Here is a 56,079-nt window from a genome sequence, read left to right on the forward strand (position 1 = left end):
CACCTCGGCCAGCACGAAGACTGGTGGCACCTAATTGAGAATGATGACGGCGCCTACCAGATCGAACATGAGTGGGATCATATTTCTACGGGAAGCTCCCACAAGAGCGAAGGAAGCGAGACCTTCTCCTTGGAGGAGGGGCTTAAGCGAGCGCCGCATAAAGCAGTTGAGAAGATCAAGGAACTACTAGGCATCTTCGGCTGACCCGTTGACTCGCTCGGCAATGAGAACAAAATAGGAACATATTCCGTTCTCAGGAGTGCCACCTATGCCTGCCGAAGATCGCCAAGCCGCCCCAACGACCGCTGAAGAAGACCTTGCGCAAGCCGTGCTTGACGCACATGGAGGGGACGCGCTTGCCGCCCTTCGCGACGTGATCGCGGACGCTGCGTTCCTTCATGATGAGCTTCGCACCGCGTTCTGTCTCCTAAGCCGTGGCATTGCGCGCGGCTGGAAACCGCGATTTCAGCGGGAGCCCTAACCGTGAAGCACCGTCGCGGCATTGATCTAACCGCGCCCTTCGACCCCTCCGCCTATCGGGAACATGACGGTCAGCAATACGAGACCTTGAAGAGCCTTAAAGAGTGGGAGGTGTTAGGCGCGCAGTGCGCGAAATGTAGCCGCGTCTCATGGCTAGATAAAAGGGCCGTCGAACGCGAATGGGGAAATCATTACCTGTTGAACCTTCGAAACAAGCTTCGGTGCGAGTGCGGCAACAAACAAGGCAACAAGGTTCTTATCGGGACATTGCCGCGCTGATACGGAAACATGCGCCGGAAAACTGTTACGGTTAGCGATGTCTAATGTTCGCTAAATGTCTGAAAACAAAGGAAAAAACAAGGATGGCTGGGGAACCTGGATTCGAACCAGGACTAACGGAGTCAGAGTCCGCTGGTCTACCGTTAACCTATTCCCCAAGGCCGCTGGCGGTGTGTTGCCGCCGCGTCGGTGTGGCGGGCTTATAAACAAAAGAACGCCCGATGCAAATACCTTTTGCCAAAAAAATGCGGCCGGGCTGTGTCCTTCTGGTTTTGGATTGAGCCTCGATAAGGGTCTCGCTCTTGGTCGGTCTTCGGCAACCGGAAGGGGAAGGGCGGTGGGGTTCGCCGGCTCCGCTATGGTTCCAAAAAAAGTTTGGCGAAAGGAGACGGCGCTGGTACAGTCGCGCCAACGCAAAATCGAGAGAGCGCCTTGAGCGGCCGTCAGGCTTCGCGCGGCGCCATGGTTGAGACAAGTGAAAGACCCCGATCACGGCGATAAGCCGTCTGAATCCGGGGCGTCGGCAGCAGGCCGCAGCGAGGGGCGCATGGGCGCGTCGCGGGGCGGCAAGGGCAAGCGGCGGCGGCGCAAGCCGTCCGGTTCCCCGTCTGCAATTGCCAGCGGATCCGGTCCGTCCGGAGAAGCAGGGCGTCCCGCAGCACTGAACGAGGCGGAGCCGTCGCGCAAGCGCAAACGGCGCCGGCGTTCGAAATCAGCAAGACCGCAAGATCAGTCCGCTGCCTCCGGTGCAAGCGCGCCGGCGTCGGATGCGGCTCTCAGCGACAAGAGGGGCGCCCAAAAGCGCAACAGGAAGGCGCGCCATCGGCGCGGCCTTCAGGGGCGGCCGCTTGCTTCCGCGAGCAACCCGACGACAAACCTGCGGCCGGGAGGCCGGCCGGGCGAGCGATCCGGCGATGCTCCGCGGCCGCGGAGCGGCGAAGCCGCCGCGCAGCAGCAGGCGCGTCCGGAGAGGCTCGGTGCACCATTCGTCGCGCCGGGCGAGCCGCCGGCACCGCTTTATGCGGCCCTCGATCTCGGCACCAACAATTGCCGGCTGCTCATCGCGCAGCCGACCCGGCCGGGCCAGTTCCGTGTGGTCGATGCGTTTTCTCGAATCGTCCGATTGGGCGAGGGGCTCGGCGCCAGCGGGCGGCTTTCGGAGGACGCGATGGAGCGCTCGGTCGAAGCGCTCAAGGTCTGTGCCGCCAAGCTCGGTGCCCGCTCGATCCGCCGGCGCCGGCTGATCGCGACCGAGGCTGCGCGTGCGGCTGCCAACGGCGAAGCCTTCATGAACCGCGTCGCCGAGGAAACCGGTCTCGAACTCGAGATCATCGATCGCGAGACGGAGGCACGGCTTGCCGTGTCCGGCTGCTCGTCGCTCGTCGACCGCGAAACCCGGTCGGTCGTGCTCTTCGATATCGGCGGCGGCTCGTCGGAAATTGCGGTCATCCGGATAGGCGAAAATCGCTCGAGCCGGCTTGCCAATCACATTACCCACTGGACTTCGCTGCCCGTGGGCGTCGTCACCCTTTCCGAGCGCCACGGCGGCGAGCATGTGACGCCCCAGAGTTTCGAGGTGATGGTGCGCGAGGTGGAGGCCATGCTTGCCGGCTTCGAGAGCCCCTCCGTCGACGCGCTGGCAAGCGGCTCCTATGGCGGCGGCTTCCACCTGATCGGAACGTCGGGAACCGTGACGACGCTTGCCGGCGTGCATCTCGACCTGCCGCGCTACGACCGCCGCCGCGTGGACGGCCTCTGGCTTTCCGATGACGAGGTCTCGGCCATGCAGGCGCGCCTCCTCTCCTGGGATTTCGCCGCACGTGCCGCCAACCCCTGCATCGGTCCGGACCGGGCCGATCTGGTGCTTGCCGGCTGCGCGATCCTCGAGGCGATCCGCCGCCGCTGGCCGTCGAGCCGTATGCGCGTCGCCGATCGCGGGCTTCGCGAAGGGCTGCTGACCGATATGATGGCGGATGACGGGGCCTGGCGCCGGGGGCGTCCGCGCCGTCATCAGCGTAGCTTCGGTTCTCCGCAGGCGGGCGAGGAACGGGTAAAGCGCCACGAAGGAACCGAGGCATGACGAAATCCCCGATCGGCGGCAATCGCAGCGGCCGCAAGCTCGGACAGAAGGTCAAGAAGGGCAAGCTGAAGGCGTCTTCGCGCCGCTGGATCGAGCGCCACATCAACGACCCCTATGTTCAGCGGGCGCAGCTCGAAGGCTACCGCGCAAGAGCCGCGTTCAAGCTCCTGGAGATCGACGAGAAGCACAAGATTCTTGCTGGCGCCAAGCGCATCATAGATCTGGGCGCGGCACCCGGAAGCTGGTCTCAGATCGCCGCCAAGGTGACGAATTCGAGCGATGCCGATCCGCGGGTCGCGGCGATCGACTTCCTCGAAATGGATCCGATCCCGGGCGTCCGCTTCCTGCAGATGGATTTCCTGGATCCCGAGGCGCCGGAAAAGCTGAAGCAGGCGATCGGCGGAGCTCCGGACATCGTCCTGTCCGATATGGCGGCGCCGACCACGGGCCATCGCCAGACCGACCATATCAGAACCATGCATCTCTGCGAGGTGGCGGCGCATTTCGCCGTCGAGGTACTCGCGGAGGGCGGACATTTTCTGGCGAAGACCTTCCAGGGCGGCACCGAGCGCGACCTCCTGAACATGCTGAAGCAGAACTTCCGCCAGGTCGTCCATGTGAAGCCGGCGTCCTCCCGTGCCGAATCGGTCGAGATGTTTCTGCTCGCCAAGGGTTTCAAGGGCCGCCACGGGCTTAAGAGCGACGAGCCGGCAGAGGGTGCTGCGGAGGAATAGAGCCATGCTGCTATATGTAACCCTCGGCTCCAACGACCTCGAAAGGGCGGGCGCTTTCTACGACACGGCGCTTGCGCCCCTCGGCCTCAAGCGGCGCAAGGAGGATGAGGTGGAGATTGGTTACGGCGCGGAGGGTGACTTCCGCTGCCGGCTTTGGGTGGTGACCCCGTTCAATCGCGAGGCCGCGACCATCGGCAACGGCTCGATGGTGGCGCTCGAGGCGCAAAGCCGCGCGGCGGTGGACGCCTTCCATGCCGCGGCGCTCGCCGGTGGCGGCACCGATGAAGGCGCGCCGGGGCTGCGTCCCTTCCACGCAAATTTTTATGCGGCTTACGTCCGTGACCCGGACGGCAACAAGCTTTCGGCGGTCTGCGAGCGGCCGGAATAGGCGTTACGCGGCTTGCCTGAAAGGGCAAAGGGCGGAGCTTTCCTCGCTGACAGCGCCGCCCGATCGGAGCCTGCAGCAGATCATTTGCCGGCAGCCGTCGTCTCCACTTCCCGCACGGCCAGCCGATGGCCCGAAACGGAGGCGCCGGCATTCTTCGCCATGGCGACGAAGGGAATTGCCGCCAGAAGATTGGCGATGGCAATGATCATGAAGGCGACGTGGAAGTCTTCGAGCTCGAGCGGCCCGCCGCTGAGCGCCGTCTGGAATTCGAGAATGGCGCCTGCGACTGCGACCCCCAATGCGAGACTGATCTGCTGCAGCACGGCGCTCATCGACGTCGCCTTGCTTGCGTCGGCATCGTCGATGTCGGCGAAAGAGAGTGCGTTGACGCCGGTGAAGAAGAAGGAGCGGGCGAAGCCGGCGATCAGCAGGACGGAGATCAACAGGAGATAGGGCGTCGCCGGCGTGAAGAAGCCGTTGGCGAAAGTCGTGACGGCCGCAATCACGGCGGCGATGAGCAGTGTCGTGCGGAAGCCGGCGAAAGCGAACACGCGGCGCGCGAGAAACTTCGTGGTGATGGCGCCGACGGCGCCGACGAAGGTGATGAGGCCCGATTGGAACGGGCTGAGACCGAAGCCGACCTGGAGCATCAGCGGCATCAGGAAAGGCACTGCGCCGACGGAGATGCGGAAGATCGTGCCGCCGATCGACGCGGCGCGGAAGGCACCGTCGCGGAAGAGCTTGAGATCGAGCACGGGCGCCGGATGCCGGCGCGCATGGAAGATATAGAGGAGCGAGGCGGCGACGCCGGCCGATACGGAAGCGATACCGATCGCCGGCGGCAGGGCCGGCAGGCTGATGACCGAAAGCCCGAAGACCACGCCCGCGGCGGCAATGCCTCCGAGCAGGAAACCGATGATATCCACCGGGGGCGGATTTCGTCGCTCCATCTCGGGCAGGTAGATGCCGGAAAGAAAATAGCCGACAATTCCAACCGGCACGTTGATCAGGAAGATCCAGTGCCAGGAGAAATAGGTCGTGATGAAGCCGCCGAGCGGCGGGCCCGCGAGCGGTCCGACCAGTGCGGGTATCGTCAGCAAAGCCATTGCCGAGACAAGTTCGCTGCGCGGCGCACTGCGCACGAGGACGAGCCGCGCGACCGGCGTCATCATGGCGCCGCCCATGCCCTGCAGGAAGCGCGCAAGGACGAAGGCGAAGAGGCTATCCGCCACCGCGCAGAAGAGGGAGCCCGCGATGAAGACGAGGATCGCCGCGCGGAAGATTCGCTTGGCGCCGAACCGGTCCGCCATCCAGCCGCTCAGGGGAATGAAGATCGCCAGCGCCACCATATAGGAGGTCAATGCGAGCTTCAGCGTGATCGGCCCGACGCCCATATCGCGCGCGATTGCCGGCAGCGATGTCGAAATGACGGTTGAATCCATCTGCTCCATGAAGAGAGCGACGGCGAGGATCAACGGGACGATGCGGTTCATGAAAGGCGCCTTGGGGCTGTCACTGCGGGCGTTAGCCCCATTGGTTCTTAATTCGAAATCGATTTGAGGACAAAATCATCAGAAACTCGAGCGCGCTGGTCGCCGGTAAGCGGTTCCGATGGCTTTGTCGGGGCGAAACCGGAGATTGAAGATCACATGCGTGTGATCCGTCCTGTCCATTTCTGTCAAGGCACTACTTTTCGCCTGTGATCACCGGCGCGCGGGCAGCGCCGGTCAACAGGAGGGAATGACGATGGCTTTTCAATTGAAGCGGCGGACGCTGTTCGCAGCAGGCGCGGGCGCATTGGCGGCACCAAGTCTGCTGGCAGGCCTTGCCGGTGCTCAGGAAACGACGGAAAAGGGCGGCACGGCGATGAATGCGGACTTCAGGACTTTGAAACTCGGAAGTTTCAAGGTGACGGTGATCAGCGACGGGACGCGCGCCGCGGACAAGCCGCACGAGATCTTCGGTACCAATCAGCCTGCGGAGTCGGTCTCCAAACTTCTGGAACAGAATTTCCTGCCGACCAGCGGCTTCGTCAACGGCTTTTCCCCGGTTCTGGTCGATACCGGATCCGAGGTCGTTCTCTTCGACACCGGGCTTGGCGAGGCAGGTCGCGAGGCGGGCACGGGCAAGCTTGCGGAAGGCCTGAAAGCTGCCGGTTATGCTCCGGAACAGGTGACGGTCGTCGTCATCACCCACATGCACGGCGACCACATCGGCGGCCTGACGGAGGGTGGAAAGCCCGCTTTTCCCAATGCGCGCTATGTGACCGGGCAGGTCGAGTACGATTTCTGGAAGGACGGCGCCCGCGTCGGCACGCCCGCCGAAAACGGGCACAAGGCGGTGCTGGCGAAGGTCGTGCCGCTGGCGGAAAAGATCACCTTTGTCGCGGATGGCGGGGAGGTCGTCCCCGGCATCTCTGCGATGGCTGCGTTCGGTCATTCTCCGGGGCATATGATCTATCGGCTCGAGTCCGACGGCAAGGCCATGATCCTGACCGCAGACACGGCCAACCACTATGTCCTGTCGCTGCAGCGGCCGGATTGGGAGGTTCGCTTCGACATGGACAAGGCGGCTGCCAGCGCGAGCAGAAAAAAGGTCTTCGACATGATCGCGACCGACCGGCTGCCCTTCATCGGCTATCATATGCCGTTTCCGTCCGTCGGCTTCGTCGAGAGCCAGGATCAGGGCTATCGCTTCGTACCGGCGAGCTATCAGTTCGACATATGAAGAGACGGCTTGCTGCACTGCGACAACAATTCGCCGGGGCCCATAAGATTTGGGCCCCTTGGCTATTTTCATTCCGGCATATCCGTGTTACCAGCCCTCGCCAACTTCCAAGAAAAGCCTTGAAGTCACCCGGTGGACAAGTCGCTGAGCGTCCCCGGGGATTTTTCGTTTATTTGAAGAGGAACTGGCCATGGCGCGCATCATCGAAACGGCAACCGGTCTGGAGGCTTTGACCTTCGACGACGTTCTGCTCCAGCCAGGACATTCCGAGGTGATGCCGGGTCAGACGAATATCGCCACCCGCATCGCACAGGACATCGAACTCAATCTTCCGATCCTCTCGGCGGCCATGGATACCGTCACCGAGGCGCGGCTCGCGATCGCCATGGCACAAGCCGGCGGCATCGGCGTCATCCACCGCAACCTGACGCCCGCCGAACAGGCGGAAGAAGTCCGGCAGGTCAAGAAGTTCGAAAGCGGCATGGTCGTCAATCCGGTGACGATCGGCCCGGATGCGACGCTTGCGGATGCTCTCGGCCTGATGAAGGCGCACGGCATTTCCGGCATTCCCGTCGTGGAAAACGGCGGCCTCGGCGGGCAGAAGCAGGGGCGCCTCGTCGGCATCCTCACCAACCGCGACGTCCGCTTCGCGTCCGATCCTTCCCAGAAAATCTACGAATTGATGACGCGGGAAAACCTTATCACGGTGAAGGAAAGCGTCGATCAGCAGGAAGCAAAGCGCCTTCTGCACAAGCACCGGATCGAGAAGCTCCTCGTGGTCGATCCCGAAGGACGCTGCGTCGGCCTGATCACGGTCAAGGACATCGAAAAGTCCCAGCTCAACCCGAACGCCGCCAAGGATGCGCAGGGCCGGCTTCGCGCCGCCGCCGCCGTCAGCGTCGGCGACGACGGTTTCGAGCGCGCCGAGCGGCTGATCGATGCCGGCGTCGACCTGATCGTCGTCGACACCGCCCACGGCCATTCGCAGCGCGTGCTCGATGCGGTGGCGCGGGTGAAGAAGCTTTCCAACTCGGTGCGCATCATGGCGGGCAACGTCGCGACGGGTGACGGTACCAAGGCGCTGATCGACGCCGGCGCGGATGCGGTCAAGGTCGGCATCGGCCCCGGCTCGATCTGCACGACGCGCATCGTCGCCGGGGTCGGCGTGCCCCAGCTCGCCGCGATCATGGCGGCCGTCGAGGCCGCACAGGCCGCGGACATCCCGATCATCGCCGACGGCGGCATCAAATATTCGGGCGATGTCGCCAAGGCGATCGCCGCCGGCGCTTCGGCCGTGATGATCGGCTCGCTGCTCGCCGGAACCGAGGAGAGCCCTGGCGAGGTCTTCCTGTACCAGGGCCGGTCCTTCAAGGCCTATCGCGGTATGGGGTCCGTCGGCGCCATGGCGCGCGGCTCGGCCGACCGCTATTTCCAGGCGGAAGTCCGCGACACGCTGAAGCTCGTGCCGGAAGGCATCGAGGGGCAGGTGCCTTACAAGGGGCCGGTCTCCGGCGTCCTGCACCAGCTCGCCGGCGGCCTCCGCGCCTCCATGGGCTATGTCGGCGGGGCCACGATCAAGGATTATCAGGAGCGCGCCACCTTCGTTCGCATCTCCGGCGCCGGCCTCCGCGAGAGCCATGCCCATGACGTGACGATCACCCGCGAGAGCCCGAACTATCCGGGCGGCGCCTGATATCATCGGCGGACGCCGTCCGGCGTCCGCCATGTCCATTGCTGACGCTGAGAGCATCGATGACAGGCTTCGAAATATTCTGGCCGATGGTGGCCCATGTCGCGCTTGTCTTTGCGCTTTATGCGCTCCTCTCCACGCGTCGGGCATCGCTTATCAGGTCGGGCGAGATCGACGCTTCCCTGTTCCGGGAAAACCGCGGCGAGCCGGGCGAGAGCCTTATCGTGCGAAACAGCATCGCGAACCAGTTCGAGCTGCCGGTTCTCTTCCATCTCTGCTGCGTGCTGCTCTACGTCACCGAGGCGGACAATCTCCTCTCGCTTGGTCTCGCCTGGCTTTTCGTGGCGCTCCGTTATGCTCACGCCTTCATCCACGTCACGAGCAATCGGCTTCGCTTTCGCCAGCCGCTGTTCATGGCAGGTTTCATCGTGCTCTTCGCGATGTGGACATGGCTTTCCGTCTGGATGGCGATGAGCTGAGGTAACGCAGTTTTGTAAGTCCGTGACCGTGCCGCTGACCTATCCTGTCGCCGGGTGGTCTGCTGCCGCCTGCTACAGCGACATTTGATCTGCCATAGCCCCAGGGAGAGCGTCATGAACAAGCCTGTCATCACCCAGGCGATGATCGATGCCTATGACGAATATACGCATCTCACTTTGGATCGCCGCCGTTTCATGGAGAGATTGACGGCGCTCGCGGGTACGGCTGCGGCCGCCGCCGCAATCGCGCCGATGCTGGCTGCCAATAGTGCCAAAGCCGAAGTGATTGCCGAGACGGACGAGCGCATCAAGGGAGAGGACATCACCTATCCCGGCGCCGACGGCGAAATGAAGGGATATCTCGTCAGACCCGCCGATGCGTCCGGCAAGCTTCCCGCCGTCATCGTCATTCACGAGAATCGTGGCCTGAACCCACACATAAGAGACGTAGCGCGCCGCATGGCGCTCGAAGGCTTCGTGGCGCTTGCGCCCGATTTCCTGTCGCCGGACGGTGGGACACCGGCCGACGAGGACAAGGCGCGGGAGATGATCAGCGCACTCGACGCAACCGAGACGAATGAGAATGCCGTCGCCACCGTGAGCTTTCTGAAAGGCCATGCGGAAAGCACCGGCAATGTCGGCGCGATCGGCTTTTGCTGGGGCGGCGGTCTCGTCAACAGGCTTGCCGTGAACGCACCCGATCTCAAGGCCGGCGTGGCCTATTACGGCGCTCAGGCGAAGGCCGAGGACGTGCCGAAGATCAAGGCGGCGCTGCTGCTGCATTATGCCGGGCTCGACGAGCGCATCAATGCCGGCATAGAGGCCTACCGCAAAGCGCTGACGGAAAACGGCAAGGACGTGACGATCCACGTCTATGAAGGTGTGAACCACGCTTTCAACAACGACACCTCGGCGGCGCGGTACAACAAGGAGGCGGCCGACCTCGCCTGGCAGCGGACCGTCGAATTCCTGAAGACGAAGCTGGCTTGATCATGCGGCTGGACGAGGCGCAGCTTTCGCCGCGCCCCGTCCGGCCGCGGCAGCGTCCCGTGAGATCTCCCGGGCGCAGGCCGATATGGCGTCTGCAAGCGCGTCCATGTCGCGCGACCGCGGGTTGCTGCGCCGCCAGATGAGCCCGATCTCACGAGAGGGCTCCGGGGCGGCGAAGGGCACGATCCGGATCGCGTTGCGTGCGGCTTCGCTCGGTATCGCGATCTCGGGGATGAGTGTCATTCCCATGCCGTTTGCCACCATCTGCAAAAGCGTTGCCATCGACGTGGCGCCGAAACTCAGGAGCTGCCGTTTGCCGGCCGTATTGCAGACGGCCAGCGCCTGATCACGCAGGCAATGGCCTTCTTCGAGCAACAGCAGCTGCGATATATCCACCTGCTCTTCCGTCATCGGCGACATGAGCACATGCCGGTCGTTCTCCGCCACGGCCATATAGAAGCGGTCGGAAAACAGCGGCCGGGTGACGATGCCGTCGGCGTCGACCGGCAGCGCCGCCACGACCGCATCCAGCCGGCCGTCGCCGAGATCGGCGATGAGCCGGTCGGTAAGCGACTCCTTGAGCTCTATTTCGATCGCCGGATACCGTTCGCGCAGGTAGGGAATGAGCCTCGGTACGAGATAGGGCGCGAGCGTCGGGATAACCCCGAGGCGGACCCGCCCCTCGAGAGTGCCCGTGTTTGTCCGGGCGCTCTCCTCCAATCTGCCGACATCCGCGAGGATGGAGCGCACCTGCGCCAGCACTTCCTCGCCCTTGACGGTCAGGAAAACGCCGGCGCGGCTCCGCTCCACCAGCTTCACGCCCAGATGTTCTTCCATCTCCATGATCTGCGCAGAGAGCGCCGGCTGGCTGACATGGGTGAGTTCGGCCGCCTTGCCGAAGTGGCGAGTGGCCGCGAGGGCATCGAAGTAACGCATCTGCCTGAGTGTCAACATGATAGGAAAATCTTATCGTAACCAGCAGGAAATACAATTGGAGATTATCGTCGCGGGATGGGAGAAACCAGTGCCAAGGCATTCCATGCGCTGTGCCGATCGTGGCTGCTGTCGTTCAGCCGTCACGCTCCTCAGGAGCTTCGGAAGCCGCAACGTCGAGACAGGAGGGATGTGATGACAGATCGTCCGACGATCACCACCACCGCCGGGGCGCCGGTGCCGGACAACCAGAATTCGCTGACGGCAGGGCCGCGTGGCGGCATCATGCTGCAGGATTATCAGCTCATCGAGAAGCTGGCGCATCAGAACCGCGAGCGCATTCCGGAACGCGTCGTCCATGCCAAGGGCTGGGGTGCTTTCGGCACGCTGAAAATCACCGGCGACATCTCGCAATATACGAGAGCGAAGTGTCTCCAGCCCGGCGCCGAAACGCCGATGCTGGCCCGCTTCTCGACTGTCGCCGGCGAACAGGGCGCCGCCGACCACGAGCGCGACGTCCGCGGTTTCGCGCTTAAATTCTACACCGGGGAAGGCAACTGGGACCTCGTCGGCAACAATACGCCGGTCTTCTTCATTCGCGATCCCTACAAGTTCCCCGACTTCATCCACACGCAGAAGCGTCATCCGAAGACCAATCTGCGTTCCGCCACTGCCATGTGGGACTACTGGTCCCTGTCGCCGGAAAGCCTGCATCAGGTGACGATCCTGATGTCCGACCGCGGCCTCCCGCAGACGCCGATGCATATGAACGGCTACGGCTCGCACACCTATTCCTTCTGGAACGACGCGGGCGAACGCTACTGGGTCAAGTTCCACTTCAAGACCCAGCAGGGCCACAAGTTCTTCACGAACGAGGAAGGCGAAACGGTCATCGGCAAGACCCGCGAGGGCTATCAGGAGGCACTGTTCTACGCGATCGAGAACGGGGCTTTCCCGCGCTGGACGGTTCAGGTGCAGATCATGCCGGAGCTCGACGTGGAGAAGACGCCCTACAACCCGTTCGACCTGACCAAGGTCTGGCCGCATGCCGACTACCCGGCGATCGAGATCGGCGTGCTGGAGCTCAACCGCAACCCGGAAAACTATTTTGCCGAGATCGAGAACGCAGCCTTCTCGCCCTCCAATATCGTTCCCGGCATCGGCTTCTCGCCGGACAAGGTGCTGCAGGCCCGCATATTCTCCTACGCGGATGCCCACCGCTACCGCCTCGGCACGCATTACGAACACATCCCGATCAACCAGCCGCGCTGCCCGGTTCACCACTACCATCGCGACGGTCAGATGAACACCTATGGCGGCATCCGCACCGGCAATCCGGACGCCTATTACGAGCCGAACTCCTTCAATGGACCGGCCGAACAGCCGCTGGCCAAGGAACCGCCGCTCAGAATAGACGGCGACATGTCCCGCTACGACCACCGCGTCGGCAATGACGACTACATTCAGGTGCGGGCGCTGTTCGACCTCTTCGACGAGGGGCAGAAGTCGCGCCTTTTCTCCAACATCGCGGCCGCCATGGGCGGCGTCCCGGGCGAGATCATCGAGCGGCAGCTCATTCATTTCGCCCGCGTTCACCCGGAATACGAGGCGGGCGTCCGCCAGGCGCTGAAGACCGCCCACGGCTACGAGGCGGACACGATCAGCACGGCCGCCGAGTAGTCCGGCGCCCGTTCCGGCAAGCGCGAAGGCCACGCCTCAGCAAGGCGTGGCCTTCGTCATTGGAGGAGATATGTAAGCGGCTCACCAGCCCGGCAGCATATGGCTCTGTCTGAGGCGCGGATAACGGGGATAGCCCTTGAGATCGCCTTCGAGATCGTCGTTGACGGTGATCGGCGTGATGTTGTCCAGGCAGGCGGTAATGTGATTGGTGATCGCGTTCGACAGCGACGGCGAAAGGCCGGGGCGCTTCATGATGCCGATCTGCACCGGCGCCAGCGACGGGAAGCCGTCGGCCAGCGTCAGCACCTTCATGCCCGGTCGCAGTGCCGACTCCGGAAGGACGGAGACCGCCATGCCGGCGAGCACCGCCGCGGCAACGACGGTCGAGGACCAGCTCGTGAACAGGATCTGATATTCCTTGCCGGTCGCATCGAGCGCCGCGCAGGCAGCCTGCCGCCACTGACAGTCGCGCCGGCCGACCGCAAGCGGGATTGGGGCATTCTCGGGCAGCGGATGATTGATGGAGCTGACCCAGCAGAGCGGTTCGGTTCGTACGACGTCGGAAGCCCGCGCACGCGGATTGTGGGTGACGAGCGCGATGTCGAGATCGCCCTTCGCCATTTTTTCCGCGAGGTCCACCGAAGGCTCGCAAACGATGTAGAGCTCGACGTTCGGATGCGTCTTGGCGAAGCGGACGATGATTTCGGGCATGTAGCGGTCCGCGTAGTCGTCCGGTGTGCCGATCCGCAGCGTGCCCTCGAGGCGGTTGTCGTCGAAGGAGGCGATTGCCTCATTGTTGAGGCGGATCATCCGGCGGGCAAAATTGAGGAGCCTGTCGCCCTCGACGGTCAGCCGGTTGCCCCGGCCATCCTTCATGAAAAGCGGCTTGCCGATCCGCTCTTCCAGGCGTCGCATCTGCATCGACACGGCGGATTGAGTCTTGAAGACACGGTCGGCCGCCTTGGTGAAGCTGCCCGTGTCTGCGATTGCTACGAAGGTTTGCAGCTGGTCGATATCGAGCGGTGCGGACATGGCCGGAATACCTATAAGATTGTTTGATGAATATCATTAAAAACATTCGTTGGACTGATCAATAAGGATTTGCGAATGATAATCCGCAAACCACGTCAATCTTTCCGGCCAAAATAGTCGCCGGTTCGCCAAAAGTATTTCCGCCTGCCCCTGCGAAAAACCTCCCCGCAGGGGACGGGTTTCTTCGTGCCCGCGAAAAGGAGTTCCGTCATGCGCACGACCCACCACGCCTCCGGTTTCGGCCTCGTTGCGAGCAGGCAGTCGCCTGCAGCCCGCACAACAGGCATCATCGGCGTGCTGACGGCCGTCTGGCGCCTTTATCGAAACCGCTGCCAGATTGCCCGCCTGCAGGATCTCGACGATCGCCAGTTGCTGGACATGGGTTTGAAACGCGAAGACCTGCACGAGGCGCTGACCTCGGCCTTCTTCGAAAACCCTGGCAGCTACCTGACGCGCGCCTCACGCAATCGGGCGAACCTCTTCTACAGGGGAGTGCGCCACGATTGACCCCTCATGGTGCGTCCCGCCGCCTCGGATGCGCCAGTGCGGCATGATCTGCGAAATCTTCGCCTCGCGCGGATCATGCCGCGAATTTCGGATCGTGCCGATGGCACGTCGTGAAAGTTCCCCGCAGGGTATGAGCCAATAGACCCTGCTGCTTGCCCGGTACATGCCAAGACGTGTACCGGGCTTTTTTGCGCTTCCGATAAGGAGCGGCGCGGTGCTCGGACGCAGCTTTCCTCACCGATTTATCGGCATGTTTCCAGTTTGGGAATAAATCATGGCGGAGGCCAGTCGAGCGCGTGCCCGTCCCGCGGAGAGGGGCAATCCCGGCGGCTAGGCCTTGCCGCCCGAGCCGCCCTTGTAGCTCTCGAACAGGGCGTCGATGCTCTTCTGATATTCCTTTTGCATTTCCAGCCCGCTGTCGAAGAGGCTGTTCATCGCCTGCGAAAACTGGGCGAAGGCCGGGTTATCGGCCGGCGCTTTCTGCGCCGTGTCGGCGCCCCGCATCATCTCCGCATAGGCCTTGAAGAACGGATTGTCGGCGAAAAGGTCGGCTGCTTTCGGCTTTTCCCCGGCCTTGCCCGTTTCTCCCGCCTTGCCCATGCCGAAGAAGCCCTGCATCGCCTGGGTGAAAGGATTGTCGAAGGGGTTGGACTGCGGTTCGGGCTTTTTGGCGAGGCCTGTCGCCTCCATCCATTGCTGCATCAGCGTCATCATCGGATTGTCGGCGAGCCCACCGCTCATCTGCCCCGTGGTCTGTTTGAAGAGCCCGCCCATCAGCGTGCTCGCCATCACCGGCAGCATCTGCTTGTAGATCTCCTGGCCGATCCCCGTCATCTGTGCCGCCTGCGCCGCGATCGCGCGCGACATTTCCTTCGAGCCGAAAAGCTGGCCGAGAATGCCGTTGCCATCTGCGACACCCTGGGGTGTGAACGCCTGGCTCATGTCTTCGAAATACCGGGCGTAATTGCCGGTCGAGAGCGCCGTCAGCAGCGCGCCGAAGTCGTAGGGGTTCGTCGTATTGTACTTGAAGCCGGTGGAAAATGCGGGCATCAGCGCTGCCGTGGCTTTCGCCATTTGCTCCTGCGCGAGCCCGAATTGTTTAGCCATCAGTTCGATGGCGTGGCCGTTCTGCGCCTGCGCGAACATGTCAAAAAGCGGTGCCATTGGCGTTCCTTCCCGGGACGAGCGACGCATGTCCTTGCACTATAACGGGAATTGGAGGGCTGGAAACCGCTTTTTCTGAAGCGCCGGACGGGGGGCGGAAGGAGCATGTCGGCTGCGCTCCGTCCGGGTAGAGGGTCCGCTCAGTATTGGTAGTCGGCGAAAACCGGTTCCACCGATTCGTTCCAGCGGCCGTGATAGAGCGAGAGCATGTCTTCCGCGAGCGTCGCCTTCTTCGCCAGCACTTCGTCAAGCGGTGCCAGGAACTGGCTTTCGTCGATGCCGTCGCCGTTCAGCCGGTTGCGGCGCTTGAGGCCGTTGCGTGAAATGGCGAGAACCTCGCGCGCGACATCGAAAAGCGACCTCGACCGGAATTCGGCCGCGAGCGCCTTTGCGGGCACGGCATCTCTGAGTGCCAGGACCTCTTCGTAACCCCAATCGCGGGTCAATTCCTCGGCTGCCGACAGGGCCTCGTCATCGTAGAGCAGGCCGACCCAGAACGCCGGCAGGGCGCAGATCCGCCGCCAGGGGCCGCCGTCTGCCCCGCGCATTTCGAGAAAACGCTTCAGACGGACGTCGGGAAAGAGAGTCGACAGATGATTGGTCCAGTCGCCCATAGTCGGCTGCCACTCGGCAATTTCGCCCTTCAGCGCCCCATTCATGAACTGACGGAAGGTGACATGGGTGCAGTCATGGTAATGCCCGTCGCGGACGACGAAATACATGGGGACGTCGAGCGCCCATTCCACATAGTCGCTGAAGCCGAAGTCCGGCTTGAAGGCCGTCGACAACAGGCCCGAGCGCCGGTTGTCGGTATCGCGCCAGATGTCGCCCCGCCAGGAAAGCAGCCCGTTCGGCTTGCCTTCGGTGAAGGGGGAGCTCGCAAAGAGGGCGGTGGCGAGCGGCTGCAGCTTCAGGGAGACCTGCATCTTCCGCCGCATGTCCTCTTCCGAGGAGAAGTCGAGGTTAACCTGGATCGTGCAGGTGCGATACATCATGTCGAGGCCCTTGCTGCCCACCTTGGGCATGTAGCGCGTCATGATGGCGTAGCGCGACTTCGGCATGCGCGGCGTCTCGGCGAAACTCCATTTGGGGCTGCCGCCGATGCCGAGGAAACGGATGCCGAGCGGTTCGGCGATTTCCCGAAGCACGGCAAGGTGCTGGTTGGATTCCTTGCAGGTCTGATGGAGATTCTCGAGCGGCGCGCCGGAAAGCTCGAATTGCCCGCCCGGCTCGAGCGAAATCGCTCCATTGCCCGAGGGCTCGGCAAGGCCGATGACATTCCCCTCGTCCACGATCGGCTCCCAGCCGTTCCTTTCGGCCATACCGTTCAGGAGCGCCTGGATGCTGGCCTCGCCGAAATAGGGCACCGGGCTGTTGTCCGCCTTGAAGAAGGCGAACTTCTCATGTTCGGTGCCGATCCGGAACTTTTCCTTCGGCTTCGATCCGGATGCCAGATAGGCGGTCAGTTCAGCGACAGAGGTAACCGGCGTCTGGTCGGTAGTGTCTCGGGCCATATTCGTCTTCTTTGCCTGGGCGGCTCCTGCGGGGTCAGCAGGATCGGATGGAGTGCTTGAACCGTAATCAAGTGCGGCGCAAGTCAATTTCTTTCAAGATGCCCTCAAAAAAACTAGGAGCAAGCGGATGGAGCATCATCGCCAGTCGCCGAGCGTCGCCTGAATGACGGCCATCGCAGCCACTGCCGCGGTGTCGGCGCGCAGGATGCGCGGCCCGAGAGGGATCGCCGTCACGAAGTCACGGCTCCGCAGCAGATCCCGCTCCGCCTCCGAAAAGCCGCCCTCCGGCCCGATCAGGAGCGCCAGCCGGCGTTCGGCAATTCCCTCGAGGATGGGCAGTGGATTCTGGCTGTCGTTTCCCTCGTCGCAGAAGACGATGCGCCGGTCGCGCGGCCAGTCCATGAGAAGGTCCTCGAGCTTGCGCGGTTCCTCGACTGCCGGGATGCCGAGCACGCCGCATTGCTCCGCCGCTTCGATGACGTTGGCGCGAACGCGTTCGAGGCTGCCGATCTTTCCCTGGACATGCTGGGTCATGACCGGCTGCAGCACGCCGGCGCCCATCTCCACCGCCTTCTGCACGAGATAATCGAGCCGCCCTACTTTGAGAGGCGCAAACAGGTAGACGAGATCGCAAGGGGCGGGCTGAGGGCGCGTCTGTTCGACCGCGACGAGAACCGCATGCTTGCGCGAAGGCATGGCTATCTCCGCCCGCCATTCGCCGTCCCGGCCGTTGAAGACCAGAAGCGATGCGCCTTCACCCAGGCGCAGGACGTTGATGAGATAGTTGAACTGCTCCCTGGTGGCTTCGTGTTTCGCTCCGGCGTGGAGCTGGTTCTCGATGAACAGTCGCTGCATGCGGAAATTGGCGCGCATCGGTATCGGGTACCTTCTAGAGAAACAGACCGGAGAGGACGAGATAGAGAAAGGCCGAGAGCAGCGCAGACACGGGAACCGTGATGACCCAGGCGGCGACGATGGTCAGGAAGTGGGAGCGCCGCACCAGGCGCCGGCGGCGCACTTCCGCAAAGTTCGCCTCGCCCTTTTCCATGAATTCGGTCTGGCCCGTCTTGCGCCGGACATATTCGAGCCGCCGTTGCGAGTGACGCGTGTACCACTCGCGAAAGAAGCCGACGCCGAACACGGCGCCCACCGCCGTGTGGGTGGAACTGATCGGCAGGCCGAGAGCCGAGGCAAGCAGAACCGTCACGGCGGTCGCAAGCGCCACGCAGAAGGCGCGCATCGGGTTGAGACGCGTGATTTCCTCGCCGACGACGCGGATCAGCAGCGGACCGTAGAGCAGAAGACCCACCGAAATGCCGAGTGCGCCGATGAGGAGTACCCAGAAGGGGGCCTCCGAATCCGCGGTCGAGATCACGCCGTCGACAGCCGAGACGATCGCCGACAGCGGGCCGATCGCGTTCGATACGTCGTTTGCGCCATGGGCGAAGGAGAGCAGGGCGGCCGAGAAGATGAGCGGCAGGCGGAACAGCTTGCGAAGCGACTGGTTGCGGTTTTCGAGGCCTTCCGACTGGCGGTGGATCCACGGCTTCGACACGATGTAGCAAACGATCCCCGCCAGTCCGCCGATCGCCAGGCCGGTCGGAAGCGGAACAGAAGCCAGATGGTCGATTGCAAAGACCGCGACATAGGCGGTGAACGAACCGGCGGTGACGCCGAGGACGACAGGCATCCAGCGCCGGGCGGCCGAGATCTTGTCATCGCGATAGATGACGAACTCCTTCAAGAAGGCGAGGAAGAGTGCGGCAATGATCCCGCCGAGCACGGGCGAAATCGTCCAGCTCGCTGTGATGCCGGCGATCGCCCACCACTTGACGCTGGAAAGCCCGGCGGCGGCGACGCCTGCGCCGATAATGCCGCCGATGAGCGAATGCGTCGTCGAAACGGGCGCACGCGAGTAGGTCGCGATATTGATCCAGATCGCCGATGAGATAAGCGCCGAAAGCATCACCCAGACCAGCCCTTCGGCGCCGACCACCTGCGTGCCGTCGATGATCCCGGCCTCTACGGTCAGCGTGACCTTACGGCCGGCGATCAGCGCTCCGGCTATCTCGAACACCGCCGCAATCCCCAGCGCCACCGGCATCGATATCGCCTTTGCGCCGACCGCCGCTCCGACGTTGTTGGTGACGTCGTTGGCGCCGATGTTCATCGCCATGTAGCCCGCGACCGCCGCTGCCGCCACCACCACGGCCGCACCGGAGGCGCCCGTGAAATAGCTCGCCGCGAAACCCATGCTGAGGACCAGGAAGAGAGCGGCAAGTCCGGGAGCAGCCAATCTGCGCATGACGTGATGCGACGCTTCCTCGGCAAGGCTGAACTTGTCGAGATCCTTGTCGAGCGTCAGCTTTTCGAGGCGCGGTCGCGGCTTGGCCAATGGCTGTTCTCCAACTGTAATATTCGCCAGTAGCGGCACAAACGGGCGTATTCAAGAGGAATTGACGAGGGGGCGGGGGGCTTCGGCCGGGGCGTTACCCGAGCCGGCATGTCGCAGCCTGCGGCGAGCTTGCGTGTTCGACCAGTCGTCGGGGCGGATGCCGTGGGCTTCCGCCTCGCCGTCAGTTGCTGGAGGCTTTCGGCCGCTGCTCCGGGTCTGGGTCGAGGCGTTTGCCGAAATCGAGGATAAGCTCTTTCAGCGAAGGCTCTGCAACGCGCTTTGCCGCCTCACGATAGTCGACCCATTCCAGCCGCCTGCTACCTTTCTCCGGGAAGTTCTTGCAGAAGTCCTCGACTTCGAGCGCATGCACCTGCACCTTGCAGGAGATCTCCAGGCCGTGGTCCATCCGCTTCTGATAGACGTAGGCGCCGATGGCGGCCCTCTGCACCTTGCCCTTCACCCCGGCTTCCTCGTAGGCCTCGCGCTCCGCGACCTCGTGTGCCTGCTTGCCCTGCATCGGCCACCCCTTGGGGATGACCCACCGGCCTGTGTCGCGGCTGGTGATCACCAGGATTTCCAGCGCATTCGTCTTCTTGGCAAGGCGATAGCACAGCGCCGCATACTGCATTCGCGCCGGGCGACGCAGCATAAGTTGCACATCAGAAGCGAGCCGGTGCAGAAAGTTCAAAATTCCCCATACTCCTCAACGAATCAGTGGTTGCCGCGCGCAACCCGAGTATGAACCGTCGCATGCCGCTGTAAATGCGTTCGTCAAACGCGCCGCATTCATTCGGATTCACGCTCTTCCTTTTCGGGACTATACATCACCCAACTAACGCAAAGCGCGGAGTCGCGGTTCCGACAGAACCACTGTCCCATACGACCATATGTAGGAAATCGGCTGGAATTTTACCAAGGGGCACTCGCCACCCGTACTTTTGCGCTTGTCGGGCCCGCGACCGGTCAGGAACCCGCGCGATCACGCTGCTGCAGGCGCAGACGGGCAATGCGCACCCACTCTCCGCTGCGCTCGGCCTCGCGCGCCGCCGTGGCGACGAAATCGATGTGCCTCTGCGCGGCAGCCTTGGCGGTTTGCGGATCGCCGACCATGATCGCCGCATAGATCGCCTCGTGCTGCGCGAGAAGCTGGTCGCGCGCGCCGGGCGCGTCGAAGACGGAATTGCGGTGGAAGAAGATGCCTTGGGTCAGCAGCCTGTAACAGGCCCTGAGGGTGTGAAGCAGGATGATGTTATGAGCGCTTTCGCCGATAGCATTGTGCAGTTCGATATCGGCTTCGAGTTCTTCGGCGAAGTTGCCGCTCTCGTGTGCGGCGCGCATGCGCTTGATGACGCGGGTAAGAATGTCGCGGTCGAAGTCGGTTGCCCGGGTCGCCGCCAGTTCCGCCGTCAAGCCTTCGAGTTCGCGCCGGTATTCGAGATAGTCCTGGGTCGCCTTGTGGTGGCGTCCGATGAGCTCGATCAGGGGCTTGGAAAAGATCTGACCGACCACATCGGCGACGAACGTGCCGCCGCCATGCCGGCTGTCGACGAGACCGCGCGCCTCCAACTCCTTGAGCGCCTCACGCAGGATCGGCCGCGACACGTCGAAGCGCCTGGAGAGTTCTCGCTCGCCCGGCAGGCGATCGCCGTCGCGTAACACCCCCTCGAGGATCAGAAGCTCGATCTGCTGCACCACCTCGTCGGCCGTCCGGCTATGGCTGATACGGGCATAAAGGTCGTCCTGGTCTTCGGTCACGGCCACGTCTCCCGGAGCGCCAAGGGGATTGTGCACAGGTGTCGCCGGCCTCCGCTTCCATTCGGCAATCTAACAGGACCCATCAAGTGGTCAAATTGATTGTCCACTCTGCCGGCGTTGACAAAGATCGAACTGCGTCAAAGCGCCCTGTTCTTTTTACCTTATCCGTTGATAAGAAGGTGGTGATGAACGCGTGAGGGGGAAGAAGCGCTTCATGCCAAAGGGCAGTTTTGCATTTCCGGTGGCGCCCATGCGCGCCCAGGCGCTCGGCGAGGTCCATTCACGGCCCTATGCACTGGTGACGACTCCGCGCGTCATCTTTCAACTCGCCTTCATGACGGAGGGCGGGTCGATCGTCGATCACGCCGTGATGTCCGAGTTGTCGCGCTCGCGCGGCATCGCCCCGCCCGGTCGCGACGCCAATCACCACGCGATCCCCTGGGGACAGGGAACGCTGCGCTGGGAGCGGCACACGGAATTCTCCACCTATTTCTGGGACGCGCCCGCGCCGGAAAGCTTCGGTGGCGAGGTGCCGATCCATCCGTTCGGCGACGGTTTTTCGCCCCCGGGCTCGCTGATCTCCGGAGTTCGTCTGGAAATCCGCCCCGATACGCCGGAGACCCGCGAGGCGATCGCGGCTTTCGATCCCACGAGCCTCTGTTACAGCGAAACCAAGAATGGCCAGGCGGTGCTCCTGACCGACTTTCGCCAGAACGGCGACGGGCTGACCCAGGTGCTGGTCATCGATCGCGGCATGACGGAGGCGGGAACGGGCGCCCTGGTGCAGCGCCTGCTCGACATCGAGACCTACCGCACGCTCGCCATTCTCGGCCTGCCGCTTGCACAGTCGCTGTCGCCGGAGATCCGCCGCACCGAGGACGGCCTGACGGCGGTGACGCAGCGCATGAAGGAAAACGTCCGCGAGGAGGCTGACGAGATGCTGGCGGAGATCACCCGCCTTGCCGCCGATCTCGAAGCGGGTGCCGCCCTCAGCCTCTATCGCTTCGGCGCCAGCCGCGCCTATTATGGCATTGTCCAGGAACGCATCCGCACGCTTTCCGAAACGCCGGTGCCCGGTTACGAGACCATCGGCACCTTCCTCGAACGCAGGCTGGCGCCGGCAATGCGCACCTGTCAGTCGGTCGAGGAGCGGCAGGCGAACCTTTCGCGCAAGCTCGCTCGCGCTACGGCTCTCCTGAGAAGCTGGATCGACGTCGAACTGGAACGGCAGAACAGCGCCCTGTTGAATTCGATGGATCGCCGCGCCAAGCTGCAATTGCGCCTGCAGCAGACTGTCGAAGGATTGTCGGTCGCGGCGATTTCCTATTATGTCGTCGGGCTCTTCGGCTACCTCGCCAAGGCCGTCAGTCATGAAATACCCGTTGATCCCGGTCTCCTGACGGGCCTCGCCGTTCCCTTCGCGGTCGCCGGGGTCTGGCTGGTGGTCCGGCGCATTCGCCGGCATCACGACGAGCACGGATAGTCTATTGCTCCCAGTAGGGCACCGGGCCGTAGAGTGCGGCGAGATAGTCGATGAACTGCCTGACCTTGGCCGGTAGGAATTGCCGGCTCGGATAGACCGCCGAAAGCGTCAGCTTGTGCGATCCTTCCCATTGCGGCAGCACCTGAACCAGGCGACCCTCCCGAAGTTCCCTGCCGATGTCCCAGGTGGACCGCAGGGCGATGCCGGCACCGGCAATCACCGCTTCGCGGATGATTTCCGACGAGTTGGTGACGAGCGGTCCCTCCGGCCGGTAGGAGAGGCTGCCGTCGGGCCCCTCCAGCTTCCAGTTGTCGTTGTTGTGCGCCGGCAGACAGATGTGATGCGCGAGTTCGCCGATCTCCGTCGGCGCTCCATGACGGGCGACATAGCTCGGTGCCGCGCAGAGAAGCCGGCGCACCGGCGCGAGCTTACGGGCGACGAGGCTCGAATCGCTGAGTTCGCCTATTCGAATGGCGAGGTCGAAACCTTCTGCGACGATGTCGGTGAAATCGTCGGTCAGCACGATGTGCAGCTTCAGGTCGGGATGGTCCTTCATGAAACCGGTCAGATGCGGTGCGATGTGCATGCGGCCGAAGGAGGTCGGCGCGGAAATGCGCAGAGTCCCCTGGACCTGGGACGAGCGGCCCGAAGCATAGGCCTCCGCTTCCTCCAGACCGGCGAGAATGCCGAGTACGCGGTCATAGAAACCCTGGCCGGCCTCCGTCAGCGAAATCTGCCGAGTCGTGCGCTGCAGGAGCCGCGTGCCCAGCCTGTCTTCGAGCCGCTTGATACGTTTGGAAATCACGGCTGCGGAAAAACCGAGCGCGCGTCCCGCCGCCGACATGCTGCCGGTCGACACCACCCGCGCGAAAATCTCGAGATCGCCTAGATTCGTCATCAATCCTGATCATTGTTTCCAAAGGCGAAAAGATCATTAACATTTGCCGGGTGTCCGTCCAGCCCTGTAAAAGGTTAGAGCGGGATGCGCTGAGGTCATTGCTTGTGTATGTCCTCGTCTCAAGTCCGCCGCGCACTTTTGGGCGACATGCATTAGTGGTAAGCAAAAAATACCACTTTGCTGTGAATGGGAGGCGCTCATGCCGGAGACGATCGGCTTTCTGAAGCCAAGGCAGGCCGTCCTCGACCGTCGGCGGGAAATCGTCGCCGATCTTGCCGATCTGTTGCCGGAAGGCGGCCTCATCAGCGACGAGCGCGGCCTCAAGCCCTTCGAGACGGATGCGTTTATCGCCTATCGGCGGATGCCGCTCGCGGTCGTCCTTCCTCAGACGACGGAGCAGGTGGCCGCGGTGCTCAAATATTGCAGCCGCTACGGCATTCCGATCGTGCCGCGGGGCGCCGGCACCTCTCTCTCCGGCGGCGCCATTCCTCAGGAGGACGCGATCGTCGTCGGTCTTTCGAAGATGTCGCGCATCCTGGATATCGACCTGTTCAACCGCACGGCGACGGTTCAGGCGGGCGTGACCAATCTCAATATTTCCGATGCAGTTTCGGCCGACGGCTTCTTCTATGCGCCGGATCCGAGTTCGCAGCTCGCCTGCACAATAGGCGGGAACATCGGGATGAATTCCGGCGGCGCGCACTGTCTGAAGTACGGGGTTACGACCAACAACCTTCTGGGTGTCAAGATGGTGCTTTTCGATGGCACCGTGATCGAACTCGGCGGCAAGGCGCTCGACGCGCCGGGATACGACCTGCTTGGGCTCGTCTGCGGTTCGGAGGGGCAGCTCGGCATCGTCACGGAAGCGACGGTGCGGCTGATTGCGAAGCCCGAGGGAGCGCGGCCCGTCCTCTTCGGGTTTGCCTCCTCCGAGTCCGCCGGCAGCTGCGTCGCCGATATCATCGGATCGGGCATCATCCCCGTCGCAATCGAATTCATGGACAAGCCGGCGATCGATATCTGCGAGGCTTTCGCCCAGTCCGGCTATCCCCTCGACGTCGAAGCATTGCTGATCGTCGAAGTGGAAGGCTCCGAGGCCGAAATGGACGCAATGCTCGCCGGCATTATCGAGATCGCCCGCCGCCACGGCGTGATGACGATCAAGGAATCGCAATCGGCTCTGGAAGCGGCACTGATCTGGAAGGGGCGTAAGTCGGCTTTCGGCGCAACCGGCCGGATTGCCGATTATATCTGCATGGACGGAACGGTGCCGCTGAGCCAGCTCTCCCATGTGTTGAGGCGGACCGGCGAGATCGTCGCCGGCTACGGCCTGCGCGTTGCGAATGTTTTCCATGCCGGCGACGGCAACATGCATCCGCTGATCCTCTACAACATCAATGATCCGGAGGAAGCTGCCCGCGCGGAAGCTGCCGGCAACGACATACTGAAGCTCTGTGTCGAGGCGGGCGGCTGCCTGACCGGGGAACACGGCGTCGGCATCGAGAAACGCGATCTGATGCTGCACCAGTACAGCAGGGCCGATCTCGGCCAGCAGATGGCGGCGCGCGCCGCCTTCGATCCGCAATGGCTTATGAACCCGTCGAAGGTTTTTCCGCTCGAAGGGCGGCCCGCGGCATGATCGTCCATTTCGAGCCGGCAAGCGAGGAGGGGATCGCGTCCGTCGTGCGGTCCGCGGCGGCCGAGCGCGTCACGCTCGCCGTAGTCGGCGGCGGCACGCGCGCAGGTCTAGGCAATCCCACGCGTGCTGACAGAACGCTCTCGAGCAGGCGTCTTTCCGGCATCGTCACCTATGACCCGGCCGAGATGACCATGAGTGCGCTTGCCGGAACGCCGCTCGCCGAAGTCGAGGCGGCACTGCACGCCAAGGGCCAGATGCTCTCCTTCGAACCGATGGACCACCGGCCGATTTTCGCAACGACGGGCAAACCCACGATAGGCGGGGTCTTCGCCGCCAATGTCTCCGGGCCTCGCCGCTACGTCGCCGGTGCCGCTCGCGACAGCTTGCTCGGGGTGCGTTTCGTCAATGGCCGGGGAGAACTCATCAAGGCCGGCGGCCGGGTGATGAAGAACGTGACCGGGCTCGATCTCGTCAAGCTCATGGCGGGGTCCTACGGCACGCTCGGCATTCTGACCGAAGTCACCTTCAAGGTGCAGCCACTCCCGCCGGCGGCGGCGACCGTCGTCGTCTCCGGGCTGAACGATGCGGAAGCCGCTGCGGTGATGGCGGAGGCCATGGCGCAGCCGGTGGAGGTTTCGGGTGCGTCGCATCTGCCGGAAAGCGTGCGCAGCCGCTTTCTCGACGGCGTATTGCCGGATGGCGCCGCAACGGTGCTCCGGCTCGAAGGCCTTGCGGCATCCGTTGCCATTCGGGCGGAGAAGCTCGGCGAAAAACTGTCGCGCTTCGGGCGGATTTCGCAACTCGACGAGGCGCAGACAGGAACCCTCTGGACGGAAATCCGCGACGTGAAGCCTTATGCCGATGGCACCAGACGGCCTTTGTGGCGCGTATCGGTCGCCCCTTCCGCGGGCCATCAGCTCGTCGCCGCATTGCGCCTGCAGACCGGCGTCGATGCCTTCTACGACTGGCAGGGTGGTCTGGTCTGGCTGCGCATGGAGGCAGACCCGGAGGCGGAACTGCTCCGCCGTTATATCGGCGCGGTCGGCGGCGGACATGCGGCGCTTCTGCGTGCCGACGAGGAGGCGCGCGGCCGCATTCCGGCCTTCGAACCGCAGTCCCCGGCCGTGGCACAATTATCGGAACGTATCCGCGCCCAATTCGACCCGTCGGGCATATTCAATCCAGGGCGCGCGGCCGCGTTGCTCCAGAACTAGGCGAAGGGACCTTTCGCCATCGTGCGGTCTAAAAGATCGGCCTAAGACGAAGAGAATCGATCATGGCGATTTCCGGCCAGCCCGACGGAGATCAAAGTGATCCAAGGCGCAAGGCGCCACATGGAGTACTCGGTTGCAGACCAACTTCTCCCCTGAGCAGCTCGCCGACCCGCATGTCGCCGAATCCGAAACGATCCTGCGCAAATGCGTGCATTGCGGTTTCTGCACGGCCACTTGTCCGACCTACGTGGTTCTCGGCGACGAACTCGACAGTCCGCGCGGGCGGATCTATCTGATCAAGGACATGCTCGAAAACGGCCGTGCGGCAGACAGCGAGACGGTCACCCATATCGACCGCTGTCTCTCGTGTCTTTCCTGCCTGACCACCTGTCCCTCGGGTGTCGACTACATGCATCTTGTCGACCACGCCCGCGCCCATATCGAGAAGACCTACAAGCGGCCGTTCAAGGACCGGCTCGCCCGCGCCGTCATTGCCGCCACTCTTCCTTATCCGTCACGGTTCCGGCTGGCGCTCGGGGCTGCCGGTCTTGCGCGCCCGCTCGCCGGATTGCTGAAGAGGGTTCCCTTCCTCAGGACCTTCGGCGTCATGCTCGATCTGGCGCCGAGCGCGATGCCGGCATCGCGGGGGGCAAAGCCGGCGGTCTACGCGGCAAAGGGCACGCCACGCGCCCGCGTCGCGCTTCTGACCGGCTGCGCGCAGCCGGTGCTGCGGCCGGAAATCAACGATGCGACCATCCGTCTGCTCACGGGCCAAGGAGTCGAGGTCGTCGTTTCGGCGGGAGAGGGCTGTTGCGGGGCACTCGTACACCACATGGGACGGGATGAAGAGGGGCTGAAGGCTGCCCGGCACAACATCGATGTCTGGCTGAAGGCGGCGGAGGAGGATGGGCTCGACGCCATCATCATCACCGCATCCGGCTGCGGGACGACGATCAAGGATTACGGCCATATGCTGCGGCTCGACCCGGCCTATGCTGAGAAGGCTGCGAGGGTTTCCGCGCTGGCAAAGGACGTCACCGAATATCTCGCGACCCTCGACCTGCCGGAGCAGGGACCACGGAATCTCACCGTTGCCTACCACTCCGCATGCTCGATGCAGCATGGACAAAAAATCACCGCGGCACCGAAGCAGCTCCTTAAACGGGCGGGCTTTTCGGTGCGCGAGCCGGCGGAGGGTCATCTCTGTTGCGGTTCGGCCGGCACCTACAACATTCTGCAGCCGGAGATCTCGGCGAAGCTGAAGGCGCGGAAGGTCAGAAATATAGAGGCGACCAAGCCTGAAGTGATCGCCACCGGGAATATCGGCTGCATCACCCAGATCGCCAGCGGCACGGAGATACCGATCCTGCACACGGTGGAGCTGCTCGACTGGGCCTATGGCGGTCCGAAGCCGGCGGGGTTGTGACAGTCAGGGGGTGAGCGGGGCCTCTCATCCGCCTGCCGGCACCTTCTCCCGTTTTGAGTGGAAGATGGGACTCGCGGAAGAGGTCCCTGTCCCCTCTCCCCGCGTGCGGGAAGAGGGCTGGTCCTCGGGTGAGGAGAGGTCCGGTGCGGCCGTCACCCGCCGAAAATCGTGCGGAAAATGTCGACGCCGCGATCGTCGAAATAGGTGTCGCCGGGCTTGCTGCCGGGGCCGATGACGACGACTTTCGTGCCGATCCCGGCGCGCTCATAGAGGTGTTCGACATCCTCGTTCATCATCCGGATGCAGCCCGAGGACATGTTCTGACCGATGGTCCAGGGCTGGTTGGTCCCGTGGATGCGGAAGATCGTGTCGCGGCCACCCTTGTAGAGATAGAGCGCGCGGGCGCCGAGCGGATTGTCGATGCCGCCGGGCTGCGTGATCGGCAGGATGCGGCCATTCGCTCTCTCTCGCGCGCGCATCTCGGCCGGCGGCGTCCAGCTCGGCCATTCGGCCTTTCGGCCAACCTTGACGACACCGGACCAGCCGAAGCCGTCGCGGCCGACGCCGATGCCATAGCGCGTCGCCCGGTTCGGGCCGTCGATGTAATAAAGATACTTGCTGTTGGTATCGACGATGATGGTGCCGGGAGCCTCGTCCGTGCGGAAGCGCACCTTGGTGCGCCAATATCTCTGAGGCGGCTTCTTCTGCTTGGCGACTTGAATGATGTCGGAACTTTTTACGCCGGCGCCGACAATATCGGCTGGGCTGAATGCCGAAGCGTTTCCGGAAATAAGAAGAGCAGCGGCCGCAACTGCAAGCGCGGCCATCCCCGTGACATGACGTCTCATTACGATTCCCTCTGAACCCTCATTGCAAGCAAGCTGTGCGATTTAACCGCAAGTGGCCGCCCGCGATACATTCTATAGTGCAACGATTTCGGCGAGACTTGTATCTGAGGGAACATCTGTTGCTTCAAAACCACGGTTTCGGGAGATGAAGAGAGAAACGCGGAAGAAGTATTGTGCATCCCTAGTCGCTATAGCACGACGACCTTTGTGCCGACCTTCACCCTCTCATAGAGATCGACCACATCCTCGTTGCGCATGCGGATACAGCCGGAGGAAACGCCGTAGCCGATCGTCCAGGGTGCATTGGTGCCGTGGATGCGATAGAGCGTCGAGCCCAGATACATCGCGCGAGCGCCGAGCGGATTCTCGGGTCCGCCGTCCATGCGGGCCGGCAGATAGTGGCCCCGGGCTGCCTCACGCGCGATCATTTCCTGCGGCGGCGTCCAGTTGGGCCACTCGGCCTTGCGCGTGATCCTGTGCTCTCCCGCCCATTCGAAGCCCGGCTTGCCGACTCCGACGCCGTAGCGTCGTGCATCGCCGTTGCCGGTGACGAGATAGAGAAAGCGGTTGTTGGTGTCGATGACGATGGTCCCGGGCTTCTCCTTCGTCTCGTAAGCGACCATTTGCGGGAGGAACTGCGGATCGATTCTCGACTTTGCCGGCTTCTGTCTGCGCGCGATCGAGGCTGGCTGAACGGCTGCGTTGGCGGGGCGGCGGCTGAGCTCGCGCCGCTCGACCCGCTTTCGGGTGGTCGTGGGAACCTGCTGGCGATAGACCACGCGCTTGCCCGTCAGCTGCATCACCCAGGGGGCGGTCAGATCCGGGCTGACGATGACAGGCGGACGGTTTTGATAACGGTCCTGTGCGGCTGCAACCCCGGAAAGGATCGAAAGAAAGCATGCGGCAAAACAAAGGGATTTCTTCAGCATCGGACGGACTCGCTACTTGGCCGGAACAATCTGGAGGAGCCCGGGTGAGTTGCCTCGCCAAGGCCCTTGCGTTCAATTCAATGGGGCGGAGCTCTGGGGAAATCGCATGCGCGTTCCAGCGCTCCGGCAATGGCGCGATGCTCTCATCTGTCCGCAACCGAACCGTAAACGGTGCGGCGCTCAAGGGCGGCCTCGGCAATAAAGCTTTGGGTAGGGTTATTCGCCTCTTTATCGATGTGGTTTGCAAATGGTAAACGGAACAAAAGAGAAACGATGGAGAGAGGCGAAATGGCAGCCAGGGGCTTGATTACGGGGGAAGACGGCCTTGATCGCTGTGCCTGGCACGGCAATCTGGAGGATTACCGCCGCTATCACGACGAAGAATGGGGCCGGCCGGTCGCCGACGATCACAGATTGTTCGAAAAGATCTGCCTCGAAGGCTTTCAATCGGGCCTCTCCTGGCTGACGATCCTGAGAAAGCGCGATGCGTTTCGCGCCGCATTTGCGGGCTTCGATTTCGACAAGGTCGCCGAGTTCGGCGAGGAGGACGTCGAGCGTTGCCTCGCCGATGCCGGCATCGTCCGGCATCGCGGCAAGATCGTCTCGACCATCAACAATGCCCGCCGGGCGAAGGAGCTGCGCGCGGAATTCGGTTCACTGGCGGCCTATTTCTGGTCGCATGAGCCCGATGGAAGCGAGCGTCCGAAGATCGTCGATTTCGAGACCCTCATCGCCAATCCGACGACGCCGGCCTCAGTGCGGATTTCGAAGGATCTGAAGAAGCGTGGCTGGACCTTTGTCGGCCCGACCACCGTCTATGCCTTCATGCAGGCGATGGGCCTCGTCAACGACCATATCGAGGGCTGCTTCTGCCGTGCGCCGATAGAGGACCTGCGCCGGCGCTTCGCACGTCCGGCGGCCTGATTGCCGCATCCGGCAAGAGCATCGCCCTCCCCATTCGACGGGAGGGCGATGTTCTCTGATAGCAGTAAGACTATCAGGGTTGGGCCGGGTATGGCCTGGCCGATTTGAAGGAGCGGAGCGCGTAGTATATCGCACCCGCTATGGCGACGCCGAAGAACCAGCCGTAGACACCCCACCATGCCGGCATGACGGATGTAAGCCCCGGCAGGATCGAGGAGAAGACGATCCCGATGCCGGCGGCGATCAGCGCGTTGACGTGCCAGCCGTTCTCGAAGCGGAACTCGCCGTGTTCGCGGTAGAGCGCCTCCACATCCACGCGGCCCTTCCGGATGAGGTAGTAGTCGACCATCATGACGCCGAAGATCGGGCCCATCGTGTTGCCGATCATGTTGACGAAGTGCGCCGCCCCGCCTTCCCAAGGCGCGAAGGGATAGAGCGCGAGGGCGATCAGCGCTGCGATATAGCCACCCTTCTTGAAGTCGATGTGCTTGGGAAAGACGTTGGCGAAGTCGAAGGCGGGCGAGACGAAGTTGGCGACGACGTTGATGCCGAGAGTCGCCACCGCGAAGGTCAGTGCGGCGAGCAGCGCCAGGAACCAGCTGTCGAACTTGGCCGAGATCTGGTCGGGGTGCAGCAGCACCTCGCCATAGACATTGAAGGCGGCGATGGTTGTAACGCCGGCGACCAGCGAGAACAGGATGAGGTTGACGGGCAGGCCCCAGAGGTTGCCGACCTTCAGCGACCGTTCGCTCGGGCAGTAGCGCGAGAAGTCGCAGAAATTGAGATAGAGCGCGGAGAAATAGGTCACCCAGATCGCGGCCACTGCGCCAAGCGCGGCGAACGACCCCGGTAGGCCCGGCACGCCGGCATTCTTGGTCTTTTCAAGCAACACGTCCATCGGGATCGTGTGGCTGAACGAGAAGCCGCCCGCCTTGACGACGAGATAGATCGCAAGCAGCAGCATCATCACCCAGACCGCTGGACCGGCCCAGTCCTGAAACTTTCGAACCGTCTCCATGCCGTTCTGGATGATCAGCAGTTGAAGACCCCAAACGACGACGTAGCAGACGAGTTCGAGGGTGGAATGACCGAGCATGTGGCTCGACTGGTGGAACTGAAGCAGGCTTTCATTGCGGACAAGCAGCGCGACGATGGCGCCCGAGGCTGCCGCCGTCTGCGCGCCGTACCAAAAGCACGCGACGATGGCGCGGACGATTGCCGGGAAGTTCGCACCCCAGATACCGAAGGACGCCCGGGCCAGGACCGGGAAGGGCACGCCGGTGCGCACGCCGGCAACGCCGACAAGCTGCATCAGGAAGAAGATGATGAGCGAGCCGATGCCGATGGCCAGGAGGAAGTTCATAAAGCTGCCGCAGAAGAGAAACAGGCTGGCGGCAAGATAGTAGCCCCACAGACTGTGCACGTCCGATGTCCAGACGTTGAAAATGGAGAATGCGCCCCAGTTGCGTTCTTTGGCGGGCGCGAGGTCTTCGTTATACAATTGTGGAGATGCACCGGGTGGTATCGTCATCGTTTCCCCTCTTGACGTCATGGCACCTGTGCCTATGGAAGAGGCGCTTGCCGCCCACTGTCAATATCGCTGCGGGCTCAAAGTGCTACAGCGACCTTTGCGCGCCTCATAAGACGCGCGGCGCTGTAGGAAACGTATCGGAGGACTGCATCCTCTCCACCCTCATCCCTGTGCTTGTCACAGGGATTCAGCAGCGCCGCGTCTGCGGCGCGGGAAGCGTTTTTTCAGCCCAAGGACTTGGTCTGGCCGGTTTCCTGTGACGAGCACAGGAATGAGGAGATCAAACAGGCGGCGGCGGGTGGCCCTTAGAGCGGAATGAGGAAAAGTGTGCGCCGCCCACATGGGCTCTTCTTGGAATCGATCACGTTCATGCTTTTAGGTCGACCTGACCTAAAAGCACCGTGATCTAGCCGCCATTGCGGGCCAGCCATTCCTTCATCATCCTGATCTCCGCTTCCTGGGCCTTGATGATGTCATCCGCGAGTTTGCGGATCGCTTCGTCCTTGCCGTGTTCGAGCTCGACCTTCGCCATGTCGATCGCTCCCTGGTGGTGAGCGATCATGGCGCGTACGAAATCGAGATCGGCATTGCCGCTGAAGGTGATATCCATGTCCTTGTGCATCTTGGCGTTCGCCTCGGCGAAGGCCTTGCTCGACGGGGACGCGTCCCCCGCCGCGCCGCTCTCTGCCGAACCGTGATGCATGCTGCCGTGGTCGGTTTCCTGCGCCAGCACGGGAACAGCAGCGAGCGTGGCGGCGAGAAACAGGGCAGACAGGGATCGTTTGAGGACCATTTCGTTTCCTTTCATCGAGTCCGCCGCTCACAGGGGCGGACAGAATGCGAAGATGATGGAAATTGGCACGCGCCGTCAGGCGTCCGGATTGTCGCTACCCGGAAGGGCGAACACGCCTTCGAGCGAACCCTCAGCGCCCTCGTCCGTAAGCGTCGAATTGCCGATGCAATAGAGTGGCGAAGGATGTCCCGTTATGCCGCGGACGGTGGTCGAGAAGCAGAAGGACGAGGAGCTTTCCGTCGCCTGTTCCAGAATGTTCAGGATCGTGGACCGGTCGCCTCTGTCATAGGCCCTGACAAGGTCGACGATGCCGCAGGGATTGCGCCGCAGACCGAGGAGGGCAGCGGTTTTGGAACCTATCATGAAAGCGCCGCTGGAAAGGTCGCAGCGCCATGGCTCCACCAGGCAACCCGCCTGCGAGACGCGGCGGGTCCAGGCTCTGTGCGTCTCCGGACTCAAAGGTTTTATGGATCCGGATCCCGGTGTCATGAAGTTCAGCATATCGCTCAGTCCCCAAAGTCGGCCTCGATCTGCTGCGTAACCTATACGCGTAAATGGCGCGATATACAATCACGGCATTGTGATCGGGCCTTTCGCGCAGGAACGCATGCAACACCGCAATGTTCCGCAAGCCTGACGCGCGCGGTCTTGCGGCTTGTCGCTGCCCTTGCCGCCCCTGCCATGATCCGGTAGGGAAGGCACCGACCAAGCTTGAAGTCCGGAATGCTTTCAATGAATGAAAAACAGAAGAAAACGCAGAAGCTCAGGGCACGCCTGCCGCGCGGCTTCGTCGACCGGTCGGCCGCGGACATTCGCGCCGTCGACGAGATGATCGCGAAAATCCGCGAAGTCTACGAACGTTACGGCTTCGATCCGGTGGAGACGCCGCTTTTCGAATATACCGACGCGCTCGGCAAGTTCCTGCCCGACAGCGACCGGCCGAATGAAGGTGTCTTTTCGCTGACCGACGACGACGACCAGTGGCTGAGCCTGCGCTACGATCTGACCGCGCCTCTCGCACGTCACGTGGCCGAGAATTTCAACGAAATCCAGCTTCCCTATCGTACCTATCGCGCCGGTTACGTTTTCCGCAACGAGAAGCCGGGCCCGGGCCGCTTCCGCCAGTTCATGCAGTTCGATGCCGATACGGTCGGTGCCGCCGGCGTACAGGCCGATGCCGAAATGTGCATGATGATGGCCGACACGATGGAGGCGCTCGGCATTGCCCGCGGCGATTACGTGATCCGCGTCAACAACCGCAAGGTACTCGACGGCGTTCTGGAGGCGATCGGTCTCGGCGGAGTCGAGCAGACGAATACGCGGCTGACGGTGCTGCGCGCCATCGACAAGCTCGACAAGTTCGGTCCGCAAGGCGTGCGGCTGTTGCTGGGTGAAGGGCGCAAGGACGAGAGCGGCGACTTCACCAAGGGCGCCGGGCTGAACGAGGAGCAGATCGGCAAGATCCTTTTCTTCGTTGGGATCACGGACTATGCGAGCAGCGCGGACGATCTGGCGGCGCTCGTCGCCGGAACGGCTCGCGGCGCCGAGGGCGTCACCGAGTTGAACACGATCCGCAGCCTTGTACTCAGTGCCGGTTACGAGGCGGACCGCATCAAGATCGACCCCTCCGTCGTGCGCGGCCTGGAATATTATACCGGTCCGGTCTTCGAAGCGGAGTTGCAGTTCGCCGTCACCAATGAAAAGGGCGAGAAGGTCGTCTTCGGCTCCGTCGGCGGGGGCGGCCGCTACGACGGCCTCGTGTCGCGCTTCATGGGTCAGCCGGTGCCGGCGACCGGCTTCTCCATCGGCGTGTCGCGGCTGATGACGGCACTCAAGAATCTGGGCAAGCTGGGCGCCGAACAGGTCACCGCTCCGGTTGTCGTTTGCGTCATGGATCGCGATGTCGAAAGCATGGGGCGTTACCAGCGCTTCGTGCAGGATCTGCGGCATGCCGGCATCCGCGCCGAAATGTACCAGGGCAACAAGAAGAACTTCGGCGACCAGCTCAAATATGCCGACCGTCGCGGATCGCCGATCGCCGTGATCCAGGGGGGCGACGAGCGCGCCTCCGGCGTTGTGCAGATCAAGGACCTGATCGAAGGCAAGCGGCTTTCGGGTGAAATCGAGGATAATGTCGCCTGGCGCGAGGCGCGTGTCGCGCAGGTTTCCGTCCCGGAAGGCGAACTCGTCGCGAAGGTGCGCGAAATTCTGGCGGAACAGGCCGAGGACCGGAAAAGGGCGGGTTGACCGCAATGCCTCTGATCAATCTTCCCGCCTTTGCCGGCGACCTTCTCGCAGATTTCGAGCGCCGGAACACGCTGCGCGTCGATACGCCGGTCATCCAGCCGGCGGAGCCTTTCCTCGACATGGCCGGCGAAGATCTGCGCCGGCGCATTTTCATGACCGAGAGCGAGACCGGCGAGAGCCTTTGCCTGCGCCCCGAGTTCACCATTCCCGTCTGCCTCCGCCATATCGAGACCGCAACCGGCACGCCGCAGCGTTACGCCTATCTGGGCGAGGTGTTCCGGCAGCGCCGCGAAGGATCGAGTGAATTCTATCAGGCGGGCATCGAAGACCTCGGCGATCCGGATACGGCCGCTGCCGACGCCCGCGTGGTCGGCGACGCTATGTTCGTGCTCGCCAACCGGCTGCCGGGCGAGCGGCTGAACGTGACGCTCGGCGACCAGTCGGTGTTCGAAGCGGTGATTGCCGCATGCGGCCTGCCCGGGGGCTGGCAGAAGCGCCTCATCCATGCCTTCGGCGATCAAAAGCAGTTGGAACGGCTTCTGGCGGCGCTCGCCGATCCGAAGTCGCCCGGCGTCTTCGGTCACGACGTCGAGCGCGTCGCGGCGCTCGGCATGCTCGAGGACGAGGAGCGGCTCGTCGCCCATATCGGCGAGACGATGAAGGCGACCGGCTATTCGACCAATGCGAGCCGCTCGCCCCGCGATATAGCGCGGCGCCTGAAGGAAAAAGTCGAACTCGCCGCCACCCGGCTGGACAAGGAGGCGCTCGGCGTCATGCGCGCGTTCTTGGCTTTCGATCTGCCCCTCGCCGATGCTCCGGCGGCGCTCCACCGCTTCGCCGGCAAGGCGCGCCTGAAGATCGATGATGCGCTGGCGCTTTTCGACGCGCGCGTGGCCGCGCTTGCAAGGACCGGCGCCGATCCCGGTCTGATGCGCTACCGCGCCGCCTTCGGCCGGCCGCTTGATTACTACACCGGGCTCGTCTTCGAAATCGGGGTCGAAGGCACGCCGGCGGTGCTCGCCGGCGGCGGCCGGTTCGACCGCCTTCTGACTTTGCTCGGTGCCCGCGAGCATATTCCGGCCGTCGGCTTTTCCCTCTGGCTCGACCGGATAGAACAGGCGATCGCTGCGGGGAGGGTGGAATGACCGTCACCATTGCGCTGCCCTCCAAGGGGCGAATGAAGGATGAGGCCTCGGCGATCTTCGAACGCGCCGGAATGAAGATTGCGGCAGTCGGCAGCGACCGGTCCTATCGCGGCCGCGTTGAAGGGTGGGACGACGTCGAGATCGCCTATTTGTCCGCCTCGGAAATCGCCCGTGAGATCGGCAGCGGCGCGGTCGATTTCGGCGTCACGGGCGAGGACCTCGTGCGCGAAGGCCTGGCGGACGCCGATGCCCGTGTCGACTTCGCCGCGCGGCTCGGCTTCGGTCACGCCGATGTGGTCGTCGCGGTACCCGAGATCTGGTACGACGTCGACACCATGGCCGACCTCGGCGATGTCGCGGCGGACTTCCGCGCCCGCCATGGCCGCCGGCTTGCGATCGCCACCAAATACTGGCGTCTGACGCAGCATTTCTTCTCGGGTAGCCACGGCATCCAGCTCTACCGCATCGTCGAGAGCCTGGGAGCGACCGAAGGCGCGCCCGCGTCCGGCTCCGCCGACATCATCGTCGACATCACCTCGACGGGCTCGACGCTCAAGGCCAACCATCTGAAGATCCTTTCTGACGGCGTGATTCTGCGCTCCGAGGCCTGCCTCGTGCGGGCGCGCAAGGCCACCCACGAGGGCAATCCGGTGATCGACCGGATCGTTGCTGCCGTGCGGGCCGTGCTCTGAGCGCGAGGACGGCGAAGGTGAAGGCCGGCAAATTTGCCTTCGACCCTGACAAATGCAACCGGCGCTCCCTATGTTGGGGCGGCAGACACCCTTTCGATTTCCCACCTAGAGGCATCCGTCATGGCTGATCTTTCTTCGTTTCTGATCACGGCTCGCTGGCCGGCGAAAAGTCCCGATATCATCCAGCTCTATTCGCTCCCGACGCCGAACGGCGTTAAGGTCTCGATCGCGCTCGAAGAACTGGGCCTGGCCTATGAGGCACACCGCATTTCCTTCGATACCAACGAGCAGAAGTCGCCCGAATTCCTGTCGCTCAATCCGAACGGCCGCATTCCGGCGATCATCGATCCGAACGGACCGGACGGAAAGCCGATCGGCCTCTTCGAATCCGGCGCGATTCTGATCTATCTTGCAGAAAAGACCGGCAAGCTCCTCCCGGCGGATGCGGCCCGCCGTTACGAGGCGCTGTGCTGGGTGATGTTCCAGATGGGCGGCATCGGACCGATGTTCGGGCAGTTCGGCCATTTCTTCAAATTTGCCGCCGACAAGGTCGCCAACAACCCCTATCCGGTTCAGCGCTATCGCGACGAAGCGAAGCGTCTTCTCGGCGTCCTCGAAGCGCGGCTCGAGGGCCGTCAATGGCTGATGGGGGACGAATACACCATCGCCGACATCGCGACCTATCCTTGGGTGGAAGGGGCTCGCAAATTCTATGGCGGCGCCGAAGTGCTCGACTATAAGAGCTTCCCGAACGTCATGGACTGGGTGGATCGCGGCCTGGCACGCCCCGCCGCCCAAAAGGGCATGGAGATCCCGCGCAAGGAGTAGTTTCGGGCGGGGGCCTCCGCCGGAGATTGACCGGGTGCCGGCCGGGAGGATAGCGATGGGCAGAGACGATTGAGACGGATGGAGCAGGTGTCGGGAAGACTTGTTGTTGTCGGTGGCGGTCAAGCCGCATTCGCTTTGGTCGCCAAGCTTCGCGCCCTCAAGGACATGCGTCCGATCACCGTGGTTGCCGCCGAAGCGAGCCTGCCCTACCAGCGGCCGCCGCTCTCCAAGAAATATCTGCTGCGCGAAATGACCCTCGATCGCCTGCTTTACCGGCCGGAGCCCTGGTATGCGGAGCACGAGATCGACATACGTCTTTCGACCGCCGCGACGGCGATCGATCGCGCCGCCAAACGCGTGACGCTCAGCGATGGCTCCAAACTTGCCTATGAGACGCTCGCCCTTGCGACCGGCGCCACGCCGCGTCGGCTGCCGGCTGCGGCGGGCGGCGATCTCGCGGGCGTTTTCGTCGTGCGCGATTTCCGGGATGCCGACCGGCTGGCAGAGGAGATGCAGCCCGGCCGGCGGGTGCTGGTCGTCGGTGGCGGTTACATCGGCCTCGAGGCTGCGGCGGTTGCCCGGACCACGGGGCTCGAGGTCACGGTCATCGAAATGGCCGACCGGATCCTTCAGCGTGTCGCCTCCGGCGCCACCTCGGCGATCGTCCGCGAAATTCACCGCTCGCACGGCGTCGATATACGAGAACGCACGGGGCTCCATCGTCTGATCGGCGACAACGGCCGCGTTACGGCGGCGGAACTCTCCGACGGCTCCGTCATTCCCGTCGATATCGTGATCGTCGGCATTGGCGTGGCGGCGAATGATTCGCTGGCGCACGATGCCGGCATCGAAACCGCAAACGGCATTGTCGTCGACAGCCATGGCCGGACCTCAGATCCAACGATCTTCGCCATGGGCGACTGCGCCGTCCTGCCGTGGGACGGCATGCGCATCCGCCTCGAATCCGTGCAGAATGCCGTCGACCAGGCGGAGGCGGTTGCCGCGGTTCTCGCGGGCAGTACCGATCCCTACGACCCGAAGCCCTGGTTCTGGTCCGACCAGTACGACGTCAAGCTGCAGATTGCCGGCTTCGGCCTCGGCCACGACGAAACGCTCGTCCGCCAGGGCCAGCGCGAGGGCAGCGTCTCGGTCTGGTATTTCCGCCAGGGCAAACTGGTCGCCGTCGATGCGATCAACGACGCCAAGGCCTATGTGACGGGAAAGAAGCTTCTCGAGGCGGGCGCCACGCCGGACCGTGTGCTGCTCGCCAATCCGCAGGTCGATCTGAAGGCATTGCTGACTTAGAGCACTTCCAGGAGAAGTGTGTAACGGTTTTCCGTCCGGAAATGCGTTGGACCAAAGGGTCAGAGCATTTCAGTGTTTCCATGAAACATTGAAATGCTCCAGCGCGGCCGCATGCGCTCCGGCATCATAAAACAAAAAGGGCGGCTCGAGAGCCGCCCTTCGGATCCGGATGGATCGTGCTAAGGCTGTCGCCTTATCACATCATGTCCATTCCGCCCATTCCGCCCATGCCGCCCGGCATTGCCGGAGCGTCCTTCTTGGGCAGTTCGGCGATCATGGCTTCGGTGGTGATGAGCAGCGAAGCGACCGAGGCTGCGTCCTGAAGCGCGGTGCGAACGACCTTGACCGGGTCTATGATGCCCATGGCGATCATGTCGCCATATTCGCCGGTCTGGGCGTTGTAGCCGAAGTCGTCGGTGTTCTTCTCGAGGATCTTGCCGACAACGATGGATGCTTCGTCGCCAGCGTTTTCGACGATCTGACGGGCCGGAGACTGCAGAGCGCGGCGAACGATGTTGACGCCGGCGTCCTGATCGTCGTTTTCACCCTTGACGGTGATCTTGACGGAAGAACGCAGCAGGGCAACACCGCCGCCCGGTACGATACCTTCCTGAACTGCAGCGCGCGTCGCGTTGAGGGCGTCGTCGATGCGGTCCTTCTTTTCCTTCACTTCGACTTCCGTCGCACCGCCGACGCGGATGACGGCGACGCCGCCGGCGAGCTTGGCAAGGCGCTCCTGCAGCTTCTCACGGTCGTAGTCGGAGGTGGTTTCTTCGATCTGGGCCTTGATCTGAGCGACGCGGCCTTCGATGTCGGACTTCTGGCCGGCACCGTCGACGATCGTCGTGTTTTCCTTGGTGATCGAAACCTTCTTCGCGCGGCCGAGCATGTCGAGCGTGACGCTTTCGAGCTTGATGCCGAGGTCTTCCGAGATCACCGTGCCGCCCGTCAGGATGGCGATGTCTTCGAGCATGGCCTTGCGGCGGTCGCCGAAGCCCGGGGCCTTGACGGCAGCGATCTTCAGGCCGCCACGCAGCTTGTTGACGACGAGCGTTGCGAGTGCTTCGCCTTCGACGTCTTCAGCGATGATGAGGAGCGGCTTGCCGGTCTGAACGACGGCTTCGAGAACCGGGAGCATCGCCTGCAGGTTGGAGAGCTTCTTCTCGTGCAGGAGAATGAAAGCGTCTTCCAGGTCGGCGACCATCTTTTCCGGGTTGGTGACGAAGTAGGGCGACAGGTAGCCGCGGTCGAACTGCATGCCTTCGACGACTTCGAGCTCGGTTTCGGCGGTCTTGGCTTCTTCAACCGTGATGACGCCTTCGTTGCCGACCTTCTGCATCGCTTCGGCGATGTCGAGACCGATCTGCTTTTCGCCGTTTGCCGAGATCGTGCCGACCTGGGCGACTTCGTCCGAGGTGTTGATCTTCTTGGCCTTGGCGAGCAGGTCCTTGACGACTTCGGCGACAGCCAGGTCGATACCGCGCTTCAGGTCCATCGGGTTCATGCCGGCGGCAACGGCCTTCGCGCCTTCGCGAACGATCGCCTGGGCGAGAACGGTTGCAGTCGTCGTGCCGTCACCGGCGATGTCGTTGGTCTTCGAAGCGACTTCGCGGACCATCTGGGCGCCCATGTTCTCGAACTTGTCTTCGAGTTCGATCTCCTTGGCGACCGAAACGCCGTCCTTGGTGATGCGCGGCGCGCCGAACGACTTGTCGATAACGACATTGCGGCCCTTCGGGCCGAGCGTCACCTTGACTGCGTCGGCGAGGATGTCGACGCCGCGCAGCATCTTTTCGCGCGCGCTGCGGCCGAACTTGACTTCTTTAGCTGCCATTTTGAAAGCTCCTGGTTTCGAAACTCCGGAACTGGTCCGGTTTCAAATTACGGAATTTGAAGGGGTGCCGGCCGATCAGCCGATGACGCCCATGATGTCGGCTTCCTTCATGATCAGAAGGTCTTCGCCGTCGATCTTGACTTCGGTGCCGGACCACTTGCCGAACAGAATGCGGTCGCCGGCCTTGACGTCGAGCGGAACAACCTTGCCGCTTTCGTCGCGGGCACCCGAACCGACAGCCACGATCTCGCCTTCCTGCGGCTTTTCCTTAGCGGTGTCCGGAATGATGATGCCGCCCTTGGTCTTTTCTTCAGACTCGACGCGGCGGACGACAACGCGGTCGTGCAGCGGACGGAAATTGGTGCTTGCCATTGTCTAATCCCTCGATCAAATGACACTGCGGGTCGCGAATGGACCCGCCGGATGGGTGTTAGCACTCTTCTCAAGTGAGTGCTAGCGCCAGCCGAGATAAGGGTGGCCGTGAAATGAGTCAAGGATCGGCTCCGAGATTTTTTGCCGCCCGTGATCGTTGACAGAGCCGGGCCCCGCCGCGGCTTGTTTGATTATCTCATCCCTGGAAGAGGCGAGACTGCAGGATCCGTTTCCTGCCAAAGGAACATGCCGTAGACCGCGCAGTCGCCACGCGAGGAATTCAAGCGCATCGCCATGCGCGCCGGCAAAACCGACCCGAGCTTCAACGCGCCGCTTCCTGGAATTGCTTTAAAATCCTTGGGAAGTGCCGCGTTTTTCTCGGCGTGAGGCTTGTATTCTGGCCCCTTCCTTGCGATGTCAGCCGGAAAGCCGAGTTTGCAGGAAGCCAGCATGGCCGTCAGGATCAACAGTTTTCGGGAAATCGCCGGTCGTTACGACGTGGTCCTTTGCGACGTCTGGGGCGTGCTTCACAACGGCATTCAAGCCTTTGCATCCGCCTGCGAAGCGCTGGCCGAGGCGCGCGCCCAGGGGCTGACCGTCGTTCTCATCACCAATTCACCCCGGCCGCATCCGGGCGTCACGGTGCAAATCCGCGGCCTCGGCGTCCCCGACGAAGCCTATGACCGTATCGTGACCTCCGGCGACGTGACGCAGGCGCTGATTGCGGCGGCCGACAAACGCATCTTCTTCATCGGAGCCGACCGGGATCTGCCGCTGCTCGAAGGGCTCGGCACCGAGATCGTATCCGCCGACGAGGCCGAGACGATCGTCTGTGCCGGCTTCTACGACGACGAGACCGAGACGCCCGAGCACTACCGCGCGACGCTGACGGGGCTCGCCAAGCGGAAAATACCGTTCATCTGCGCCAACCCCGATCTTGTCGTGGAGCGCGGGCATAGGCTCATCCCCTGTGCCGGTGCCATCGCCAAACTCTATGAAGAGCTCGGCGGCGAGGCGCGCATTGCCGGCAAGCCCTATATCGCGATCTATCAGGCCGCTCTCGCGCAGGCCAAGGCCGCCAGGGGCAATTTCGATCTTTCACGCGTCATCGCCATCGGTGACGGGATGCCGACCGACGTCAAGGGCGCGCAGGATGCCGGCTTCGACCTGCTCTACATCAGCGCGGGCATCCATGCGCAGGAATACATGCACGAAAGCCGCACCGACGAAGCGAGGCTCGTGGCCTTCCTGAGGCAGAATGGGGCGCAGCCGAAATGGTGGATGCCGCGGCTGGCATGACGGGACGATCGGCATGACCGTTTTTCACCGCAACGAGACTCGCGATCCGCTGCCCGAACATCTACGCGGCGGTGTGGTCGCGATCGGCAATTTCGACGGCGTGCATCGCGGCCATCAGTCGGTGCTGAACCGCGCGCTGGAGGAGGCGGTGAAGCGGGCCGTTCCGGCGCTCGTGCTCACCTTCGAGCCGCATCCGCGTACCGTGTTCCGGCCCGACGCGCCGGTGTTCCGCCTCACCCCGGCACCGCTGAAAGCCCGCATCCTCGAGGGAATGGGATTCGGTGCCGTCATCGAATATCCCTTCGACCGGAGCTTTTCGGAGCTTTCGGCCTCCGACTTCATTCATAGCATCCTGCGCGAATGGCTGCACGCCTCCCACGTCGTCACCGGTTTCGATTTCCACTTCGGCAAGGGGCGGGAAGGCGGGCCGGCCTTCCTGATGGCGTCCGGGGAGCGCGAGGGATTCGGCGTGACGCTTGTGGATGCCTTCCGCGACGAAAACGCCGCCGTGATATCCTCGAGTTTCATCCGCTCGCTGCTGGCCGAGGGCGACGTTTCGCACGCGGCCGGGCTGCTTGGCTATCGCTATACCGTCGAAGCCGAGGTCATCGACGGCAAGAAGCTCGGCCGCACGCTCGGCTATCCGACCGCGAACATGCGCCTGCCGCCCGAGGCGGAGCTGAAGAGCGGCATCTATGCGGTGCGTTTCCGGAGGGCGGACGGGTCCCTCCATGACGGTGTCGCAAGCTTCGGCCGTCGCCCGACGGTCGACAGCGACGGCGAAGCCTTGCTGGAGACCTTCGTTTTCGATTTCTCCGCGGATCTCTACGGCGAGATCTGCGCCGTATCCTTCTTCGGCCGGTTGCGCGACGAACTCAAGTTCGACGGTCTGGAGCCATTGATGGTCCAGATGCGCAAGGACGAGAGCGAGGCCCGCGCGCTGCTTGCGGGCGTTCAGCCCCTGAGCGAGATCGACCGCAGGCTCAATTTCGCCTGAGCGGCGGCAGGGCCCTATGCCATCCGATGCGTCAAAGATTTCGGGCATGCGCGGCCGGCGGACCTTTTCAAAAGGCGGAAAACGCCTTAAAGAACCGGCCATAATGACCCGGTTCCATCGAGTGATCGTCGATCAGCGAATTATTGGCCCGGCTTTCCGCGCGCTCTAGTCTGCGCCGGAAGGTCCGGGATTTCGGCGTTTCAACGCCCCCATCATCTTCGAGATTACCGAACCCTTCCGCCTGCGTGACTGCCCCGCGCGGAAAACACGAATGCGAAAACCATGACCGAGACCGCTGAAAAGATCGACTATTCTTCCACTCTTTACCTGCCGCAGACGGACTTTCCGATGCGGGCCGGCCTGCCGCAGAAGGAGCCGGAGACCGTCGCCCGCTGGCAGAAGATGGAGCTTTACAAAAAGCTCCGCGCGTCCGCTGCCGGCCGCGAGAAGTTCGTCCTGCACGACGGCCCTCCCTACGCCAACGGCAACATCCATATCGGCCACGCCCTGAACAAGATCCTCAAGGATGTGATCAACCGCTCTTTCCAGATGCGCGGCTTCGATGCCAACTACGTGCCGGGCTGGGACTGCCACGGTTTGCCGATCGAATGGAAGATCGAGGAGAAGTACCGCGAGAAGGGCCAGAACAAGGACGAGGTACCGGTCAACGAGTTCCGTAAGGAATGCCGTGAATTCGCAAGCGGCTGGATCGGGATTCAGACCGAGGAGTTCAAGCGCCTCGGCATCGAGGGCGACTTCGAAAACCCCTACACCACGATGAACTTCCACGCGGAAGCACGCATCGCCGGCGAGCTGATGAAGATCGCCAAGTCCGGTCAGCTCTATCGCGGCTCCAAGCCGGTCATGTGGTCGGTCGTCGAGCGTACCGCACTGGCCGAAGCCGAGGTGGAATATGCCGACGTCGAAAGCGATATGATCTGGGTGAAGTTCCCGGTGACCGAAGGCCCAGATGCGCTTGCCGGCGCCTTCGTCGTCATCTGGACGACGACCCCCTGGACGATCCCGGGCAATCGCGCGATCGCCTATTCGTCGCGCTATGCCTATGGGCTCTATGAAGTCGCGACCGCCGAGAACGACTACGGCCCGCAGCCGGGCGAGAAGCTGATCTTCGCCAAGCGCCTGGCGGAAGAGTCGGCCGCGAAGGCGAAGGTCACCTTCAACTTCGTGCGCGATGTGGAGGCGGCCGATCTGGCCGCGATTACCTGCGCCCATCCGCTGCACGGCCTGGGTGGCGGTTATGCGTTCAACGTCCCGCTTCTCGACGGCGAGCACGTCACCGACGATGCCGGTACCGGCTTTGTCCATACTGCACCCAGCCATGGCCGCGAGGACTTCGAGGCCTGGATGGACAATGTGCGCGTCCTCGAGGAACGCGGCATCTCGTCCACGATCCCGTTCCCGGTCGACGATGCCGGCTATTTCACCGCCGACGCCCCCGGCTTCGGTCCGGATGCGGAAGGCGGCGCCGGCCGCGTCATAGACGACAAGGGCAAGAAGGGCGACGCCAACGACCGCGTCATCAAGGCTCTGATCGGCCGTCACGCGCTCTTCGCGCGCGGCCGTTTGAAGCATTCCTATCCGCATTCCTGGCGGTCGAAGAAGCCGGTCATCTTCCGCAACACGCCGCAATGGTTCGTCACCATGGACAAGGATTTCGGCGACGGCACGACGCTGCGCTCGCGCGCGTTGAACGCGATCGACGAAACCCGTTTCGTGCCCGGCGCCGGCCAGAACCGTCTCCGGGCGATGATCGAGCAGCGCCCCGACTGGGTGCTTTCGCGCCAGCGCGCCTGGGGTGTGCCGATCGCGATCTTCGCCGACGATGAGGGCGAAATCCTCGTTGACGACGAGGTCAATGCCCGCATCCTCGACGCTTTCGAGAAGGAAGGAGCGGACGCGTGGTTCGCCGAAGGCGCGAAAGAGCGCTTCCTCGGCAACGACCACGACCGTGCCCGCTGGCACCAGGTCACGGACATCCTGGACGTATGGTTCGATTCCGGATCGACCCACACCTTCACGCTGGAGGACCGTCCGGACCTGAAATGGCCGGCCGACGTCTATCTCGAAGGCTCCGACCAGCACCGCGGGTGGTTCCATTCCTCGCTGCTCGAAAGCTGCGCGACGCGCGGCCGCGCGCCCTACAACGCCGTCATCACCCATGGCTTCACCATGGATGAGAAGGGCGAGAAGATGTCGAAGTCGAAGGGCAATACCGTCACGCCCCAGGAGGTGATGAAGGATGCCGGCGCCGACATCCTGCGCCTCTGGGTCATGACGACGGACTATTGGGAAGACCAGCGCCTCGGCAAGACCATCATCCAGACGAATATCGATGCATACCGCAAGCTGCGCAACACGATCCGCTGGATGCTCGGCACGCTCGCCCACGACAAGGGCGAGGCCGTAGCGCTTGCCGACATGCCGGAACTCGAAAGGCTGATGCTGCATCGTCTTGCCGAACTCGACCGGCTGGTGCGCGAAGGCTACGACGCCTTCGACTTCAAGAGGATCGCCCGGGCGCTCATCGATTTCTCGAATGTCGAACTCTCGGCTTTCTATTTCGATATCCGCAAGGATGCGCTCTATTGTGACGCGCCGTCGTCGCTGCGCCGCCGCGCGGCCCTGCAGGTCATCCGCACCCTTTTCGATTGCCTGGTGACCTGGCTTGCACCCATGCTGCCCTTCACTGCCGAGGAGGCCTGGCTTTCGCGCAACCCGCAAGCCGTTTCCGTGCATCTCGAACAGTTCCCCACGGTTCCGGCGGAATGGCGTAACGACGCGCTAGCCGAGAAGTGGCGGAAGATCCGCGAAGTGCGCAAGGTGGTGACCGGCGCGCTCGAGATCGAGCGCAAGGAAAAGCGCATCGGCTCTTCGCTGGAGGCGGCGCCGGTCGTCCATGTCGCCGATCCGGATCTGCTCCAGGCGCTCAACGGCCAGGACTTCGCCGAGATCTGCATCACCTCGGGGATCGAAATCGACGGGGGCGAGGGCCCGGAGGATGCGTTCAGGCTGCCGGACGTCGCGAAAGTCAGCGTCGTACCGAAACTCGCCGAGGGCCGCAAATGCGCCCGCTCCTGGCGAATCACCACCGATGTCGGCTCCGATCCGCTCTATCCGGACGTCTCCGCGCGGGACGCGGCCGCTCTGCGGGAGCTCGGCTTCAAGCCGTAATCGATCGGTTTACCGGGTGAATTGCGTTCAGGCTCTTCATCCGGTAAAACCTGCCCGAAATTTGGCGGATTTTTCCGCCATGGGGCGCTGAATGGCCGTTTTAGCGACGCGCGGCCGGCTGGAAGGAATCTCATGGGAATGACGCGAGAGTTGCGAGCGGCCGCCGGCATTGCCGCCATCCTGGCGGGAGGTCTGGTGCTTTCCGGCTGCATCGGCGGCCCGACCTACGGAACGGACAAGACGGCCGGCGAGCATTTGCTCGACGATCTAGGCAGCGCGGTCAGCCTCGCTCCCGCGAAGAAGGATCCGGTCAAGTATCAGCCGCGCCCCGGTTTGGTGCTGCCGCCGCAACAGCAGCAGACCGCTCTGGTCGAGCCGCAGCAGTCGCTTGCAAGCCGCGAGGCCAACCCGGCCTGGGTCGAGTCTCCCGAGGAGACGCGCGCGCGTCTGCGCGAAGAGGCGGACGCCAACAAGAACGATCCCAACTACGTCTCGCCGCTGGCAAAAGCGAATGCCAACGGCCGCCGTCTTTCCGCCAAGGAACAGCAGGAGGCCTATCGCGAGGCGCGCAAGATCGAGCAGGGCGCCTATGCGGACAAGCGCCGTTTCCTGAGCGATCCGCCGCTCGAATACCGTCGACTGCCGGAGGGGGCTGAAGCCGATCTCGGAGAGCCCGAAAAGGACAAGGCGCGCCGCCGCAAGAAGGAGGCGCAGATCAAGAACTCCGGAAGCAAGTGGTACTGGCCGTTTTAGAGCGGAATGAGAAACTGCGTGCGGCTCCGTTCGCATCCAAGTTTTAGAATTGGTCCAAAGCCATGGCTATCAGCATTCGCGATGCCCTTCCCGGTGACGCTGCGACGATCCTCCGTTTCATCACGGAACTCGCGACTTATGAAAAGGCGCCGCACGAGGTCGAGGCGACTGTCGAGCGCGTGCACGAGTCGCTCTTCGGAGCCGATGCCGTCGCGCGCGCCGTGATCTGCGAGGCCGACGGCAAGCCCGCAGGCTTTGCCGTCTGGTTCTACAGCTATTCCACCTGGCAGGCGCGCAAGGGACTATATCTGGAGGATCTTTACGTCTCGCCGGAGTTTCGGGGCTCGGGCGCCGGCAAGGCGCTCCTGAAGCACCTGGCGCGCACGGCAGTCGCGGAAGGCTGCGGCCGCTTCGAATGGAGCGTGCTCGACTGGAACGAGCCAGCCATCCGCGTCTATGAGGCCGTCGGGGCGGAGCCCATGTCGGAATGGACGCGTTACCGGCTCGCCGGCAAGGGATTGGAAGCGTTCGCAGCGGACTGACACTTCACGCGGTCCCGGGGAAATCGCAACACAGTTTTCGCCGAGGTGATTTTTAACGTCGGCTGGCGAAGAATTCGCGCAGAATGTCGGCGGCCTCCCGCTCGGCAAGACCGGAATAGACATCCGGCACATGGTGGCAGGTGGGGGAAGCATAAAACCTGACGCCGTTGTCGACCGCGCCGCCTTTGGGATCCTCCGCGCCATAATAGAGGCGGCGGATGCGAGCGAAGGAGATCGCAGCCGCACACATGGTGCAGGGCTCGAGCGTGACATAGAGATCGGCTCCCGAAAGACGCTCGTCGCCGACGGCGGCCGCCGCCTGGCGGATCGCCTCGATCTCCGCATGGGCGGTGATGTCGCTGAGTTCGCGGGTGCGGTTTCCGGCCGCGGCGATCATCTTGCCGTCGAGCACGATGACGGCGCCGATCGGCACTTCGCCGCGTGCCGCCGCCTTTCGGGCCTCCTGAAGGGCCGCCTGCATGAAGCGTGCCGTTTCTGCCATCGTTCGTTCGATAATTTCCTCTTAACCCACGGCCTACGACCTGATAGGACAGCCGCAAAAGGCAGGCAACACAAATGACATCCAAAGACAAGCCCACGAGGCCCGGCGGCAAGGCCAAGGGTCGCGACAAGAAACCTCATTCTGGCAGCGAGAAGCCTGCGGCACGGGCAGCCGGCAACAGTCCGGCAGCGCCCGCCGGTGCGGACGAGCCGCAACGCATCTCGAAGATACTGTCGCGCGCAGGCGTCGCCTCGCGTCGCGACGTCGAGCGGATGATCATGGAAGGGCGGGTCAGCCTCAATGGCGTCGTGCTCGACACGCCGGTCGTCAATGCGACCCTCGCCGACAGGATCGAGGTCGACGGCCATCCGATCCGCGGCATCGAACGGACACGGCTCTGGCTTTATCACAAGCCGGGCGGCCTCGTGACGACCAATGCCGATCCGGAAGGCCGTCCGACGGTTTTCGAGAACCTGCCCGAGGATCTGCCGCGCGTTCTGTCGGTGGGCCGCCTGGACATCAATACCGAGGGCCTGCTGCTTCTGACGAACGACGGCGGGCTTGCCCGCGTGCTCGAGTTGCCGTCGACCGGCTGGCTGCGCCGCTACCGCGTGCGGGCGCACGGGGAAATCGATCAGGAGGCGCTCGACCGTCTGAAGGAAGGCATCGCGGTCGAAGGCGTTCTCTACGGAGCGATCGAGGCGACGCTGGATCGGGTGCAGGGCTCGAACGTCTGGATCACCATGGGCCTGCGGGAAGGCAAGAACCGCGAGATCAAGAATGTGCTCGGCGCGCTCGGCCTCGACGTCAACCGGCTGATCCGCATCTCCTACGGTCCGTTCCAGCTTGGCGAGCTGCCGATCGGTCAGGTTCAGGAAATACGCGGCCGCACGCTGCGCGAGCAGCTGGGGCCCCGGCTGATCGCCGATGCCAAGGCGAATTTCGACGCGCCGATCTATAACGATCAGCCGGCTGCTGCCGAGCCTGAAGCGGAGCCCGCCAACCACGCAAAGGCGGAATGGGGCAACAAGCGCGAAAAGGCCGAGGACAAGCGGGAGCGTGCTCTTGCCCGTCTCGATACCCGACGCGACGATGGTCGCCCGAATGAACGCGGCCGCAGCCGCGGTAAGCCGGAGGAGCGTCCGGCGCGCCCGCCGGTCCGGCGCAACCGCTCTTCCAACGTCTGGATGGCGCCGGGTGCGCGTCCGACCGTAGAGAAAAAGCCGAAGGCGGAGGACGAGCTTTCGCCGAAGGCGGCGCGGCGCGCGCCTGCGGAAGACAAACGGCGCGACCGGCCGAAGGACGCTGCGGCGAAAGCAGCGGGCGGCTTCGATGCGGAACGCCAGGGCAAGGGGGGTAAAGCCGCCGGCCGCAAGGATGCCGCAGGCGCCGGCGGCTTCGAGAGGCGTCGACCGCTCGAAAGCGCGGAGCGGAAATCCCGCGACCATGGCGACCGTCCGCCGCGCCGGCCCAGCGGCGAGCGAGCGGCCCGCCCGGCCGACGACCGCATCTCGTCCGAAGGACGCAAGGAGAACGCTCGGCCGCCGCGTGGCGACGGCAAGAAGAGTTTCGCCGGCGACCGGCCACGTGCGAACGCCGGCGGCAAACCGGTTGCTGGAAAGCCGGCTTCGGGAAAGCCGGCCGCCCATCGCTCGTCCGGCCCGCGTGCCGGAAAACCCGCCGGCAGCAGACCCGCCGGAGGCAAGCCCGGCGGTCGTCCGGGCGGCGGTAAGCCGCCGGGCAAGGGGCCGCAGGGCAGGGGGAAGTAGGCGGCCGTGCGCATCGTCGGTGGAGAATTTCGCGGCCGCACGCTGGCCGCGCCGAAGTCGGACGATATCCGTCCGACCACGGACCGCACGCGCGAGAGCCTGTTTAACATCCTGAGCCACGCCTATCCGGAGGCGCTTGACGGAACGCGCGTTCTCGATCTTTTCGCGGGCACGGGGGCCGTCGGGCTCGAGGCGCTGTCGCGCGGCTGCCGGCAGGCTCTCTTCGTGGAGCAGGGGGTCGAGGGACGCGGGCTGCTGCGGATCAATATCGAGGCGCTCGGCCTTCAGGGGCGGGCCAAGATCTTTCGCCGCGACGCGACAGATCTCGGACCGGTCGGGACGATGGAGCCGTTTCATCTGGTGTTCGCAGATCCGCCCTATGGCAGGGGTCTCGGCGAACGCGCTCTGGCCGCGGCCGCCCGCGGCGGTTGGCTCGTTCCGGGTGCCCTTGCAATCCTGGAGGAGCGCGCGGACGTCCGGCCGCAGTTCTCCGAAAGTTTCGAATCGGTCGACGAACGCGCCTTCGGCGATACGCTCATGCATTTTCTGCGTTTCCGAGGCGCCTGAGACCGGCGCAAAGTCGGTTGGAGCTGTTCAGATTCCGCGTGATCTCGGCCTGCCCCTCGTGCAGGATGGCCGATGACGGAGGTGGCGATGGAGCAGAACCTGTCCACGATACGCAAAGCCGCGGGTAGCGAGGGGGAGCCGACCATCGCGCTTGCCCTCGGCGGCGGCGGCGCGCGCGGACTTGCCCACATCCATGTCATCGAGGCGCTCGATGAGATGGGGCTTCGGCCGGCGGTCGTCGCCGGTTCGTCGATCGGCGCTCTCATGGGCGCGGGCGTGGCCGCCGGCATGAGCGGGAAGGAAATCCGTGAACACGTGCTTTCGACCGTCGGCCGGCGTGGGGAGGTTCTCAACCGCCTATGGCGATTGAGGCCGACCAGTCTTGCCGAGGCTGTGGCGAGCGGCTTCCGCGTCGGCCAGTTCAATATAGAGCGTGTGCTGAAGGCCTTCCTGCCTGAGGCGGTGCCTGTCCGCTTCTCCGATCTGGCCATCCCCCTGAAAATCATCGTCACCGACTATTACGGACAGACGGAGCGGGTCTGCGAAAGCGGGGACCTCTACAAGGCGCTCGCTGCCTCCTGTGCCCTGCCGGCGGTATTCATGCCGGTGAAGATCGACGGCCGCGTGATGATCGACGGCGGCATCTATAATCCGATCCCCTTCGATCACCTGCGCGGACTGGCAGATATCGTCGTCGCCGTCGATGTCGTCGGCGGGCCGGATAGCGACGGGGAGACGATCCCGAGCCGTATCGACAGCCTGTTCGGCGCGACCCAGTTGATGATGCAGTCGATCATCACGATGAAGATGCAGGCCGGCGCACCGGATATTCTCCTGCGTCCCGATGTCGGGCGGTTCCGCGTCCTGGATTTTTTGCGGGCCCAGGAATTGCTGACCGCCACCAGCGGGACCAAGGACGAGGTGAAGCGCGCGCTGGCAGAGCGCATCGATCGGTGGAAGAAGGGGATATAGGCGACCAGGGGCAAATGATCTGTTCAACCGGTTTGAACAAAATCCCCGGTCGGAGACGCGGGATGCGGGCGGAAAACCGCACACACTTTTCTCCCGCTCTAAGGCCTGTCGAGATTCTGGCCACCCGCTGCGGCTTGATTGATTTCCTCAGGAATCCAGCCAGACCAAGTTCTTGGGCTGGAAAGGCTCTTCCGCGCCGCAGACGCGGCGCTGCTGGATCCCTGTGGCGAGCACAGATCGGCTACGATCAAAGGAAATAAGCTTCAACGCCATTATCCATCTCGCAGCAGCCGTCATAAACTCAAAATGAGTCTCAACAGGCCTTAGCACAAGTGTTAACAGGCCCTGATATCACTCCGCCTTTTCCAGCGTCTCGTCGGCAAGATCCGGCAGAGCATCGTCAGGCTGAGTGACTTCACGCTTCGGCTTTACCAGCGGTTCCGGCCGGACGGGCCTTGAATGCAGCATGTCGCGGCCGGCGGTGACCCTCTGCTTCCTGCAGGACCAACTGCGCGAGCCTTACGCCGCCGGGATATCGGTTTGCGAGAAATCACTTGAGGGGAGTCCATCCTCGTCATAACCGATGATGTCATCGGAGCTGCGACCGTCGAGGACGGGCATGGCATTCCAGCGGCGTTGAATGGCCTCCAGATCCTTCAGAAGAGCCGCGCGCCGGGCAGCGGTGTCGGTTCGGCGCAATCGTTCTTCGAGGGCACGCTTGGTAGCCAGCGTGATGGATTCCCCTGTCCGCCGCTCAAGTGTGCGGGCAAGCTGCTCGGTTTCTATATCCTTGATGCTCAGCGCCATTAGAGGCTTCCTGGTTCCCACCAGTCTATATTCTACCGGAATGAAACATTGATATCCAGAACGCACGTCCATATTGCGGCAGCAGGGACGGTCGACGGGTCGTGACGCGGAGTTCCTGGAGATCATTTCGGCCCTGACAGAGAGGGCCCTTTCTCTTAGATCAAGATGATTTAAGTCGGATCGACCTAAAACATGAGCGTATCGATTCCAAGAAGTTGAGACGCGGGATGCGGGCGGAAACCCGCACACACTTTTCTCCCGCTCTAGGGCCTGTCGAGATTCGGGCCACCCGCGGCGGCTTGTTTGATTTCCTCATTCCTGTGCTTGTCACAGGAATCCAGCCAGACCAAGTCCTTGGGCTGAAAGAACTCTTCCTGCGCCGCAGACGCGGCGCTGCTGGATCCCTGTGACGAGCACAGGGGGGATGAGGACGGAGGAGAGATGCAGTCCTCCGATACGTTTTCCTACAGCGCTGCGCGTCTTATGAGACGCGCGAAGGTCGCTGCAGCACTTTGAGCTGCTGCATGTCTTTGTCTTTTGATCGGCTACGATCAAAGGAAACAAGCTTCAACGCCATTATCCATCTCGCAGCAGCCGTCATAAACTCAAAATGAATCTCAACAGGCCTTAGCACCAGTGTTAACAGGCCCTGATATCACTCCGCCTTTTCCAGCGTTTCGTCGGCAAGATCCGGCAGAGCATCGTCAGGCTGAGTGACTTCACGCTTCGGCTTTACCAGCGGTTCCGGCCGGACGGGCCTTGAATGCAGCATGTCGCGGCCGGCGGTGATGCCCTCCGCTTCCTGGAGCACCAGCCTTGCCTCGTCGCGGCGGCGGATATCGTCCATGATGCCAATGGCTTCGTCGCCGTTCACGCCGAGCGCCTCGAGCGTCTTACGGCCGAAAAGCAGACCCGACTCGAACGTCTCGCGCAATTCGTAGTCGACACCCCGTGCGCGCAGTTCCAGAGTGTGCAGGCGGTCGTAGGAGCGCGCGAAGATGCGGGCATTCGGGTATTCGGCATGGACGAGATCGATGATCTTGTCCGTGACCTCCTTCTTCTGCGTGCACACGGCGACAATCTTCGCCTTCTCTATTCCGGCCGCTCGCAAGACGTCGAGGCGTGTGCCGTCGCCGAAATAGATGCGGAAGCCGAATGTGGCGGCCTGACGCACGCGTGCCGCGGAATGGTCGATGATCGTCACATCGCGGCCGCCGGCGAGAAGGATCTGCGAAGCGATCTGGGCGAAGCGGGAAAAACCGATCATCAGCACGTCGGCGCCGGCGCCCTCGAAATCCTCTTCCATTTCCTCGGCCAGTTCGTCCTGCTTGTGCATCAGCCGCCTGGAGAGCATCGCTGCCACGGGTGTCAACGCCATGGAGAGCGTGACGATGGCGACGAGCAGGGAGGACGTGGCTTGCGAGAAGACGCCGGCCGCGGCGGCTGCGGTGAAGAGCACGAAGCCGAATTCGCCGCCCTGCGGCAGAAGCAGGCCGATGCGCACGGCGTCGTTGTGGCGTGAGCCGGCTGCCCGGCACAGTCCGTAAAGGACCAGGCTCTTTACCAGCATCAGCACGGGAACGGCGATGATGATGCTCAGCAGGTTCTCTGCCACCACATGGAGCTCGAGCGACAGGCCGACCGCCATGAAGAAAAGCGCCTGGAGGATGCCGCGGAATGGCTCGATGTCGGCCTCCAACTCGTGACGATAGGACGATTCCGCCAGCAACACCCCGGCAAGGAAGGCGCCCATCGCCATGGAAAGGCCGGCGAGCTGCATCATCGTCGCCGCGCCCATGACGACGAGAAGCGCGGCTGCGATCATGACGTCGCGCGCGCCGGTGCGCGCGATCACCTGAAACAGCGGATTGAGAAGATAGCGACCGGCGGCGAAAAGCGCGGCCACGGCGGCGATGGCGATCGCGAAGTCTTCGATCGGCGTGGTCGTATCCTCCGGTGCCTGCGCCGCCATCAGCGGAATGATCGCAAGCAGAGGCACGATCGCCAGGTCCTGGAGCAGGAGAATGGAGAAGGCGCGCTGGCCATAGCGCGTGTTGGTATCGTTGTTCTCCTCCAGGATCTGCATGGCGAAGGCCGTGGAGGAGAGCGCCAGGCCGAAGCCGGCGACGACGCTGCCGGCGCCTCCGAGAAGACCGCTGAACGCGATCAGGAACGAAAGAACGGCCCCGGTGATCACGACCTGTGCCGTACCGAGACCGAAGATGTCGCGCCGCATCTGCCACAGTCGCGACGGTTTCAGCTCCAGGCCGATGATGAACAGCAGGAAGACGACGCCGAGTTCCGAGACATGCAGAATCTCTTCGCCTTCCGTGATTTGCTGGGCGACGGGACCGATCAGGATGCCGGCGGCGAGGTAACCAAGGATGGTGCCGAGCCCGAGACGCTTGAACAGCGGCGCTGCGATCACGGCGCCGGCAAGCAGCATGAGCGCCTGCGAATAGATTATCGTTGTCGTTTCCATGCTCGGTGCTTCCGCTATAAAGGCCGGGGGACCCGTGGGAGAGGGCGTATTCCGCCGCATATCATTTTGCTGCTGGGGCGGGAATCACGATGATGCCCTTGATGCATGCTTCAGTGCACAATAAATGGGACAGGAATGAAAGGCCAAAATCATGTCTGAGACGATCGATTCCGCCGTCCTCGAGCAACGTGCCGCCGAGCTTGTCGATCAGGCGCGCCGCGCCGGCGCGGATGCCGCGGATGCCGTGGTGGTGCGTGGCCGCTCCCGTTCGGTTTCGGTGCGGCTCGGCAAGGTGGAGGCGACGGAAGCTTCCGAGAGCGACGATTTCTCGCTCAGGGTCTTTGTCGGGCGGCGCGTCGCCAGTGTTTCCGCCAATCCGGGCTTCGACTTGAAGGTCCTGGCAGAGCGTGCGGTGGCGATGGCGAAGGCGTCGCCGGAGGATCCTTACGCATCGCTTGCCGACCCCGATCACCTGGCGAAGTCCTATCCGGATCTCGAACTTTTCGACAACCGGGACGTATCGACCGAAGCACTCACGGAGGCGGCGCTCGCCGCCGAAGGAGCCGCGCTTTCGGTCACAGGCGTCACCAATTCCAGCGGGGCGGGCGCATCGGCCGGCATGGGCGGGCTCGTGCTCGTCACGTCTCATGGTTTCTCCGGCTCCTATATGGCCACCCGTTTCGGCTGCTCCGTCAGCGCCATCGCCGGCGAAGGCACCAAGATGGAACGGGATTACGACTTCGACAGCCGCCTCTATTTCGATGAGCTCCGCACTGCCGAGGATATCGGCCGGGTCGCCGGCGAGCGGGCGGCGGCGCGCGTCAACCCCCGCCGCGTCGCGACGCAGAAGAACGTGACGGTCGTTTTCGATCCGCGCGTCGCACGCGGCTTCGTCGGACATCTTGCGGGAGCCATCAACGGAGCGTCTGTCGCCCGCAAGACCAGCTTCCTGCGCGACATGATGGGCAAGCAGATCATGAAATCGGGCATTGCCGTTACCGACGATCCGTTGATCGTCCGCGGCGCCTCCTCGCGTCCTTTCGACGGGGAGGGGGTCAGCGGCTCGAAATTGTCGATGGTCGAGGATGGCGTGCTGCGCCATTGGTTCCTGTCCACGTCTGCGGCCAGGGAGCTCGGCCTCGAGACCAACGGGCGCGGCGTTCGCGGCGGTCCGGCGGTCAGCCCGGCCTCCACCAATCTCGCCCTCGAGCCCGGCTCCGTCTCGCGCGACGATCTGATCCGCGGCGTCGGCACCGGCTTCT

The 56,079-nt window shown here is 63.3% G+C and carries 51 protein-coding genes and 1 tRNA gene (2 of these 52 running past the window's edge); 29 read left to right on the forward strand and 23 right to left on the reverse strand.

Annotation, left to right across the window (positions count from 1 at the left end; translation table 11 throughout):
- Positions 1-204, forward strand: the 3' portion of a protein-coding gene (locus CN933_RS07015) for a hypothetical protein (RefSeq protein WP_102761383.1). Its footprint begins 36 nt before the window's first position; the window shows 204 of its 240 coding nt (coding positions 37-240); its start codon lies off the left edge, out of view; the stop codon is at positions 202-204.
- Positions 205-253: 49 nt separating this feature from the next.
- On the opposite strand, the gene CN933_RS31465 is transcribed toward CN933_RS07015, so the two are convergent.
- Both CN933_RS31465 and CN933_RS07020 read right to left on the reverse strand, forming a co-directional pair.
- Positions 254-400, reverse strand: a complete 147-nt coding sequence (locus CN933_RS31465) for a hypothetical protein (RefSeq protein WP_180980698.1) — start codon at positions 398-400, stop codon at positions 254-256.
- Between the two features lie 443 nt (positions 401-843).
- Positions 844-917 (reverse strand) — tRNA-Gln (locus CN933_RS07020).
- A 317-nt stretch (positions 918-1,234) separates the two neighbouring features.
- Between CN933_RS07020 and CN933_RS07025 the strand changes: the two genes are divergently transcribed.
- The 3 genes from CN933_RS07025 to CN933_RS07035 are packed head-to-tail and all read left to right on the forward strand — an operon-like array spanning position 1,235 to position 3,961.
- Positions 1,235-2,839, forward strand: coding sequence for a Ppx/GppA phosphatase family protein (locus CN933_RS07025; protein WP_026168537.1), 1,605 nt, complete (start codon positions 1,235-1,237; stop codon positions 2,837-2,839).
- Entirely contained in the window at positions 2,836-3,573 is a 738-nt protein-coding gene (locus CN933_RS07030) for an RlmE family RNA methyltransferase (RefSeq protein WP_018094308.1), read from the forward strand. Before CN933_RS07025 ends, CN933_RS07030 begins: the two co-directional genes overlap by 4 nt.
- A gap of 4 nt (positions 3,574-3,577) precedes the next feature.
- Positions 3,578-3,961 carry a VOC family protein gene (locus CN933_RS07035; protein ID WP_018094309.1) on the forward strand — a complete coding sequence of 128 codons (384 nt, stop codon included), beginning with the start codon at positions 3,578-3,580 and terminating at the stop codon, positions 3,959-3,961.
- 80 nt (positions 3,962-4,041) lie between these two features.
- On the opposite strand, the gene CN933_RS07040 is transcribed toward CN933_RS07035, so the two are convergent.
- Entirely contained in the window at positions 4,042-5,454 is a 1,413-nt protein-coding gene (locus tag CN933_RS07040) for a DHA2 family efflux MFS transporter permease subunit (RefSeq protein ID WP_018094310.1), read from the reverse strand.
- Between the two features lie 253 nt (positions 5,455-5,707).
- On the opposite strand from CN933_RS07040, the gene CN933_RS07045 reads away from it, so the two are divergent.
- The 4 genes from CN933_RS07045 (at position 5,708) to CN933_RS07060 (ending at position 9,847) form a co-directional block, all read left to right on the forward strand.
- Positions 5,708-6,688: an MBL fold metallo-hydrolase gene (locus tag CN933_RS07045; protein WP_026168538.1), complete on the forward strand. Its 981-nt coding sequence runs from the start codon at positions 5,708-5,710 to the stop codon at positions 6,686-6,688.
- Between the two features lie 190 nt (positions 6,689-6,878).
- Positions 6,879-8,381 carry an IMP dehydrogenase gene (guaB, locus tag CN933_RS07050; protein WP_018094312.1) on the forward strand — a complete coding sequence of 501 codons (1,503 nt, stop codon included), beginning with the start codon at positions 6,879-6,881 and terminating at the stop codon, positions 8,379-8,381.
- A gap of 59 nt (positions 8,382-8,440) precedes the next feature.
- A complete protein-coding gene (locus tag CN933_RS07055) occupies positions 8,441-8,857 on the forward strand; it encodes an MAPEG family protein (RefSeq protein ID WP_018094313.1) in 417 nt (138 codons plus the stop codon).
- Between the two features lie 114 nt (positions 8,858-8,971).
- A complete protein-coding gene (locus CN933_RS07060) occupies positions 8,972-9,847 on the forward strand; it encodes a dienelactone hydrolase family protein (protein ID WP_018094314.1) in 876 nt (291 codons plus the stop codon).
- Here CN933_RS07060 and oxyR read toward each other — a convergent pair whose 3' ends face one another.
- Complete coding sequence (oxyR, locus tag CN933_RS07065; RefSeq protein ID WP_018094315.1) at positions 9,848-10,801, reverse strand: hydrogen peroxide-inducible genes activator OxyR; 954 nt, start codon at positions 10,799-10,801, stop codon at positions 9,848-9,850.
- Between the two features lie 174 nt (positions 10,802-10,975).
- Here oxyR and katA point away from each other — a divergent pair, with 174 nt between their 5' ends.
- Entirely contained in the window at positions 10,976-12,460 is a 1,485-nt protein-coding gene (katA, locus tag CN933_RS07070; protein WP_018094316.1) for a catalase KatA, read from the forward strand.
- Between the two features lie 81 nt (positions 12,461-12,541).
- On the opposite strand, the gene CN933_RS07075 is transcribed toward katA, so the two are convergent.
- Positions 12,542-13,492 (reverse strand): LysR substrate-binding domain-containing protein, encoded by a 951-nt coding sequence (locus tag CN933_RS07075; RefSeq protein WP_018094317.1) that lies wholly within the window; start codon positions 13,490-13,492, stop codon positions 12,542-12,544.
- Positions 13,493-13,702: 210 nt separating this feature from the next.
- On the opposite strand from CN933_RS07075, the gene CN933_RS07080 reads away from it, so the two are divergent.
- Positions 13,703-13,999, forward strand: coding sequence for a DUF1127 domain-containing protein (locus tag CN933_RS07080; RefSeq protein ID WP_018094318.1), 297 nt, complete (start codon positions 13,703-13,705; stop codon positions 13,997-13,999).
- A 330-nt stretch (positions 14,000-14,329) separates the two neighbouring features.
- On the opposite strand, the gene CN933_RS07085 is transcribed toward CN933_RS07080, so the two are convergent.
- The 6 genes from CN933_RS07085 to CN933_RS07110 all read right to left on the reverse strand — a co-directional run bounded on the left by CN933_RS07085 (position 14,330) and on the right by CN933_RS07110 (position 20,827).
- The gene (locus CN933_RS07085; RefSeq protein WP_018094319.1) at positions 14,330-15,163 is read right to left on the reverse strand and encodes a DUF937 domain-containing protein; all 834 of its coding nucleotides are present in this window, start codon (positions 15,161-15,163) and stop codon (positions 14,330-14,332) included.
- A 140-nt stretch (positions 15,164-15,303) separates the two neighbouring features.
- A complete protein-coding gene (locus tag CN933_RS07090) occupies positions 15,304-16,677 on the reverse strand; it encodes a glutamate--cysteine ligase (RefSeq protein WP_026168539.1) in 1,374 nt (457 codons plus the stop codon).
- A 135-nt stretch (positions 16,678-16,812) separates the two neighbouring features.
- Positions 16,813-17,550 (reverse strand): 16S rRNA (uracil(1498)-N(3))-methyltransferase, encoded by a 738-nt coding sequence (locus tag CN933_RS07095; RefSeq protein WP_018094320.1) that lies wholly within the window; start codon positions 17,548-17,550, stop codon positions 16,813-16,815.
- A 16-nt stretch (positions 17,551-17,566) separates the two neighbouring features.
- Positions 17,567-19,072, reverse strand: a complete 1,506-nt coding sequence (locus CN933_RS07100) for an inorganic phosphate transporter (RefSeq protein ID WP_018094321.1) — start codon at positions 19,070-19,072, stop codon at positions 17,567-17,569.
- A 181-nt stretch (positions 19,073-19,253) separates the two neighbouring features.
- A complete protein-coding gene (locus tag CN933_RS07105; RefSeq protein WP_018094322.1) occupies positions 19,254-19,760 on the reverse strand; it encodes an NUDIX hydrolase in 507 nt (168 codons plus the stop codon).
- Positions 19,761-20,035: 275 nt separating this feature from the next.
- A complete protein-coding gene (locus CN933_RS07110) occupies positions 20,036-20,827 on the reverse strand; it encodes a FadR/GntR family transcriptional regulator (RefSeq protein WP_201269694.1) in 792 nt (263 codons plus the stop codon).
- 214 nt (positions 20,828-21,041) lie between these two features.
- Between CN933_RS07110 and CN933_RS07115 the strand changes: the two genes are divergently transcribed.
- Complete coding sequence (locus tag CN933_RS07115) at positions 21,042-22,310, forward strand: DUF3422 family protein (protein ID WP_018094324.1); 1,269 nt, start codon at positions 21,042-21,044, stop codon at positions 22,308-22,310.
- A gap of 1 nt (position 22,311) precedes the next feature.
- Here the strand turns inward: CN933_RS07115 and CN933_RS07120 are convergent, their stop codons facing one another.
- The gene (locus CN933_RS07120) at positions 22,312-23,208 is read right to left on the reverse strand and encodes a LysR family transcriptional regulator (RefSeq protein WP_018094325.1); all 897 of its coding nucleotides are present in this window, start codon (positions 23,206-23,208) and stop codon (positions 22,312-22,314) included.
- Positions 23,209-23,407: 199 nt separating this feature from the next.
- Between CN933_RS07120 and CN933_RS07125 the strand changes: the two genes are divergently transcribed.
- From CN933_RS07125 to glcF, 3 genes are all read left to right on the forward strand, one after another.
- A complete protein-coding gene (locus tag CN933_RS07125; protein ID WP_102761384.1) occupies positions 23,408-24,847 on the forward strand; it encodes an FAD-binding oxidoreductase in 1,440 nt (479 codons plus the stop codon).
- Positions 24,844-26,061 carry a glycolate oxidase subunit GlcE gene (gene glcE / locus CN933_RS07130; protein ID WP_018094327.1) on the forward strand — a complete coding sequence of 406 codons (1,218 nt, stop codon included), beginning with the start codon at positions 24,844-24,846 and terminating at the stop codon, positions 26,059-26,061. The genes CN933_RS07125 and glcE overlap by 4 nt, the downstream gene beginning before the upstream one ends.
- Positions 26,062-26,194: 133 nt before the next feature.
- Positions 26,195-27,487: a glycolate oxidase subunit GlcF gene (gene glcF / locus CN933_RS07135; RefSeq protein WP_026168540.1), complete on the forward strand. Its 1,293-nt coding sequence runs from the start codon at positions 26,195-26,197 to the stop codon at positions 27,485-27,487.
- A 152-nt stretch (positions 27,488-27,639) separates the two neighbouring features.
- On the opposite strand, the gene CN933_RS07140 is transcribed toward glcF, so the two are convergent.
- Positions 27,640-28,335 carry a L,D-transpeptidase gene (locus CN933_RS07140; RefSeq protein WP_018094328.1) on the reverse strand — a complete coding sequence of 232 codons (696 nt, stop codon included), beginning with the start codon at positions 28,333-28,335 and terminating at the stop codon, positions 27,640-27,642.
- Positions 28,336-28,523: 188 nt separating this feature from the next.
- Positions 28,524-29,264 (reverse strand): L,D-transpeptidase, encoded by a 741-nt coding sequence (locus CN933_RS07145; protein ID WP_018094329.1) that lies wholly within the window; start codon positions 29,262-29,264, stop codon positions 28,524-28,526.
- 288 nt (positions 29,265-29,552) lie between these two features.
- Between CN933_RS07145 and CN933_RS07155 the strand changes: the two genes are divergently transcribed.
- Entirely contained in the window at positions 29,553-30,188 is a 636-nt protein-coding gene (locus CN933_RS07155; protein ID WP_018094331.1) for a DNA-3-methyladenine glycosylase I, read from the forward strand.
- A 73-nt stretch (positions 30,189-30,261) separates the two neighbouring features.
- On the opposite strand, the gene CN933_RS07160 is transcribed toward CN933_RS07155, so the two are convergent.
- From CN933_RS07160 to CN933_RS07175, 3 genes are all read right to left on the reverse strand, one after another.
- Positions 30,262-31,719 carry an NCS1 family nucleobase:cation symporter-1 gene (locus CN933_RS07160; RefSeq protein WP_018094332.1) on the reverse strand — a complete coding sequence of 486 codons (1,458 nt, stop codon included), beginning with the start codon at positions 31,717-31,719 and terminating at the stop codon, positions 30,262-30,264.
- A 406-nt stretch (positions 31,720-32,125) separates the two neighbouring features.
- The gene (gene copM, locus CN933_RS07170; RefSeq protein WP_018094333.1) at positions 32,126-32,512 is read right to left on the reverse strand and encodes a CopM family metallochaperone; all 387 of its coding nucleotides are present in this window, start codon (positions 32,510-32,512) and stop codon (positions 32,126-32,128) included.
- 75 nt (positions 32,513-32,587) lie between these two features.
- The gene (locus CN933_RS07175; protein WP_018094334.1) at positions 32,588-33,013 is read right to left on the reverse strand and encodes a hypothetical protein; all 426 of its coding nucleotides are present in this window, start codon (positions 33,011-33,013) and stop codon (positions 32,588-32,590) included.
- Positions 33,014-33,244: 231 nt separating this feature from the next.
- On the opposite strand from CN933_RS07175, the gene hisS reads away from it, so the two are divergent.
- From hisS to CN933_RS07200, 5 genes are all read left to right on the forward strand, one after another.
- Positions 33,245-34,759 carry a histidine--tRNA ligase gene (gene hisS, locus CN933_RS07180; RefSeq protein ID WP_026168541.1) on the forward strand — a complete coding sequence of 505 codons (1,515 nt, stop codon included), beginning with the start codon at positions 33,245-33,247 and terminating at the stop codon, positions 34,757-34,759.
- A gap of 5 nt (positions 34,760-34,764) precedes the next feature.
- Positions 34,765-35,904, forward strand: coding sequence for an ATP phosphoribosyltransferase regulatory subunit (locus CN933_RS07185; RefSeq protein ID WP_018094336.1), 1,140 nt, complete (start codon positions 34,765-34,767; stop codon positions 35,902-35,904).
- Positions 35,901-36,596, forward strand: a complete 696-nt coding sequence (gene hisG, locus CN933_RS07190) for an ATP phosphoribosyltransferase (protein WP_018094337.1) — start codon at positions 35,901-35,903, stop codon at positions 36,594-36,596. Before CN933_RS07185 ends, hisG begins: the two co-directional genes overlap by 4 nt.
- 120 nt (positions 36,597-36,716) lie before the next feature.
- Positions 36,717-37,424, forward strand: coding sequence for a glutathione binding-like protein (locus tag CN933_RS07195; protein ID WP_026168542.1), 708 nt, complete (start codon positions 36,717-36,719; stop codon positions 37,422-37,424).
- A 78-nt stretch (positions 37,425-37,502) separates the two neighbouring features.
- Positions 37,503-38,729 carry an NAD(P)/FAD-dependent oxidoreductase gene (locus tag CN933_RS07200; RefSeq protein ID WP_018094339.1) on the forward strand — a complete coding sequence of 409 codons (1,227 nt, stop codon included), beginning with the start codon at positions 37,503-37,505 and terminating at the stop codon, positions 38,727-38,729.
- Positions 38,730-38,925: 196 nt separating this feature from the next.
- On the opposite strand, the gene groL is transcribed toward CN933_RS07200, so the two are convergent.
- From groL to CN933_RS07215, 3 genes are all read right to left on the reverse strand, one after another.
- The gene (gene groL, locus CN933_RS07205; protein WP_010968823.1) at positions 38,926-40,563 is read right to left on the reverse strand and encodes a chaperonin GroEL; all 1,638 of its coding nucleotides are present in this window, start codon (positions 40,561-40,563) and stop codon (positions 38,926-38,928) included.
- Positions 40,564-40,638: 75 nt separating this feature from the next.
- A complete protein-coding gene (gene groES, locus CN933_RS07210) occupies positions 40,639-40,935 on the reverse strand; it encodes a co-chaperone GroES (RefSeq protein WP_011970827.1) in 297 nt (98 codons plus the stop codon).
- Between the two features lie 191 nt (positions 40,936-41,126).
- Positions 41,127-41,402 carry a hypothetical protein gene (locus tag CN933_RS07215; protein ID WP_127712101.1) on the reverse strand — a complete coding sequence of 92 codons (276 nt, stop codon included), beginning with the start codon at positions 41,400-41,402 and terminating at the stop codon, positions 41,127-41,129.
- On the opposite strand from CN933_RS07215, the gene CN933_RS07220 reads away from it, so the two are divergent.
- The 5 genes from CN933_RS07220 to CN933_RS07240 all read left to right on the forward strand — a co-directional run bounded on the left by CN933_RS07220 (position 41,386) and on the right by CN933_RS07240 (position 47,718).
- Positions 41,386-42,234 (forward strand): TIGR01459 family HAD-type hydrolase, encoded by an 849-nt coding sequence (locus CN933_RS07220; RefSeq protein WP_018094341.1) that lies wholly within the window; start codon positions 41,386-41,388, stop codon positions 42,232-42,234. The genes CN933_RS07215 and CN933_RS07220 overlap by 17 nt on opposite strands.
- 13 nt (positions 42,235-42,247) lie before the next feature.
- Positions 42,248-43,231, forward strand: a complete 984-nt coding sequence (locus tag CN933_RS07225) for a bifunctional riboflavin kinase/FAD synthetase (RefSeq protein ID WP_018094342.1) — start codon at positions 42,248-42,250, stop codon at positions 43,229-43,231.
- A 282-nt stretch (positions 43,232-43,513) separates the two neighbouring features.
- On the forward strand, positions 43,514-46,423 hold the full coding sequence (gene ileS / locus CN933_RS07230; protein WP_102761385.1) for an isoleucine--tRNA ligase: 2,910 nt from the start codon (positions 43,514-43,516) through the stop codon (positions 46,421-46,423).
- Positions 46,424-46,555: 132 nt separating this feature from the next.
- Positions 46,556-47,176 carry a hypothetical protein gene (locus CN933_RS07235; protein WP_018094344.1) on the forward strand — a complete coding sequence of 207 codons (621 nt, stop codon included), beginning with the start codon at positions 46,556-46,558 and terminating at the stop codon, positions 47,174-47,176.
- Between the two features lie 62 nt (positions 47,177-47,238).
- Positions 47,239-47,718 (forward strand): GNAT family N-acetyltransferase, encoded by a 480-nt coding sequence (locus CN933_RS07240; RefSeq protein WP_018094345.1) that lies wholly within the window; start codon positions 47,239-47,241, stop codon positions 47,716-47,718.
- 52 nt (positions 47,719-47,770) lie between these two features.
- On the opposite strand, the gene CN933_RS07245 is transcribed toward CN933_RS07240, so the two are convergent.
- Positions 47,771-48,220 carry a nucleoside deaminase gene (locus CN933_RS07245; protein ID WP_102761386.1) on the reverse strand — a complete coding sequence of 150 codons (450 nt, stop codon included), beginning with the start codon at positions 48,218-48,220 and terminating at the stop codon, positions 47,771-47,773.
- 74 nt (positions 48,221-48,294) lie between these two features.
- Between CN933_RS07245 and CN933_RS07250 the strand changes: the two genes are divergently transcribed.
- The 3 genes from CN933_RS07250 (at position 48,295) to CN933_RS07260 (ending at position 51,528) form a co-directional block, all read left to right on the forward strand.
- A complete protein-coding gene (locus tag CN933_RS07250) occupies positions 48,295-49,989 on the forward strand; it encodes a pseudouridine synthase (protein ID WP_018094347.1) in 1,695 nt (564 codons plus the stop codon).
- A gap of 6 nt (positions 49,990-49,995) precedes the next feature.
- The gene (gene rsmD / locus CN933_RS07255) at positions 49,996-50,556 is read left to right on the forward strand and encodes a 16S rRNA (guanine(966)-N(2))-methyltransferase RsmD (RefSeq protein WP_018094348.1); all 561 of its coding nucleotides are present in this window, start codon (positions 49,996-49,998) and stop codon (positions 50,554-50,556) included.
- Positions 50,557-50,628: 72 nt separating this feature from the next.
- Entirely contained in the window at positions 50,629-51,528 is a 900-nt protein-coding gene (locus tag CN933_RS07260) for a patatin-like phospholipase family protein (RefSeq protein ID WP_018094349.1), read from the forward strand.
- Between the two features lie 519 nt (positions 51,529-52,047).
- Here the strand turns inward: CN933_RS07260 and CN933_RS07265 are convergent.
- Positions 52,048-52,335: a type II toxin-antitoxin system VapB family antitoxin gene (locus CN933_RS07265; protein WP_018094352.1), complete on the reverse strand. Its 288-nt coding sequence runs from the start codon at positions 52,333-52,335 to the stop codon at positions 52,048-52,050.
- A 655-nt stretch (positions 52,336-52,990) separates the two neighbouring features.
- A complete protein-coding gene (locus CN933_RS07270; RefSeq protein WP_018094353.1) occupies positions 52,991-54,817 on the reverse strand; it encodes a monovalent cation:proton antiporter-2 (CPA2) family protein in 1,827 nt (608 codons plus the stop codon).
- A 151-nt stretch (positions 54,818-54,968) separates the two neighbouring features.
- Here CN933_RS07270 and CN933_RS07275 point away from each other — a divergent pair, with 151 nt between their 5' ends.
- Positions 54,969-56,079 carry the 5' portion of a TldD/PmbA family protein gene (locus CN933_RS07275; RefSeq protein ID WP_018094354.1) on the forward strand. The gene runs 236 nt beyond the window's last position, so only the first 1,111 of its 1,347 coding nucleotides appear in the window; its start codon is at positions 54,969-54,971; the stop codon falls past the right edge of the window.

The sequence above is a fragment of the Sinorhizobium sp. M4_45 genome (genome assembly GCF_002885915.1).
GTDB lineage: Bacteria > Pseudomonadota > Alphaproteobacteria > Rhizobiales > Rhizobiaceae > Sinorhizobium > Sinorhizobium meliloti_A.

What these genes read in the sequence shown, in the direction of transcription:
- CN933_RS31465 (WP_180980698.1), bottom strand. Translation starts at nt 400, where the DNA reads ATGAAGGAACGCAGCGTCCGCGATCACGTCGCGAAGGGCGGCAAGCGC.
- CN933_RS07030 (WP_018094308.1), top strand. Translation starts at nt 2,836, where the DNA reads ATGACGAAATCCCCGATCGGCGGCAATCGCAGCGGCCGCAAGCTCGGA.
- CN933_RS07035 (WP_018094309.1), top strand. Translation starts at nt 3,578, where the DNA reads ATGCTGCTATATGTAACCCTCGGCTCCAACGACCTCGAAAGGGCGGGC.
- CN933_RS07040 (WP_018094310.1), bottom strand. Translation starts at nt 5,454, where the DNA reads ATGAACCGCATCGTCCCGTTGATCCTCGCCGTCGCTCTCTTCATGGAG.
- CN933_RS07045 (WP_026168538.1), top strand. Translation starts at nt 5,708, where the DNA reads ATGGCTTTTCAATTGAAGCGGCGGACGCTGTTCGCAGCAGGCGCGGGC.
- guaB (WP_018094312.1), top strand. Translation starts at nt 6,879, where the DNA reads ATGGCGCGCATCATCGAAACGGCAACCGGTCTGGAGGCTTTGACCTTC.
- CN933_RS07055 (WP_018094313.1), top strand. Translation starts at nt 8,441, where the DNA reads ATGACAGGCTTCGAAATATTCTGGCCGATGGTGGCCCATGTCGCGCTT.
- CN933_RS07060 (WP_018094314.1), top strand. Translation starts at nt 8,972, where the DNA reads ATGAACAAGCCTGTCATCACCCAGGCGATGATCGATGCCTATGACGAA.
- oxyR (WP_018094315.1), bottom strand. Translation starts at nt 10,801, where the DNA reads ATGTTGACACTCAGGCAGATGCGTTACTTCGATGCCCTCGCGGCCACT.
- katA (WP_018094316.1), top strand. Translation starts at nt 10,976, where the DNA reads ATGACAGATCGTCCGACGATCACCACCACCGCCGGGGCGCCGGTGCCG.
- CN933_RS07075 (WP_018094317.1), bottom strand. Translation starts at nt 13,492, where the DNA reads ATGTCCGCACCGCTCGATATCGACCAGCTGCAAACCTTCGTAGCAATC.
- CN933_RS07080 (WP_018094318.1), top strand. Translation starts at nt 13,703, where the DNA reads ATGCGCACGACCCACCACGCCTCCGGTTTCGGCCTCGTTGCGAGCAGG.
- CN933_RS07085 (WP_018094319.1), bottom strand. Translation starts at nt 15,163, where the DNA reads ATGGCACCGCTTTTTGACATGTTCGCGCAGGCGCAGAACGGCCACGCC.
- CN933_RS07090 (WP_026168539.1), bottom strand. Translation starts at nt 16,677, where the DNA reads ATGGCCCGAGACACTACCGACCAGACGCCGGTTACCTCTGTCGCTGAA.
- CN933_RS07095 (WP_018094320.1), bottom strand. Translation starts at nt 17,550, where the DNA reads ATGCGCGCCAATTTCCGCATGCAGCGACTGTTCATCGAGAACCAGCTC.
- CN933_RS07115 (WP_018094324.1), top strand. Translation starts at nt 21,042, where the DNA reads ATGCCAAAGGGCAGTTTTGCATTTCCGGTGGCGCCCATGCGCGCCCAG.
- CN933_RS07120 (WP_018094325.1), bottom strand. Translation starts at nt 23,208, where the DNA reads ATGACGAATCTAGGCGATCTCGAGATTTTCGCGCGGGTGGTGTCGACC.
- CN933_RS07125 (WP_102761384.1), top strand. Translation starts at nt 23,408, where the DNA reads ATGCCGGAGACGATCGGCTTTCTGAAGCCAAGGCAGGCCGTCCTCGAC.
- glcE (WP_018094327.1), top strand. Translation starts at nt 24,844, where the DNA reads ATGATCGTCCATTTCGAGCCGGCAAGCGAGGAGGGGATCGCGTCCGTC.
- CN933_RS07140 (WP_018094328.1), bottom strand. Translation starts at nt 28,335, where the DNA reads ATGAGACGTCATGTCACGGGGATGGCCGCGCTTGCAGTTGCGGCCGCT.
- CN933_RS07145 (WP_018094329.1), bottom strand. Translation starts at nt 29,264, where the DNA reads ATGCTGAAGAAATCCCTTTGTTTTGCCGCATGCTTTCTTTCGATCCTT.
- CN933_RS07155 (WP_018094331.1), top strand. Translation starts at nt 29,553, where the DNA reads ATGGCAGCCAGGGGCTTGATTACGGGGGAAGACGGCCTTGATCGCTGT.
- CN933_RS07160 (WP_018094332.1), bottom strand. Translation starts at nt 31,719, where the DNA reads ATGACGATACCACCCGGTGCATCTCCACAATTGTATAACGAAGACCTC.
- copM (WP_018094333.1), bottom strand. Translation starts at nt 32,512, where the DNA reads ATGGTCCTCAAACGATCCCTGTCTGCCCTGTTTCTCGCCGCCACGCTC.
- CN933_RS07175 (WP_018094334.1), bottom strand. Translation starts at nt 33,013, where the DNA reads ATGCTGAACTTCATGACACCGGGATCCGGATCCATAAAACCTTTGAGT.
- hisS (WP_026168541.1), top strand. Translation starts at nt 33,245, where the DNA reads ATGAATGAAAAACAGAAGAAAACGCAGAAGCTCAGGGCACGCCTGCCG.
- CN933_RS07185 (WP_018094336.1), top strand. Translation starts at nt 34,765, where the DNA reads ATGCCTCTGATCAATCTTCCCGCCTTTGCCGGCGACCTTCTCGCAGAT.
- hisG (WP_018094337.1), top strand. Translation starts at nt 35,901, where the DNA reads ATGACCGTCACCATTGCGCTGCCCTCCAAGGGGCGAATGAAGGATGAG.
- CN933_RS07195 (WP_026168542.1), top strand. Translation starts at nt 36,717, where the DNA reads ATGGCTGATCTTTCTTCGTTTCTGATCACGGCTCGCTGGCCGGCGAAA.
- CN933_RS07200 (WP_018094339.1), top strand. Translation starts at nt 37,503, where the DNA reads ATGGAGCAGGTGTCGGGAAGACTTGTTGTTGTCGGTGGCGGTCAAGCC.
- groL (WP_010968823.1), bottom strand. Translation starts at nt 40,563, where the DNA reads ATGGCAGCTAAAGAAGTCAAGTTCGGCCGCAGCGCGCGCGAAAAGATG.
- groES (WP_011970827.1), bottom strand. Translation starts at nt 40,935, where the DNA reads ATGGCAAGCACCAATTTCCGTCCGCTGCACGACCGCGTTGTCGTCCGC.
- CN933_RS07220 (WP_018094341.1), top strand. Translation starts at nt 41,386, where the DNA reads ATGGCCGTCAGGATCAACAGTTTTCGGGAAATCGCCGGTCGTTACGAC.
- CN933_RS07225 (WP_018094342.1), top strand. Translation starts at nt 42,248, where the DNA reads ATGACCGTTTTTCACCGCAACGAGACTCGCGATCCGCTGCCCGAACAT.
- ileS (WP_102761385.1), top strand. Translation starts at nt 43,514, where the DNA reads ATGACCGAGACCGCTGAAAAGATCGACTATTCTTCCACTCTTTACCTG.
- CN933_RS07235 (WP_018094344.1), top strand. Translation starts at nt 46,556, where the DNA reads ATGGGAATGACGCGAGAGTTGCGAGCGGCCGCCGGCATTGCCGCCATC.
- CN933_RS07240 (WP_018094345.1), top strand. Translation starts at nt 47,239, where the DNA reads ATGGCTATCAGCATTCGCGATGCCCTTCCCGGTGACGCTGCGACGATC.
- CN933_RS07245 (WP_102761386.1), bottom strand. Translation starts at nt 48,220, where the DNA reads ATGGCAGAAACGGCACGCTTCATGCAGGCGGCCCTTCAGGAGGCCCGA.
- CN933_RS07250 (WP_018094347.1), top strand. Translation starts at nt 48,295, where the DNA reads ATGACATCCAAAGACAAGCCCACGAGGCCCGGCGGCAAGGCCAAGGGT.
- CN933_RS07260 (WP_018094349.1), top strand. Translation starts at nt 50,629, where the DNA reads ATGACGGAGGTGGCGATGGAGCAGAACCTGTCCACGATACGCAAAGCC.
- CN933_RS07265 (WP_018094352.1), bottom strand. Translation starts at nt 52,335, where the DNA reads ATGGCGCTGAGCATCAAGGATATAGAAACCGAGCAGCTTGCCCGCACA.
- CN933_RS07270 (WP_018094353.1), bottom strand. Translation starts at nt 54,817, where the DNA reads ATGGAAACGACAACGATAATCTATTCGCAGGCGCTCATGCTGCTTGCC.